Annotated in this window: 49 protein-coding genes and 1 pseudogene (1 of these 50 only partly in view); 16 read left to right on the forward strand and 34 right to left on the reverse strand. The window is 71.3% G+C overall.

Annotated features, from left to right (window positions below; translation table 11 throughout):
* The 3 genes from Q5425_RS01635 to Q5425_RS01645 all read right to left on the reverse strand — a co-directional run.
* Positions 1-1,200, reverse strand: partial view of an alpha/beta hydrolase gene (locus Q5425_RS01635; RefSeq protein ID WP_308670230.1) — the 5' portion only. Its footprint begins 195 nt before the window's first position; the window shows 1,200 of its 1,395 coding nt (coding positions 1-1,200); it begins with the start codon at positions 1,198-1,200; the stop codon falls past the left edge of the window.
* Between the two features lie 82 nt (positions 1,201-1,282).
* Positions 1,283-2,170, reverse strand: a complete 888-nt coding sequence (locus Q5425_RS01640; protein WP_308670231.1) for a peptidase — start codon at positions 2,168-2,170, stop codon at positions 1,283-1,285.
* Between the two features lie 128 nt (positions 2,171-2,298).
* On the reverse strand, positions 2,299-3,342 hold the full coding sequence (locus Q5425_RS01645) for an aldo/keto reductase (protein WP_308670232.1): 1,044 nt from the start codon (positions 3,340-3,342) through the stop codon (positions 2,299-2,301).
* A gap of 94 nt (positions 3,343-3,436) precedes the next feature.
* Here Q5425_RS01645 and Q5425_RS01650 point away from each other — a divergent pair, with 94 nt between their 5' ends.
* Entirely contained in the window at positions 3,437-4,402 is a 966-nt protein-coding gene (locus Q5425_RS01650; protein ID WP_308670233.1) for an AraC family transcriptional regulator, read from the forward strand.
* Between the two features lie 76 nt (positions 4,403-4,478).
* Here the strand turns inward: Q5425_RS01650 and Q5425_RS01655 are convergent, their stop codons facing one another.
* Both Q5425_RS01655 and gltB read right to left on the reverse strand, forming a co-directional pair.
* Positions 4,479-5,987: a glutamate synthase subunit beta gene (locus Q5425_RS01655; protein ID WP_308670234.1), complete on the reverse strand. Its 1,509-nt coding sequence runs from the start codon at positions 5,985-5,987 to the stop codon at positions 4,479-4,481.
* Entirely contained in the window at positions 5,980-10,533 is a 4,554-nt protein-coding gene (gene gltB / locus Q5425_RS01660; protein WP_308670235.1) for a glutamate synthase large subunit, read from the reverse strand. Before gltB ends, Q5425_RS01655 begins: the two co-directional genes overlap by 8 nt.
* A 301-nt stretch (positions 10,534-10,834) precedes the next feature.
* Here gltB and Q5425_RS01665 point away from each other — a divergent pair, with 301 nt between their 5' ends.
* The gene (locus tag Q5425_RS01665) at positions 10,835-11,623 is read left to right on the forward strand and encodes an SDR family oxidoreductase (protein WP_308670236.1); all 789 of its coding nucleotides are present in this window, start codon (positions 10,835-10,837) and stop codon (positions 11,621-11,623) included.
* A 133-nt stretch (positions 11,624-11,756) separates the two neighbouring features.
* Here the strand turns inward: Q5425_RS01665 and lgt are convergent, their stop codons facing one another.
* From lgt to Q5425_RS01685, 4 genes are read right to left on the reverse strand one after another with little or no spacing between them, the layout of a single operon-like run.
* Positions 11,757-12,806 (reverse strand): prolipoprotein diacylglyceryl transferase, encoded by a 1,050-nt coding sequence (gene lgt / locus Q5425_RS01670; RefSeq protein WP_308670237.1) that lies wholly within the window; start codon positions 12,804-12,806, stop codon positions 11,757-11,759.
* A gap of 18 nt (positions 12,807-12,824) precedes the next feature.
* On the reverse strand, positions 12,825-13,994 hold the full coding sequence (locus Q5425_RS01675) for an amidohydrolase (RefSeq protein WP_308670238.1): 1,170 nt from the start codon (positions 13,992-13,994) through the stop codon (positions 12,825-12,827).
* Positions 13,991-15,115 (reverse strand): amidohydrolase family protein, encoded by a 1,125-nt coding sequence (locus Q5425_RS01680; protein WP_308670239.1) that lies wholly within the window; start codon positions 15,113-15,115, stop codon positions 13,991-13,993. Before Q5425_RS01680 ends, Q5425_RS01675 begins: the two co-directional genes overlap by 4 nt.
* Positions 15,112-16,554, reverse strand: coding sequence for an APC family permease (locus Q5425_RS01685; RefSeq protein WP_308670240.1), 1,443 nt, complete (start codon positions 16,552-16,554; stop codon positions 15,112-15,114). Before Q5425_RS01685 ends, Q5425_RS01680 begins: the two co-directional genes overlap by 4 nt.
* Before the next feature lie 45 nt (positions 16,555-16,599).
* Here Q5425_RS01685 and Q5425_RS01690 point away from each other — a divergent pair, with 45 nt between their 5' ends.
* The gene (locus tag Q5425_RS01690; protein ID WP_308670241.1) at positions 16,600-17,958 is read left to right on the forward strand and encodes a glutamine synthetase family protein; all 1,359 of its coding nucleotides are present in this window, start codon (positions 16,600-16,602) and stop codon (positions 17,956-17,958) included.
* On the opposite strand, the gene Q5425_RS01695 is transcribed toward Q5425_RS01690, so the two are convergent.
* The 7 genes from Q5425_RS01695 to Q5425_RS01725 all read right to left on the reverse strand — a co-directional run bounded on the left by Q5425_RS01695 (position 17,950) and on the right by Q5425_RS01725 (position 24,361).
* Positions 17,950-18,612 (reverse strand): peptidoglycan recognition family protein, encoded by a 663-nt coding sequence (locus Q5425_RS01695; RefSeq protein WP_308670242.1) that lies wholly within the window; start codon positions 18,610-18,612, stop codon positions 17,950-17,952. The two genes, Q5425_RS01690 and Q5425_RS01695, sit on opposite strands and share 9 nt — an antisense overlap.
* A 46-nt stretch (positions 18,613-18,658) precedes the next feature.
* Positions 18,659-19,210 (reverse strand): Uma2 family endonuclease, encoded by a 552-nt coding sequence (locus Q5425_RS01700; RefSeq protein ID WP_308670291.1) that lies wholly within the window; start codon positions 19,208-19,210, stop codon positions 18,659-18,661.
* Positions 19,211-19,261: 51 nt separating this feature from the next.
* Positions 19,262-20,053, reverse strand: a complete 792-nt coding sequence (trpA, locus tag Q5425_RS01705) for a tryptophan synthase subunit alpha (protein ID WP_308670243.1) — start codon at positions 20,051-20,053, stop codon at positions 19,262-19,264.
* Complete coding sequence (gene trpB, locus Q5425_RS01710; protein WP_308670244.1) at positions 20,050-21,261, reverse strand: tryptophan synthase subunit beta; 1,212 nt, start codon at positions 21,259-21,261, stop codon at positions 20,050-20,052. The genes trpA and trpB overlap by 4 nt, the downstream gene beginning before the upstream one ends.
* A complete protein-coding gene (trpC, locus tag Q5425_RS01715; RefSeq protein ID WP_308670245.1) occupies positions 21,258-22,067 on the reverse strand; it encodes an indole-3-glycerol phosphate synthase TrpC in 810 nt (269 codons plus the stop codon). Before trpC ends, trpB begins: the two co-directional genes overlap by 4 nt.
* A 124-nt stretch (positions 22,068-22,191) precedes the next feature.
* Positions 22,192-22,719 carry a Trp biosynthesis-associated membrane protein gene (locus Q5425_RS01720; RefSeq protein ID WP_308670292.1) on the reverse strand — a complete coding sequence of 176 codons (528 nt, stop codon included), beginning with the start codon at positions 22,717-22,719 and terminating at the stop codon, positions 22,192-22,194.
* An 82-nt stretch (positions 22,720-22,801) separates the two neighbouring features.
* The gene (locus Q5425_RS01725; protein WP_308670246.1) at positions 22,802-24,361 is read right to left on the reverse strand and encodes an anthranilate synthase component I; all 1,560 of its coding nucleotides are present in this window, start codon (positions 24,359-24,361) and stop codon (positions 22,802-22,804) included.
* A gap of 95 nt (positions 24,362-24,456) precedes the next feature.
* On the opposite strand from Q5425_RS01725, the gene Q5425_RS01730 reads away from it, so the two are divergent.
* Positions 24,457-25,071: a TetR family transcriptional regulator gene (locus Q5425_RS01730; protein ID WP_308670247.1), complete on the forward strand. Its 615-nt coding sequence runs from the start codon at positions 24,457-24,459 to the stop codon at positions 25,069-25,071.
* Between the two features lie 39 nt (positions 25,072-25,110).
* On the opposite strand, the gene Q5425_RS01735 is transcribed toward Q5425_RS01730, so the two are convergent.
* The gene (locus tag Q5425_RS01735) at positions 25,111-26,118 is read right to left on the reverse strand and encodes a DUF3592 domain-containing protein (RefSeq protein ID WP_308670248.1); all 1,008 of its coding nucleotides are present in this window, start codon (positions 26,116-26,118) and stop codon (positions 25,111-25,113) included.
* 232 nt (positions 26,119-26,350) lie between these two features.
* Here Q5425_RS01735 and Q5425_RS01740 point away from each other — a divergent pair, with 232 nt between their 5' ends.
* A complete protein-coding gene (locus Q5425_RS01740; protein WP_308670249.1) occupies positions 26,351-27,142 on the forward strand; it encodes a Scr1 family TA system antitoxin-like transcriptional regulator in 792 nt (263 codons plus the stop codon).
* A gap of 116 nt (positions 27,143-27,258) precedes the next feature.
* On the opposite strand, the gene Q5425_RS01745 is transcribed toward Q5425_RS01740, so the two are convergent.
* The 5 genes from Q5425_RS01745 to hisF are packed head-to-tail and all read right to left on the reverse strand — an operon-like array spanning position 27,259 to position 29,663.
* Positions 27,259-27,789: a hypothetical protein gene (locus Q5425_RS01745; protein ID WP_308670250.1), complete on the reverse strand. Its 531-nt coding sequence runs from the start codon at positions 27,787-27,789 to the stop codon at positions 27,259-27,261.
* A gap of 8 nt (positions 27,790-27,797) precedes the next feature.
* On the reverse strand, positions 27,798-28,160 hold the full coding sequence (locus Q5425_RS01750; protein WP_308670251.1) for a DUF1304 domain-containing protein: 363 nt from the start codon (positions 28,158-28,160) through the stop codon (positions 27,798-27,800).
* Positions 28,157-28,519 carry a phosphoribosyl-AMP cyclohydrolase gene (gene hisI, locus Q5425_RS01755; protein WP_308670252.1) on the reverse strand — a complete coding sequence of 121 codons (363 nt, stop codon included), beginning with the start codon at positions 28,517-28,519 and terminating at the stop codon, positions 28,157-28,159. Before hisI ends, Q5425_RS01750 begins: the two co-directional genes overlap by 4 nt.
* Positions 28,516-28,893, reverse strand: a complete 378-nt coding sequence (locus Q5425_RS01760; RefSeq protein ID WP_308670253.1) for a hypothetical protein — start codon at positions 28,891-28,893, stop codon at positions 28,516-28,518. The genes hisI and Q5425_RS01760 overlap by 4 nt, the downstream gene beginning before the upstream one ends.
* Positions 28,890-29,663, reverse strand: a complete 774-nt coding sequence (gene hisF / locus Q5425_RS01765; protein ID WP_308670254.1) for an imidazole glycerol phosphate synthase subunit HisF — start codon at positions 29,661-29,663, stop codon at positions 28,890-28,892. Before hisF ends, Q5425_RS01760 begins: the two co-directional genes overlap by 4 nt.
* Before the next feature lie 117 nt (positions 29,664-29,780).
* Between hisF and Q5425_RS01770 the strand changes: the two genes are divergently transcribed.
* From Q5425_RS01770 to Q5425_RS01780, 3 genes are all read left to right on the forward strand, one after another.
* Positions 29,781-30,953 (forward strand): phytase, encoded by a 1,173-nt coding sequence (locus Q5425_RS01770; RefSeq protein WP_308670293.1) that lies wholly within the window; start codon positions 29,781-29,783, stop codon positions 30,951-30,953.
* A 65-nt stretch (positions 30,954-31,018) separates the two neighbouring features.
* Positions 31,019-31,516, forward strand: coding sequence for a SigE family RNA polymerase sigma factor (locus tag Q5425_RS01775; protein WP_308670255.1), 498 nt, complete (start codon positions 31,019-31,021; stop codon positions 31,514-31,516).
* Entirely contained in the window at positions 31,513-32,481 is a 969-nt protein-coding gene (locus tag Q5425_RS01780; RefSeq protein ID WP_308670256.1) for a hypothetical protein, read from the forward strand. The genes Q5425_RS01775 and Q5425_RS01780 overlap by 4 nt, the downstream gene beginning before the upstream one ends.
* Here Q5425_RS01780 and Q5425_RS01785 read toward each other — a convergent pair.
* On the reverse strand, positions 32,471-33,409 hold the full coding sequence (locus tag Q5425_RS01785; RefSeq protein ID WP_308670257.1) for a hypothetical protein: 939 nt from the start codon (positions 33,407-33,409) through the stop codon (positions 32,471-32,473). The two genes, Q5425_RS01780 and Q5425_RS01785, sit on opposite strands and share 11 nt — an antisense overlap.
* Positions 33,410-33,540: 131 nt before the next feature.
* On the opposite strand from Q5425_RS01785, the gene Q5425_RS01790 reads away from it, so the two are divergent.
* Both Q5425_RS01790 and Q5425_RS01795 read left to right on the forward strand, forming a co-directional pair.
* Positions 33,541-34,107 carry a putative glycolipid-binding domain-containing protein gene (locus Q5425_RS01790; protein WP_308670258.1) on the forward strand — a complete coding sequence of 189 codons (567 nt, stop codon included), beginning with the start codon at positions 33,541-33,543 and terminating at the stop codon, positions 34,105-34,107.
* Positions 34,104-34,490, forward strand: a complete 387-nt coding sequence (locus Q5425_RS01795; protein WP_308670259.1) for a PPOX class F420-dependent oxidoreductase — start codon at positions 34,104-34,106, stop codon at positions 34,488-34,490. Before Q5425_RS01790 ends, Q5425_RS01795 begins: the two co-directional genes overlap by 4 nt.
* On the opposite strand, the gene Q5425_RS01800 is transcribed toward Q5425_RS01795, so the two are convergent.
* From Q5425_RS01800 to priA, 6 genes are all read right to left on the reverse strand, one after another.
* Positions 34,474-34,950 (reverse strand): GNAT family N-acetyltransferase, encoded by a 477-nt coding sequence (locus Q5425_RS01800; protein WP_308670260.1) that lies wholly within the window; start codon positions 34,948-34,950, stop codon positions 34,474-34,476. The two genes, Q5425_RS01795 and Q5425_RS01800, sit on opposite strands and share 17 nt — an antisense overlap.
* A gap of 48 nt (positions 34,951-34,998) precedes the next feature.
* A complete protein-coding gene (locus Q5425_RS01805; RefSeq protein ID WP_308670261.1) occupies positions 34,999-35,340 on the reverse strand; it encodes a DUF1330 domain-containing protein in 342 nt (113 codons plus the stop codon).
* 56 nt (positions 35,341-35,396) lie between these two features.
* Positions 35,397-35,990, reverse strand: coding sequence for a TetR family transcriptional regulator (locus tag Q5425_RS01810; RefSeq protein ID WP_308670262.1), 594 nt, complete (start codon positions 35,988-35,990; stop codon positions 35,397-35,399).
* Between the two features lie 96 nt (positions 35,991-36,086).
* Positions 36,087-36,497 (reverse strand): VOC family protein, encoded by a 411-nt coding sequence (locus tag Q5425_RS01815; protein WP_308670263.1) that lies wholly within the window; start codon positions 36,495-36,497, stop codon positions 36,087-36,089.
* A gap of 47 nt (positions 36,498-36,544) precedes the next feature.
* Positions 36,545-37,174, reverse strand: a complete 630-nt coding sequence (locus Q5425_RS01820; protein ID WP_308670264.1) for a helix-turn-helix domain-containing protein — start codon at positions 37,172-37,174, stop codon at positions 36,545-36,547.
* Between the two features lie 234 nt (positions 37,175-37,408).
* Positions 37,409-38,146: a bifunctional 1-(5-phosphoribosyl)-5-((5-phosphoribosylamino)methylideneamino)imidazole-4-carboxamide isomerase/phosphoribosylanthranilate isomerase PriA gene (priA, locus tag Q5425_RS01825; RefSeq protein WP_308670266.1), complete on the reverse strand. Its 738-nt coding sequence runs from the start codon at positions 38,144-38,146 to the stop codon at positions 37,409-37,411.
* A gap of 91 nt (positions 38,147-38,237) precedes the next feature.
* Here priA and Q5425_RS01830 point away from each other — a divergent pair, with 91 nt between their 5' ends.
* Positions 38,238-39,338: a hypothetical protein gene (locus tag Q5425_RS01830; RefSeq protein ID WP_308670267.1), complete on the forward strand. Its 1,101-nt coding sequence runs from the start codon at positions 38,238-38,240 to the stop codon at positions 39,336-39,338.
* A 63-nt stretch (positions 39,339-39,401) separates the two neighbouring features.
* Here the strand turns inward: Q5425_RS01830 and hisH are convergent, their stop codons facing one another.
* Positions 39,402-40,025 (reverse strand): imidazole glycerol phosphate synthase subunit HisH, encoded by a 624-nt coding sequence (gene hisH, locus Q5425_RS01835; protein WP_308670294.1) that lies wholly within the window; start codon positions 40,023-40,025, stop codon positions 39,402-39,404.
* 214 nt (positions 40,026-40,239) lie between these two features.
* Here hisH and Q5425_RS01840 point away from each other — a divergent pair, with 214 nt between their 5' ends.
* The 3 genes from Q5425_RS01840 to Q5425_RS01850 are packed head-to-tail and all read left to right on the forward strand — an operon-like array spanning position 40,240 to position 42,217.
* Positions 40,240-40,416: a hypothetical protein gene (locus tag Q5425_RS01840; RefSeq protein WP_308670268.1), complete on the forward strand. Its 177-nt coding sequence runs from the start codon at positions 40,240-40,242 to the stop codon at positions 40,414-40,416.
* Between the two features lie 48 nt (positions 40,417-40,464).
* Positions 40,465-41,637, forward strand: coding sequence for an acyl-CoA dehydrogenase family protein (locus Q5425_RS01845; protein WP_308670269.1), 1,173 nt, complete (start codon positions 40,465-40,467; stop codon positions 41,635-41,637).
* A 37-nt stretch (positions 41,638-41,674) separates the two neighbouring features.
* Positions 41,675-42,217 (forward strand): NIPSNAP family protein, encoded by a 543-nt coding sequence (locus Q5425_RS01850; protein WP_308670270.1) that lies wholly within the window; start codon positions 41,675-41,677, stop codon positions 42,215-42,217.
* Here the strand turns inward: Q5425_RS01850 and Q5425_RS01855 are convergent.
* The 3 genes from Q5425_RS01855 to Q5425_RS01865 all read right to left on the reverse strand — a co-directional run bounded on the left by Q5425_RS01855 (position 42,188) and on the right by Q5425_RS01865 (position 44,498).
* The gene (locus Q5425_RS01855) at positions 42,188-42,631 is read right to left on the reverse strand and encodes an NUDIX hydrolase (RefSeq protein ID WP_308670271.1); all 444 of its coding nucleotides are present in this window, start codon (positions 42,629-42,631) and stop codon (positions 42,188-42,190) included. The genes Q5425_RS01850 and Q5425_RS01855 overlap by 30 nt on opposite strands.
* 278 nt (positions 42,632-42,909) lie before the next feature.
* Positions 42,910-43,803: a transketolase C-terminal domain-containing protein gene (locus Q5425_RS01860; RefSeq protein WP_308670272.1), complete on the reverse strand. Its 894-nt coding sequence runs from the start codon at positions 43,801-43,803 to the stop codon at positions 42,910-42,912.
* Between the two features lie 2 nt (positions 43,804-43,805).
* Complete coding sequence (locus Q5425_RS01865) at positions 43,806-44,498, reverse strand: thiamine pyrophosphate-dependent enzyme (RefSeq protein WP_308670273.1); 693 nt, start codon at positions 44,496-44,498, stop codon at positions 43,806-43,808.
* Between the two features lie 52 nt (positions 44,499-44,550).
* Between Q5425_RS01865 and soxR the strand changes: the two genes are divergently transcribed.
* On the forward strand, positions 44,551-45,012 hold the full coding sequence (soxR, locus tag Q5425_RS01870) for a redox-sensitive transcriptional activator SoxR (RefSeq protein ID WP_308670274.1): 462 nt from the start codon (positions 44,551-44,553) through the stop codon (positions 45,010-45,012).
* Positions 45,013-45,045: 33 nt separating this feature from the next.
* Complete coding sequence (locus tag Q5425_RS01875) at positions 45,046-45,579, forward strand: RNA 2'-phosphotransferase (protein WP_308670275.1); 534 nt, start codon at positions 45,046-45,048, stop codon at positions 45,577-45,579.
* A 226-nt stretch (positions 45,580-45,805) separates the two neighbouring features.
* On the opposite strand, the pseudogene Q5425_RS01880 reads toward Q5425_RS01875, so the two are convergent.
* Positions 45,806-45,949: pseudogene (locus Q5425_RS01880) on the reverse strand (IS256 family transposase); the annotation flags it as partial.
* Between the last annotated feature and the right edge of the window lie 59 nt (positions 45,950-46,008).

Genomic DNA, 46,008 nt, shown 5'->3' on the forward strand with positions numbered 1-46,008 from the left:
ACGCAGGTTCTGCACCAGCAGGACGTTCGCCGGGCCGGGTCCGCCCACGCGCACCGGCGGCTCGGCGCGTTCGACGGGCCAGAACGCGCAGGGGTTCACGTTCGCCGCGGCCGGGCCGAACATGGGGTGCTTCACCCGGTCGCGTTCGACCGCGTACTGGTAGTAGCCGAGCCGCTCGGGCCAGTCGGAGTCGTTGCAGAGCACCTGGAGCTGGAGCGCGGCGTGGCTGTCGCCGTCGAGCGGCCCGGCCGTGGTTCGCGCGGCGCCCGCCCAGTCCCGGGCCAGCGCCGGGAAGAACGCGTCGTCGTAGAGGCCGTTCCACGTTCCGGACCGGAACCCGGGCCCGCGGACGGCGGCGAGCTCGAAGAACTTCGCCGTCACCGCCGCCGGTGTCCGCCCCAGGTGGTAGACGTCGTCGCGCTCGGCCGCCCAGGCGGCGAAGTCCGGGAAGCGGTCGTCGAACCCTTCGGCGAAACGCCGGTTGGCGCGGACGTCGAGCCCGCGTGGGCCGAGGACGCTGTCGAGCACGATCCGGTCGGTGTGGCCGGGGAACATCGACGCGTAGGCCGCACCGAGGTAGCTGCCGTAAGAAACGCCGTAGTAGGAGATCTTCCGCTCCCCCAGCGCCGCCCGGATCCGGTCGAGGTCGCGGGCGGTGTTCGCGGTCGTCATGTGCGGCAACAGGTCCTTTGTGGACGCGGTGCCGCACTTCTCCGCCACCACGCGCGCTTTCGCCGCGGTGGCGGTGACGTCACCCGCCCCGGCCGCGTACGGGCCGAGGACCGCGCCACGCTCCTCCGACGTCGTCATGGCGCACGTGACCGGCGTGCTGTAGGTGGTGCCGCGGGGGTCGAAGCCGATGACGTCGTAGGCGTCCGGCAGGCCGGAGCCGCCCATCCGCTGCAGCAGCTGGGCGGGCATGGCGAGCCCGGGGCTGCCCGGCCCGCCGGGGTTCATCAGCAGCACGCCCCGGCGCTTGCCGGGGGTCCCGGCGTGCCGGGAGAGGGTCAGCTCGATGGTGCGGTCCGGGTGCGCGTAGTCGAGCGGCACGCGCAGGGTGGCGCATGCGAGCCCGGCCGTCGGCGACGGCGACATGCCGTAGTCCGGGCAGGGGATCGTCCACGTCAATCCCGGGGCCGCCGCCGCCGGCGGCGCGGTGAGCAGGGGCAGGAAAGCGAGCGCGATCAGGGTTTTCCGCATGCCCCGAGCCTGGCGGGCCCGGAGCGCGCCGACGTCGGCCCAGGGGCCGGAACCCCGGCTCCGCCCCTGGGCTGACGCGCGGTCACGCGGCTTGCGCGCGGTTGTACAGGTTCTGCGCGTCGGTGCCGAAGTACGGCCCGAACATGTAGCCCGGCAAGAAGTTGTAGCCGAAGCTGTTCACCGAGGCCTGCACGCCGGCGCCGGTGCCCTCGTTGAACGACAGGAACCACGGCCCGCCGCTGGAACCGCCGGTCATGTTGCACTGCATGCCGTGGTCCTTGGACAGCAGGAAGTCGGTGAAAGTGCTGCCGCTGCAATAGATCAGCTTCGTGCCGTCGTAGGGCGCCGCGGCCGGGTAGCCGAAGGCGTACATGCTCTGGTTCTTCGGCTGGTTGAAGGCGATGCCCTGCGCGCCGACGACGTCGGTGAGCCGCTGGCCGTTGAGCGGGTTGACGACGGCCATGCCGACGTCGTAGTTGATGTCCTCACTGGCTTCCCACTGCGGCGTGGTGAGCGTGGTCTTCGCGGCCCACTGGCCGTAGGGGGCGTTGCCGTTGTTGTAGCCGGGCACGAAGACCCACTCGGTGTGCCAGGTGCCCTGGTACTTCACGCAGTGCCCGGCGGTGACGACGACGCTGCCGTTGGTGCTGGTGACGGCATCCCCGGAACAGGACGCTTTCTGGCCGTTGAAGAGGAAGAACACGCGCCCGGCGGTCTGGGTGACCTTGCCGCCGCCGGTCCAGGCCCCACCGCCGTTCGGAATGCTCTGGATGACAGCGCTCTGCCCTCGCGCGACGTCCTTCGGCGTGAAGGCGGGGGATTTGACGAGCGAGTCCATCGGGACGGCCGCCCGCATGGCATCGGGCGTCCAGAAGGGTTTCGGTGCGGCCTGGGCGGGCGTTCCGACCAGGGCGAACACCAGGGAGAGGACGGCGGTGACCACCGCGGCCCGGAGTTTCGTGTGCTTCAAGACGCCCCACCTTCCGCAGAAGTGAATCGTCGCAAAGGCGACACAGCTACTCGAAAGTAATCGGCTCCCCACAGAGCGCACACCGCTGTCCGGCGTAACGCTTTCAGACCCGCCGGGCGGCTGCCGCACTAGGAAATGGTGAGGCCAGGGGCATCGAGGAGATCCATTTGCCCGCCCGTGACGGCGAGGGCGACGCCCGGATCGGTCTTCATGTTGTGCGGGTAGCCCAATGGCAGGGTGCCGGCCGCGTCGAGCCGGTCGATCTGTTCAGGGCTCAGCCGAAGCTGTGCCGCCGCGAGATTGGTGGCCAGCTGCCCGGCCGATCGCGGGCCGACGATCGGGATGACCCCCTTGGCCATCGACCAGCCGATCGCCACCGCCTCGGCGGTGGCGTCCGCTTCCCGGGCGATCGCTTCGACCGTGTCGAGAACGGCGGCCTTGTTGCCGTCTTCTTCGTGGTGCAGGAACTGGCTGATGGAACTCTGTGCACGGCCGCTTTCGCCTCGGCGATATTTTCCGGTCAGCAGGCCTCCGCCGAGCGGCGAATAGCCCAGAACCCCGAGTCCGAAGCCTTCCGCCATCGGCAACAGATCGCGTTCTGCGGCGCGTTCGACCAAGCTGTATTCGGCCTGGATGGCGACCAGGGGTGCCCAGCCCCGGGCCGCGGCGATGGTCGCTCCGGTCGCCACCCGCCAGGCGGGGAAGTTGGACAAGCCGACGTAGAGCACCTTGCCCGAGCGGACGAGATCGTCGAAGGCGCGCATGATTTCTTCGACAGGAGTCGCATTGTCGGGAGCGTGGGCCCACAACAGGTCGACTCGATCCGTTTTCAGCCGTCGCAGGCTCGCCTCCAGCGATTGCACCATCGACTTCCTGCCGTTACCGGTCATCTGAAGGCCGCTGTCCGGCGTGGTCCCCGTTGAGTACTTGGTGGCGACCACCACCTCGTCGCGATCGGCGGCGATCATTTCGGCGAGATAGACCTCCGCGTCACCGAACTGATAGTTGCTGGAGGTGTCGATGAAGTTTCCGCCGGCGCCGCGATACCTGTCGTACATTTCTTGCGCCTCGGGGACGGTGGCACCGTGTCCCCAGCCGCCGCCGAAGTTCCCCGTTCCCAGGGAAAGCGCCGAGACGCGCAGACCTGATCGGCCAAGATATCGATAACGCACAATTCTCTCCTCAACACCCAAGGCTGTCGCACCCGGCGATGACGCCGCGCCCAGGCACTCATCATGCAGCGCGGTCTCTGATACGGTCCATAACGTGGAGTCCGAAGTTCTTTACGTATCGTCCATGGATGCGGGGGTGATCGGCTCTCGCGACCCCATGGTCGGTGTCATGGGGCTGCTCCGGCCACGCGCGGTCGTGCCCGCACCGCTGCACGCCGCCAGTCCGTGGGCGGTGCGGTTCGCCCCCTTCCCGCACGTCAAACTCGGCGTTGTCGTCGACGGCCGGTGCTGGTTGACCCTCGACGGCCATGAGCCGCTGCTGCTGGAAGAAGGGGACTTCTACCTGCTTGGTCACCCTCCGCAATACACGCTGAGCAGCTCGCGCGACGCGGTTTCGGCGCTCTCGGCCGCCACGCTGCCGCCGAACACGACCGGCAGAGGGTTTCGCATCGGAACCGAAGCAGGCGAGGACTCCTACACGTGCAGTGTCGACTTCACGTTCGACGCCGGCGACACCTCGATGCTGCTCGACGTGCTTCCGCGGGTGGTCCACGTCCGGGCGGGCGATCCGCGCGGAGCGCTGTTCATGAATCTCGCCTCGCTGCTGGTCTTCGAGATCGAATCGCCCAGCGTCGGGAGGTCTCTGGTGCTGGAGCACCTTGCGCAGATCATTCTCGTCCACATGCTGCGGGCGCACGCGGGCAACACCGACCAACCCGGCGGCTGGCTCGCGGCGCTGGCCGACGACGGCATCGGCGCGGCGCTGCGGGCTATGCACGAGGACGTGAGCCGGCGATGGACGCTCGCCGAACTCGCCGAGATCGGTCGGATGTCCCGCTCGGCGTTCGCCGCGGCGTTCAAGGCCAGAGTGGGGACACCGCCGTTGACCTACTTGATCAAATGGCGCATGACGCTGGCCCGGGACGCCCTGCGCAACGGGAGTTTGTCGAACTCCGAGCTGGCCGCCGCAACGGGCTACGAATCCGAAAGTGCCTTCAGCACGGCGTTCCGGCGCGAAGTCGGGTCCTCGCCTCGGCATTACCGCCACGCGGCACGGTAAGCGGTGGCGTCGGTTCACCACCAGGCCCGCCGAAGGCCCCCTCACCAGCGACGAGGGGGCCTTCGAGATGAACGGATCAGACGACCGCGAGCGGCAGTGCCGTCGGGTGGACCGGGGCCGGCAGGTCCGACGCGCCCGTCAGGTACGTGTCCACCGCGTTGGCCACCGAACGGCCCTCCGCGATCGCCCACACCACCAGGGACGCGCCGCGGTGGGCGTCGCCGCAGACGAACACCCCCGGGGTCTCCGTCTGCCAGTCCACACCGCACGACAGCGTTCCGCGGCGGGTCGGCGACAGGCCCAGCCCGCCCAGCAGCGGCATCTCCTCGACGCCCTCGAAGCCGATCGCCAGCAGGACCAGGTCCGCCGGCAGCGTCTCGATCTCGTCGTTCACCGGGATCACCTCGCGGCGGCCGGTCGCCGGGTCCTTCTGGACCCGCACCTGCTGCAGCTCGATCGCCGTGACGCAGCCCTCGTCGTCGCCGACGAACCGCTTGACCGCCACCGCGAACTTCCGCTCGCCCGCCTCCTCGTGCGCCGCGTACGTGCGCAGGATGTACGGCCACGTGGGCCACGGCGACCGGGCGTCGTCCCGGGCCGAAGGCGGCATCGGGTACTGGTCCAGCTGCGTCACCGACAGCGCGCCCTGGCGGGTGGCCGTGCCGTAGGAGTCGGCGCCGGTGTCGCCGCCGCCGATGATCACCACGTGCTTGCCTCGGGCGTCGACCGCGGGCGGGCCGTCGCCCTCGACGTACTTGTTGGCCGGGACCAGGTGCTCCATCGCCAGGTGGATGCCCGCCAGCTCGCGGCCCGGCGTCGTCGTGTCGTCGCGGCCGCGCAGCGCGCCGACCGCGAGCACGACGGCGTCGTACTGCGCGCGCAGGTCCTCCACCGACAGGTCGACGCCGACTTCGCAGCCGGTGACGAACCGGGTGCCTTCCTTGCGCAGCTGCGCCAGGCGCCGGTCGAGGACCTTCTTCTCCATCTTGAACTCGGGGATGCCGTAGCGCAGCAGCCCGCCGAGCCGGTCGTCGCGCTCGAACACGGTGACCTCGTGCCCGGCGCGGGTCAGCTGCTGGGCCGCGGCGAGCCCGGCCGGCCCGGAACCGACGATCGCGACCCGCCGTCCACTGGACACTTCGGACACCTGCGGCTGGACGTAACCCGCTTCCCAGGACTGGTCGGCGATCGTCTGCTCGACGCGCTTGATCGACACCGGCCCGCCCGAGAGCGGCGAGATCGACAGCACGCAGCCGGCTTCGCACGGCGCCGGGCACAGCTTCCCGGTGAACTCGGGGAAGTTGTTGGTGGCGTGCAGCCGGTCGCTCGCCGCGGCCCAGTCGCCGCGGCGGACCAGGTCGTTCCACTCCGGGATCAGGTTGCCCAGCGGGCAGCCGGAGCCGCCGGAGTGGCAGAACGGGATGCCGCAGTCCATGCACCGCGACGCCTGCTTGCGCACCTGTTCGTTGCGCTCGGCCGGGGGGACGTCCGCGTAGACTTCACCCCAGGTCGCGAGACGCTCCTCTTTGGACTTCTTCTTCGGCTCTTCGCGGTCGTACTTCAGGAAACCGGTCGGGTCAGCCACGAGCGGCCTCCATGATCGCCTCGTCGACGTCGCGGCCGGCAGCACGCGCTGCCTTCGCCGCGTCCAGGACCCGCTGGTAGTCGCGCGGCATCACCTTCGTGAACGCCACCGACCGGCGCGGCCAGTCGCCGAGCAGCGAGGCCGCCACCGCGGAGCGGGTGAGATCGTAGTGCTGTTGCACGGTTTTCTTGAGCCACGCCATGTCATCGGCGGTCGGGCGCAGCAGGTCCACCATGTCCTGGTTGACCTTCCGCGCGTCGACGTCGAGGACGAAGGCGATGCCGCCGGACATGCCGGCCGCCAGGTTGCGCCCGGTCGGGCCGAGCACCACCGCGCGGCCGCCGGTCATGTACTCGAAGGCGTGGTCGCCGACGCCCTCGGCGACGACCGTGGCGCCGGAGTTGCGGACGCAGAAGCGTTCGCCGACCTGGCCGCGCAAGAAGATTTCGCCGGCGGTCGCGCCGTAGGCGATCGTGTTGCCCGCGATCGTCTGCGCTTCGGCGGCGAAGGACGCCTCCGGGTCGGGGCGGACGACGATCCGGCCGCCGGAGAGGCCCTTGCCGACGTAGTCGTTCGCGTCGCCGACCATGTCGAGGGTGATGCCGCGCGGCAGGAACGCGCCGAGCGACTGGCCGGCCGATCCGGTGAGCGTGACGTGGATGGTGTCCTCGGGCAGGCCGTCCCCGCCGTAGCGGCGGGTGATCTCCGACCCGAGCAGCGTGCCGACCGTCCGGTTGACGTTGCGCACCGGCAGCTCGATGTTCACGTGGTGCGCGTCCTCCAGCGCCGCCTCGGCGAGCTGGATGAGCGTGCGGTCGAGCGCGTGCTCGAGGCCGTGGTCCTGGCCGCGGGTCCGCCGCTTCGCACCGCCGTACGGCGTCTCCTGCGGCATTTCGAAGATCGGCGCCAGGTTCAGCCCGGACGCCTTCCAGTGGTCGACGGCCTCGTCGGTGTTCAGCAGCTCGGCGTGGCCGATGGCCTCGTCGAGCGTGCGGAAGCCCAGCGCGGCCAGCGTTTCGCGGACTTCTTCGGCGACGAACTTGAAGAAGTTGACAACGTGCTCGACCTGGCCGGTGTAGCGCTTGCGCAGTTCGGGGCTCTGCGTGGCGACGCCGACCGGGCAGGTGTCGAGGTGGCAGACCCGCATCATGATGCAGCCCGCGACGACGAGCGGGGCCGTCGCGAAGCCGTACTCCTCGGCGCCGAGCAGCGCCGCGATGACGACGTCGCGCCCGGTCTTCATGGCGCCGTCCACCTGCACGGTGATCCGGTCGCGAAGACCGTTGAGCAGCAACGTCTGCTGCGTCTCGGCGAGGCCGATCTCCCACGGCGTGCCCGCGTGCTTGAGCGAGTTCATCGGGGACGCGCCGGTGCCGCCGTCGTGGCCGGAGATGAGCACGACGTCGGCGTGGGCCTTGGACACGCCGGCCGCGACCGTGCCGACGCCGAGCGAGGACACCAGCTTCACGTGGATGCGGGCGTGCTCGTTGGCGTTCTTGAGGTCGTGGATCAGCTGGGCCAGGTCCTCGATGGAGTAGATGTCGTGGTGCGGCGGCGGGGAGATCAGCCCCACGCCCGGCGTCGAGTGCCGGGTCCGCGCGATCCACGGGTACACCTTGTTCGGCGGCAGCTGGCCGCCCTCGCCGGGCTTCGCGCCCTGCGCCATCTTGATCTGGATGTCGTCGGCGTTGACCAGGTACTCGCTGGTGACGCCGAACCGTCCACTGGCGACCTGCTTGATCGCGCTGCGCCGCTCCGGGTCGTAGAGGCGCTCGGGATCCTCGCCGCCCTCGCCGGTGTTGGACCGGCCGCCGATGCGGTTCATCGCGATGGCCAGGGTTTCGTGTGCCTCGGCCGAAATCGAGCCGTACGACATGGCGCCGGTGTTGAAGCGCTTGAAGATCGCCTCGGCGGGCTCGACCTCGTCGAGCGGCACCGGCTCGCGGACGCCGTCCTTGAACTTGAACAGCCCGCGCAGCGTGCCGCCCTCGCGGTAGAGGCGGTGCACCTCGTCGGTGTAGGAGCGGTAGACCTCGTCGCGGCCGGTCTTGGACGCGTGCTGCAGCAGGAACACCGTCTCCGGCGTGAACAGGTGCAGCTCGCCCTCGCGGCGGTAGGCGTACTCGCCGCCCGTGTCGAGTCCACGGTGGACGCGGTCGGTCGGGTTGTCCGGGTACGCGCGGCGGTGCCGCGTCGCGACCTCTTCGGCGAGCACCTCGAGGCCGACGCCGCCGAGCTTCGACGACGTCCCGGTGAAGTACTCGTCGAGCAGGTCCTGGCTCAGGCCGAGGGATTCGAAGACCTGGGCGGCGGTGTAGGCGCCGACCGTGGAGATGCCCATCTTGGACATGATCTTCAGGACGCCCTTGACCAGCGCCTGCACGTAGTTGCGGATCGCCTTGGCGGCCTCGATGCCGGTGACCGCGCCCTGGCCGATCATGTCTTCGATGGTCTCGAAGGCCAGGTACGGGTTGACCGCGGCGGCGCCGTAGCCGAGCAGGAGCGCGATGTGGTGCACCTCGCGCGCGTCGCCGGACTCGACGACCAGCGCGACGCGCAGGCGTTCCTTGGTGCGGACCAGGTGGTGGTGCACCGCCGCGACCAGCAGCAGCGACGGGATCGGCGCCATCCGGTGGTCGGAGTCGCGGTCGGAGAGCACGAGCGTGCGCGCGCCGGCCGCGATCGCCTCGGACGCCTCCCGCCGGACACGTTCGATCGCGCCTGCGAGCGCTTCCGCGCCGCCGTCCACTTCGTACAGTCCGGAAAGGACGCTGCACGCGAAGCCGGGGAGGTCGCCGTCGTCGTTGATGTGGATGAGCTTGGCGAGCTCGTCGTTGTCGATGACCGGGTACGGCAGCTTCAAGTGGCGGCAGGACGCCGGGCCGGGGGCCAGGAGGTTGCGCTCCGGGCCCATGATCCGCGCCATGCAGGTGACGAGCTCCTCGCGGATCGCGTCCAGCGGCGGGTTGGTCACCTGGGCGAAGTTCTGCTTGAAGTAGTCGTAGAGCAGCCGGGACCGCTTCGACAGCACCGCGGGCGGGGTGTCGGAGCCCATCGAGCCGATCGGCTCGGCGCCCTTCTCGGCCATCGGCGCGAGCAGGATCTTGAGCTCTTCTTCGGTGTAGCCGAAGGAAAGCTGGCGCCGCAGCACGGAGTCGTGGCTCTGCACGACGTGGTCGCGGTCGGGCAGCTCGGCGATCTTGAGCAGGCCCGCGTGCAGCCACGAGTCGTAGGGCAGCTCGGCGGCCAGCGCGGACTTGACCTCTTCGTCGTCGACGATCCGGCCGGCCTCGGTGTCGACCAGGAACATCTTGCCGGGCTTGAGCCGTCCCTTGGCGACGACGTCCTTCGGGGCCACGTCCAAGACGCCGGCCTCGCTGGCCAGCACGACGCGGTCGTCGGCCGTGCGCCACCAGCGCGCCGGGCGCAGGCCGTTGCGGTCCAGGACCGCGCCGACCAGGCTGCCGTCGGTGAAGGTGACGCAGGCCGGGCCGTCCCACGGCTCCATCAGGCTGGCGTGGAACTGGTAGAAAGCGCGCCGCTCGGGCTTCATGGTGGCGTGGTTCTCCCACGCCTCCGGGATCATCATCAGCACCGCGTGCGGCAGCGACCGGCCGCCCAGGTGCAGCAGCTCGAGGACCTCGTCGAAGGACGCGGAGTCCGACGCGTCCGGCGAGCAGATCGGGAAGAGCCTGCTCAGGTCGCCGGGGATGACGTCGGATTCGAGCAGCGCCTCGCGGGCCCGCATGCGGTTGCGGTTGCCGCGGATGGTGTTGATCTCGCCGTTGTGGGCCACGAACCGGAACGGGTGGGCCAGCGGCCACGACGGGAAGGTGTTGGTGGAGAAGCGGGAGTGCACCAGCGCGATGGCGCTTTCCAGCCGCTCGTCGCGCAGGTCGGCGAAGAACGCGGGCAGCTGCTCCGGCGTCACCATGCCCTTGTAGACGATCGTCCGCGAGGACAGCGACGGGAAGTACGTGCCGCAGCCGGCGTTCGCGCTCTCGTGCTCGACGCGCTTGCGCAGGCAGAAGGCGAGCCTGTCCAGCTCGATACCCGACTTTCCGTCGCCGGTCACGAAGAGCATGGCGAAGTGCGGCATGACCGAGCGGGCGGTCGGGCCGATGTCGGCGCGGTCGGCGTCGACCGGGACCTCGCGCCAGCCGAGGACCTCGAGGCCCTCTTCGACGGCGACGCGTTCGGCCAGCCCGACGGCCTTGCGGCGCTGCTCGGCGTCTTGGGGCAGGAAAGCGATGCCGGCGGCGTAGGTGGGGTGCCCGTGCTCGTCGGGTTCGGGCAGGGCGAAGCCGGCTTCGGCGCGCAGCAGCGCGTCGGGCAGCTGCAGCAGGATGCCGGCGCCGTCGCCGCTGGTGGGCTCGGCGCCCGCGGCGCCGCGGTGGTCGAGGTTGGTCAGCGCGGCCAGGCCGTCGGTGACGATGCCGTGGGACCGGCGCCCGCGGATGTCGGCCACCATGGCCACCCCGCAGGAGTCCTGTTCGGTCTCCGGATCGTAGAGACCCTGTTTGCCGGGCATGGCGGAGAAGATCATGAAGGGACCTCCTTCGTCGTCTTGTCGTGCGGGGCCGGGCTACCGGCCGGGGAGCGCACGGGACGACGATGGCCCGCTTGTTAGCGCGACTTTAACACCTGGGAAACACCGCAGCAGCCCCTCGGAGCGCCCCGGACAACGTCGGACGGTAACGATCTGGCTGCGCGGAACGACGTAGTTCCTGATGGGTTCCCGGTAGTTCGTTCCGCTAAGTATAAGGCCCGGAAACTCCGGTCAAGACCAAGGTGACGTGATCGGCGGACTGTGTCCCGGGTCACTAGAACGTGTTACATTTCGCCGCATGATCCTTGATCGGTTCAAGCTCACCGACCAGGTCGCGGTGGTCACCGGCGCCGGACGCGGGATCGGCGCGGCCACGGCCGTGGCCCTCGCCGAAGCGGGCGCCGACGTGGTGATCGCGTCCCGCACTTCCGCGCAGCTCTCGGAGATCGCTTCCCGCGTTTCGGCTGCCGGCCGCCGCGCTCACGTCGTGGCGGCCGACCTGTCCTCGCCCGACGCGGCGGCGGCACTGGCGTCGACGGCGGTGGCGGAATTCGGCCGGCTCGACCTGGTGGTCAACAACGTCGGCGGCACGTACCCGCGGCCGCTGCTGGAGAGCTCGGTGGAGTTCATGGAGGAAGCGTTCCGCTTCAACGTCGCGACGGCCCACGCGCTGACGGTGGCGGCGGCACCGGCGCTGCTGGAAACGGGCGGCTCGATCGTCAACATTTCGTCGGTGATGGCCCGGGTCGCGGGGCGCGGTTTCGCGGCGTACGGGACGGCGAAGGCGGCCCTGGCCCACTACACGCGCCTGGCGGCGGCGGACCTGGCCCCGAAGGTGCGGGTGAACGCCATCTCGGTGGGTTCGGTGGCGACGTCGGCCCTGGAGATCGTGGTCGGCAACCCGGAGCTCCGCGCCAAAATGGAGTCCGCGACACCGTTGCGGAGGATCGGCGAGGCGGAGGACATCGCGGCGACGGTGGTGTTCCTGGCGTCCCGCGCCGGCGGGTACATCACGGGCAAGATCCTCGAGGTCGACGGCGGGTTGCAGACGCCGAACCTGGAGCTGGGCCTGCCCGACCTCGGCTGACCCGAGCGCCCCAATGTGGCGTTCGGTGCGTCCAACGCACCCAATGTGGCGTTCGGTGCGCTGAACGCACCCAATGTGGCGTTCGGTGCGTTGGACGCAACCAACGCCACATTGGGGCGCTTGAAACCTGCGGTCAGCTCTCGTTGGTCTTCTTCGGCTCCTCGGCCGGGGTCTCCTCGGAAGCGCGCTTTTCGGCCGGAGCCTCAGCGGCGACCTTCGCGGGCTCGGGCTCGTCGGCGGCTGCGGCATCGGCCTCCGCAGCCGGGGCGTCGACCGAAGCCGTCTCCACTGGCGAGTCCGGCCCCGGAGCGTCCTTGCCCACCAGGGTTTCCGGTGCCTCCCGCGGCCCCCGCTTGCCGGCGGCCACGAAGTACACCACCGCGCCCGCGAACAGCAGGATCGACGTCCACACGTTCACCCGCAGGCCGAGGATGTGGTTCGCGGTGTCGGTCCGCATCATCTCGATCCAGCCGCGGCCGACCGTGTAGCCCGCCACGTACAGCGCGAACGCCCGGCCGTGGCCGAGCTTGAACTTCCGGTCCGCCCACACCACCAGCAGCGCGACCAGCAGGTTCCAGAGGAGCTCGTACAGGAACGTCGGGTGGACCGGGCTCTCCGGCAGCGGGATGTGCCCCGTCGCGACGCCGTTCAGCAGGTTGTCCGGGTCCTCCGGGTTGAAGCGCTGGTAGACCTCCAGACCCCACGGCAGGTCGGTGTGCGCGCCGTACAGCTCCTGGTTGAAGTAGTTGCCGATGCGGCCGATGGCCTGCGCGACGACGATGCCGGGGGCGACCGCGTCCGCCATCGCCGGCAGCGGGATGCCCCGGCGGCGGCACGCGATGAGTGCGCCCACCGCGCCGAGGGCGATGGCGCCCCAGATGCCGAGGCCGCCGTCCCAGATGGCGAACGCGTTCCACGGGTTGCGGCCCTCGGTGAAGTACAGCTCGGGGTCGGTGATCACGTGGTACAACCGGCCGCCGACCAGGCCGAACGGCACCGCGAACACCGCGATGTCGATCACCGTGCCCTTGGTGCCGCCGCGGGCCACCCAGCGCCGCTCACCCCACCAGATCGCCACGATGATGCCGGCGATGATGCAGAGGGCGTACGCGCGGAGCGGGATCGGTCCCAGGTGCCAGACACCGCGGTCGGGGCTGGGGATCGTCGCGAGGTAGGCGCTCATCACGCGGCCACCGTAGCGCTAAGGCACCGGAGCATCCAAGGCGGCCAGGTACCCCGCCACCAGCGCGTGCGCGACCTGGGTGACGGCTTCGTCGCGCGGGAGGAACCGTTCGTCGTGCAGGCTCGGCACACCCGCCGTGTCGCCGAGGCCGACGAAGAGCATCAAGCCGCGGGTTCCGCCGCCGCAGTAGTGGGCGAAGTCGTCGGCGCCGAACGAGCGGAACTTGGCGTCGACGGCGAAGCCGGCGTGCCGCAGCCACCGCTGCACCCCCGCCGCCAGGTCCGGGTCGTTGTTCAGCACCGGCTCGCACGGATTGATCTTCAGCTCGGCGTCGCAGCCGTGGGCCCGCGCGGTGCCGTGCACGATCTCGCGGAGGGTCTCGAGGGCGCTTTCGCGGTCCTTCTCGCGCATCACGCGCAGTGAGCCGAAGGCGGTCGCGCTGTTCGGGACGACGTTGGCCGCGGCGCCGGCCTGGATCCGGCCGATCGAGCAGACCGCGCCGAACACCGGGTCGATCCGGCGCGACGCGATCTGCTGCAGGCTCACGACCAGCTGCGACAGCGCGAGGATGGGGTCGCGCAGCAGGTGCGGGTACCCGGCGTGGCCGCCCTGGCCGTGCAGCGTCACCTCGAACTCGTCGGTCGAGGCGTTCACCGGGCCCGGCGCCGCGGACACCGTGCCGTGCGCGATCCGCGGCTGGACGTGCGCGCCGATCACGGTGTCCACCCCGTGCTCGGCCAGCACCCCGGACTCGACGACGTCGAGCGCGCCGGGCGGGGACGTCTCCTCCCGCGGCTGCAGCAGCGCCAGGATCGGCCGCGGCACGCCGACGCGGACCGCCGCGCGCCCGGCCGCGACCAGCGCCGCGAGGTGGACGTCGTGGCCGCAGGCGTGCATCAGGTCGGTTTCCGACGCCCACGGCACACCGGTGCCCTCCAGCACCGGGAGGGCGTCGAGCTCGGCCCGCAGCGCCACGGCCGGGCCCGCCCCGCCGGGCAGCGGAATGGCCCGGCCGGTCTTGGCGACGCGGGTCCCGTCGCCCGCGCCGAGCGCGTCGGCCACCAGGCGGGCGGTGTCCTCCTCGTCGCCGGAACCGCGGGGGTCGGCGTGCACCGCGTGCCGGAGTTCGACGGCGGCGGGCAGTTCGTCGGCGATCGCTCGCGTCCACCGGGTCCACAGATCACTCACACGTGCTCCAAGCGGTAGATCCTCTTCGCGTTCTCGTGCCCCACCAAAGCACACAGCCGGACGGCGTCCTGTTCGGACATCGCGTCCGCGTCGAGCGCGGCGCGCACGAAGTCCGACAACCCCTGCCGGAACAGGGCCGTGCCCAGGTGGTACAGCTCGGCCAGGCCGAAGGCGTCGGTGGAGAAGAGGACCTTCCCGAACGGCGCGATCTCCAGGAGCTCGGCCAGCACGGCCGGCGCCCGGAACCCCGCGTTGTGCGTGATGAGCCCGGCGTCGACGAACACGTGCTCGAAAACCTGCGCCAGATACGCGGCGTGGCGGTGGAACGGGTAGTTGTGCAGCAGCAGGATCGGCACGCCGAGGTTGCGGGTGGCCCGCAGCAGCCCGGTGAGCAGCAGCGGGTCGCAGCGGTGCAGGTCGACGTCGGCGTCGCCGTAGCCGGCGTGGAACTGCACCGGCAGGCCGAGGTCGAGCCCGGTGAACACGAGGTGCCGGTGCAGCACCTCGTCGGCCAGCCGGGTGCCGCCCGCCGCCAGCCAGCGCCCGGCGGCGGCTTCGACTTCGGACGGCGACGGCCGCTCCCCCGCCAGGCCGAGGCCGACGCGGTAGGCCGCGATCGACTTGAGCCCGACGGCGGTCTCGGCGCGTTTCCCCAGCTCGTCGGCGAAGGCCCCGGCGAACTTTTGTGCCGTCGTCCCGCGGATGACCGCTTCGGCGACCTGTTCCAGCCGGACGACGTCGTGCGCGCGCGTGCCCGCCAGCCCGGCGAACTCCGCGGTCGTGGTCAGCGAGTCCGGCAGGAACCCGCCGTCCAGGAGGAAATCGGTGGTGCCGGTGGCCCGCAGGAACCGCCGGGCCACCTCGGCCGCGCCCAGTGCGGCGCGGCGTTCGAGGTAGTCCTCGGCCGGGGCGTGTTTCGGCAGGTCGAGCACGGGTGCGCAGCGTTCCCGCACGGCCAGCCCGATGAGCGAGTCGAACAGGCTCGTGCCCAGCGGCGAAGGTGCGTCGGCCTCGGTGAGCATCGCCTCGAAGTCCGTGCGGGCCACGTCCCGGGTGACGACGCCGTGGCAGTGGTGGTCCACCAGCGGCAGGTCCGCGACGAACGGGAGCAGCCCGGTCATGTGCCTCCGTCCGCACTCGTCAGCCTCTCCCCCACCCTACGAGCGTAGGCGGGCGCGGACAGCACCAAGATCACCGCGAGCACCAGGACGGCACCGGCGGCCACGGGAAACCACCGCGCCGGGCCCTCCGTGGGGTAGGGCACCACGTTGACGTACACGGTGTACCCGAGCACGGCGAGCGCGCCGATCGGGAACACGAGGTGCCACCCCGGCACGCGCATCCGCCGCTTCACGAACAGCAGCAAGATCGCGCCGGCCGTCGTGAGCAGGTAGATCACCAGCAGGATGAGCGTGCCGATCGAACCGCTCCACGCGAAGGTGTCCGACGCCGTCGCGCCGAAGAACAGCGCGCACACCAGGATGATCGCGACGGCGGCGCCCGTGACCGCGCTGACCGCGACCACCGGCGTGCCGCGCGAGGACGTCCGGCCGATGCCCCGGCGGCCGACCGCGTCGCGGCCGAGGGCGTAGAGCAGCCGCGAGCCGCCGACGACGCAGGCCAGGCAGCAGCCGAACGCGCTGATCGCGGCGCCGACGCTGATGACGTCGCCGGCCCACGCGCCCGCGTACCGGCTGCCGAGGTCGCCGAGCAGGGACGGCGAGTCGTGGAACGCCGCCGCGTCGGTGCCGAACGCCATCATCTCGACGGCGGTGACCACCACGAAGTACAGGCCGCCGAAGATCGCCGTGCCCAGGATCGCGCGCGGGATGTTGCGCTTCGGGTCGTGGGTTTCCTCCCCGAGCGTCGCGGCGGCTTCGAACCCGGCGAAGGACAGGAACCCGAAGACCGCGCCGAGGAACACGCCGGATGGCCCGGCTTCCGGGACGAAGACGGCCATCGTGAACCGCGCGCCGCCGGGGGCGCTCCCGGCGAGCAGCCGGACTCCGATCACCGCCGTGACCAGCAGGATCACCGCGATCGTCGCACCTTCGACGGCGAGCAGGGTGCTCGTGCCGCGGCGCGCGGGCAGCACGGCCAGCAGCCAGGCGCCGAGCAGCGCCACGGCCGTCAGCACGAACGGGCCCCAGGACGGCGGGTCCGGCCAGATCCCGGTCTGGGTGAGGAACGCGGTCCCCAGCGTGCCCGCGGCCGAGCTCGTGACGACGGCGTAGAAGGTGTACGTGCCGAGGAGACCGATGCCGGAGACGACACCCGCGCGCGGGCCGAGGGTGGCGCCGACGAACGCGTACACCGATCCGGCGTGCTGGTAGTACCGGCAGAGCTTGACGAAGCCGTACGCGACCAGCAGGACGCCGACCGCCGAGAGCAGGAAGGCGAGCGGCACGGCCCGGCCGGCGGCCGCCGCGGTCTGCTGGGGGTTGATGTTGGCGGCCATGCTCGGGGCCATCAACGCCACGGACAGGCCGACGGCCTGCCAGACGGAGAGGGACCGGCGCAGTCCTGGACGGGTTTCGACGGTGTCTGGCAAGATCTTCACCTCTTTCCCGGGTGAGCAGACCCAGTGAACAGCGACGGGGGCAGGATGAGCCAGCTCGATCGGGCCGAACTCGCGCAGCAGGGCGCGCTCCGGGCCGACGGCCTGCGCGCCGCCGGTGTGGAGCTCGTCGCGCTGACCTTCGTGGACAACAGCGGCATCACGCGGGTGAAGGCCGTCCCGGTGGACCGGCTGTGGTCGGCGGCGGCGTGGGGCGTCGGCGCGTCGAAGTCGGCCGACTTCTTCCTGGCCACCGACGACATCGTGGGCGGCACGCATTCGCGCGGCCCGGTCGGTGACCTGCGGCTGCACCCGGATCTCGACGCGCTCGTGCCGCTGGCCGCGCAGCCCGGCTGGGCGTGGGCGCCGGCGTGGCGGTACGACCAGGAAGGCGAGCCGCACCCGCAGGACGCACGGGCGCTGGCCGCGGCCGCGACGGCCCGGCTCGCGGAGCTGGGCTACAACGCGCGGACGGCGTTCGAGATCGAGTGGGTGATCACGGCGGCCGACGCGCCGGACGACCCGCGCTCGGCCACCGCGGGCCCGGCCTACGGCTTCGCGCGGCTTTCGTCGCAGGCGGGTTACCTGCGCAAGCTGGTGTCCACATTGGCCGCGCAGGGGGTCGCGGTGGAACAGGTCCACCCGGAGTACGCGGCCGGGCAGTTCGAGGTGTCGGTGGCGGCCGGCGACCCGGTGCGCGCGGCGGACGTCGCGGTGCTGACGCGCGAGACCATCCGGACGGTCAGCGAGCAGTACGGGCTGCGGGCGTCGTTCACGCCGAAGTTCGCCCCGGACGGCGTCGGCAACGGCGGTCACGTCCACCTGAGCCTCTGGGACGGCGACCGCAACCTGTGCGCCGGCGGCGACCGGCGGTTCGGCCTCACGGAGACGGCGGAGTCGTTCGGCGCCGGCATTCTGTCCCGGCTGCCGGCGCTGCTGGCGATCGGCGCGCCTTCGGTGGTCAGCTACCTGCGGCTGCAACCGCACCACTGGGCCGGGGTGTTCCGCGTGTGGGGCCTGGAGAACCGCGAGGCGCCGCTGCGGCTGGTCCAGGGCCCGGCCGGGCAGCGCGAGCGGGCGGCGAACTTCGAGGTCAAGTGCTTCGACCTGACGGCCAACCCGTACCTGGTCGTGGCCGCGCTGATCTTCGCGGGCCTGGCCGGGCTCGAGGCCCGGGAGAGCTTGCCGGAGCCGGTCGACGTCGACCCCGGAACGCTCCCCTCACCCGAGCGGCTGCCGACCTCGCTGGCCGACGCCGTGACGGCGTTCGAAGCGGACCCGGCGTTGACGTCGGCGTTCGGCCCGGAGCTGGCGGCAACGCTGGCGGACGTCCGCCGCGGCGAGCTCGACCGGCTCGGCGACCTGCCGCCGGACGAGCTGTGCGCCGTGATGCGGTACCTACATTGACTTGAGCGCCTTGGCGACCTCGCTGCGCAGCTGCGGCAGTTTCGCGTAGAGGCGGTCGCCGGGGCACTCGGTGTTGTAGAAGTCGCGGTGGCCCTTGATCTCTTCGACCGGGATGCCGTACTGGCGGCAGATGTAAGCGCAGAAGACGACGAGCGAGGCGAACTGCGTCTCGGGCGGCTCGACGCTGGTGTAGAGGCCTTCGTTTTCGATGCCGATGGCGTTGGTGTTCTGCCCGGGGCAGTGCGCGCCCTGGACCATGGTGGCGCGGCCCCGCAGGGCGTCGAGGCTGCCGTGCCGCCCTTCGAGCCGGTACCCGCCGCGGCTGACGGTGAAGTGCTGCCCGGTGTCGGACCAGCCGTTGTTGTCGATGTGGTCGTGCTGGTCGTCGCGCGCGACCTGGAAGGCGTGCGCGAGCGAGTAGTCGGTGCTGTTGGCGCTCGCGATGTGGTGGATGAGGATCCGGTCGGCGGGGTGGTCGAGCGTGGTGAGCACATCGGCGGGCGGCCGCGCGCCCCACTCGGCACAGCCGTAGATCCGCGGCTCGGTTCCCGCGGCCCGTGCGGTTCGCGGGAGGACCAGGCCGGTGGCACCGGCGACGGCCAGGCCGGCGGCGCCGCGGAGGAAGGTGCGCCGCGGGAGGTGTGCGATGTCCATGGGTGGACTTTGGCGCGGCGGCGTACAGCTTTCGTACAAAAGCCGGTCAGGCGAGGCGGATTGTGACGTTGAAGGGCCGGGTGAGCTCGATATCCGTTTCGCCGCTCTTGGCGATGGGTTCGTACTCGTCGCCTTGGAGCTCGAACAGTGTCGCCACAGCCGGTTCGAGCGGCTCGACCTGCAGGTAGTAAGGGATCAGGGCTTCGGCGTAGAGGGCTCGCTTGAGAACCCGGTCCTGGACCTTGGTCGACGGTGAAGTGATCTCCGCGACAAGCAGGACGTCGCTCGCCGAGTAGGCGATGGTGTCGCCCCCAGGGCAGTTGAGGATCACCAGGTCGGGGGTCAGCAGTCGCTTCGTTCCGAGGCGCACGTTCACGCCGGGCAGGAGCTCGGTGCCATCCGGCAGCGCGGGCACGAAGGCGCATTGGAGCTTCCCGAGGAGCCGCTGGTGCTCCAGCCCAGGCCATGGGCTCACGAGGAGCACACCGTCAACGAGTTCGATCCGCTGCATCAAGGTTTGTTCCTCGGGCAGGGCACGAACGTCTTCGACTGTCCAGCCGTCCGGTGGCGGCGGCTTGAAGAACGCGTTGTGGATCATCACACGAGGAGTATGCAGACCGCCACCGACAGTTCTGATCGGGCGATGGTGTCACGCAGGTGTGACGGCCCGCCGCACACCGTCCGCCAGCTCCGCCGACAGCGCACGCACCCCCGAAGCACCCTCGGCCGCCGCCGTGACCAGAGCCGAACCCACGATCACCGCGTCCGCGAACGACGCCACCTCGGCCGCCTGGTCGCCCGACCGGACGCCCAGACCGACGCCGATCGGCAGCGGAGTGTGGACCCGCGTGCGGCGGACCAGCTCCTCGGCCCCCGCGCCCACCTGGTCACGGGCACCCGTCACGCCCATCACCGCGGTCGCGTAGATGAACCCCGACGACGCCGCCGCCGTGAGCGCGAGCCGCTCCTCCGACGACGAAGGTGCCACCAGGAACGTCCGGTCCAGGCCGTGCTCTTCGGACGCCGTCATCCACGACGAGGCCTCGTCCGGGATCAGGTCCGGCGTGATCAGCCCGAGCCCGCCCGCCGAAGCGAGGTCGCGGGCGAAGCGGTCGACGCCGTAGCGGTTCACCGGGTTCCAGTACGTCATCACCACCGCGCGGCCGCCGCGGGCCGAGATCGACTCGACCACCTCGAACACGTGCTTGAGGCGGAAGCCGTTGTCGAGCGCCGTCACCGAGGCGGCCTGGATCGTCGGGCCGTCCATCACCGGGTCCGAATACGGGACGCCGACCTCGATGAGGTCCGCGCCGCCGTCGACGCACGCCGCGATCAGGTCCTTCGAACCCGCCACCGTGGGGAACCCGGCCGGGAGGTAGCCGATCAGCGCGGCGCGGCCCTCCGCGCGCGTCGTCGCGAAGAGGTCGTCCAGCCCGCTCATTCGTTCACCAGTCCGAACCACTTGGCCGCCGTGTCCATGTCCTTGTCGCCGCGGCCCGAGAGGTTGACCACGATCAGACCGTCGGGGCCCAGCTCGCGGCCCAGGTCCAGCGCGCCGGCCAGCGCGTGCGCCGACTCGATCGCCGGGATGATGCCTTCGGTGCGGGACAGCAGCTTGAACGCGTCCATCGCCTGGGCGTCGGTGATCGGGCGGTACTCGGCGCGGCCGGTGTCCTTCAGCCACGCGTGCTCCGGGCCGACGCCCGGGTAGTCGAGCCCGGCCGAGATCGAGTGCGACTCGACCGTCTGGCCGTCCTCGTCCTGCAGCAGGTAGGTCATCGCGCCGTGCAGGTTGCCCGGGGTGCCCTTGGTCAGGGTCGCGCCGTGGCGGTTGCCCTCGATGCCTTCGCCGCCCGGCTCCAGGCCGACCAGCCGCACCGACGGGTCGTCGTAGAAGCCGGAGAAGATGCCGATCGCGTTCGACCCGCCGCCGACGCACGCCGCGACGACGTCGGGCAGGCGCCCGGCCTGTTCCAGGATCTGCTCGCGGGCCTCGGTGCCGATGACGTGGTGGAAGTTGCGCACCATCGCCGGGAACGGTGCCGGGCCGGCCGCGGTGCCGAAGAGGTAGTGCGTGGTGTCGGAGTTGGTGACCCAGTCGCGCAGTGCCTCGTTGATCGCGTCCTTCAGCGTCCGCGACCCGGTCTTGACCGGGATGACCTCGGCGCCGAGCAGCCGCATGCGGGCCACGTTCAGCGCCTGGCGCTCGGTGTCGACCTCGCCCATGTAGACGACGCAGTCGAGGTCGAGCAGCGCGCACGCGGTGGCCGTCGCGACGCCGTGCTGGCCCGCGCCGGTCTCGGCGATGACGCGCTTCTTGCCCATCCGCTTGGTGAGCAGCGCCTGGCCCAGCACGTTGTTGATCTTGTGCGAGCCGGTGTGGTTGAGGTCTTCCCGCTTGAGGAACACCCGCGCGCCGCCGGCGTGCTCGCCGAAGCGCTTGGCCTCGGTGAGCAGCGACGGGCGGCCGGCGTAGTCGCGAAGCAGGCGGTTGAACTCGTTCAGGAACTCCGGGTCGTGCCGGGCCTTGTCGTACTCGGTGGCGACCTCGTCGACGACGCCGATCAGCGCCTCCGGCATGAACCGGCCGCCGTACGGGCCGTAGTAACCGCGGTCGTCCGGGTCGTGCTTACCGTGCTCTTCCGTCACCGCGACGGCCTCGGGCAAGCGGGGTGGGATCCGGCGGTGACCAGCTTGACCAGGGAGCCCTTCGGGTCGCCGGACGCCACCAGGCCCTCGCCGACCAGCACCGCGTCGGCGCCGTGGCCCGCGTAGGACATCAGGTCGCCCGGCCCGCGAACGCCGGATTCAGCGACCTTGTAGACGTCCATCGGCAGGCCGGGGGCCAGCCGCGAGAAGACGTCCCGGTCCACTTCGAGGGTGTGCAGGTTGCGCGCGTTGACGCCGATGACCTTGGCGCCCGCCTCGAGGGCCCGGTCGGCCTCCTCGGCGTTGTGGATCTCCACCAGCGCGGTCATGCCGAGCGACTCGACGCGGTCGAGCAGCGAGACGAGCGCGTTCTGCTCCAGCGCGGCGACGATCAGCAGGACCATGTCGGCGCCGTGCAGGCGCGCTTCGTGCACCTGGTAGGGGCTGACGACGAAGTCCTTGCGCAGGATGGGGATGTCCACCGCGGCGCGGACCGCGTCCAGGTCGGCCAGCGAACCGCCGAAGCGGCGCTGTTCGGTGAGCACGCTGATCACGCGCGCCCCGCCGTCTTGGTAGTCCTTCGCCAGCGCGGCCGGGTCGGGGATGTCGGCCAGGTCGCCCTTCGAGGGGCTGCGCCGCTTGACTTCGGCGATGACGCCGATGCCGGACTCGCGCAGGGCGGCCATGACGTCGCGGGGCGCCGGGGCGGCGGCCGCGCGGACCTTCAGCTGGTCGAACGGCAGCGCGGATTCCCGCACGGCGAGATCTTCCCGCACGCCGGCGACGATGTCTTCGAGCACGCTCACCGGGCGCCCCCACCAGGGCGCGTGCTCACGGATTCACTCGCAAGGTCGCTCACAAAAACCTTCCCCTTCCCGCCGAAACGATGCTAACCCCCGCATCCGCGACGCCCGGTTCCGGGTGTGCGCGTTACTCCGAATGCCTGCCCCGGGCGTCGGTGGGATCTTCCCCTTCGGACAGGGCTTCCCACAGCTCGGCGTCGGGGTCACGGACCTTTTTCCGGGTGGCCGGAGCCGCGTACTTCGCCCCGAGCCGGGCCGCACGGGACGCACCCTTGACCGCTGTCAACCCGGCGACGGCGACGAGGATTCCCCCGAGCACGGCGAGGCCCCGCCCGAGCAGCATCTCGGTCACCGGCAGGCCGTCGGCGTAGCCGCCGAACCGCACCCCGGCGACGCCGGTCCAGACCGCCGCCGCACCCGCGAGGGCCAGCACGACGCCGAGCACGCGCCGCGCCCAGCCGCCCGTGGCCACCAGCCCGGCCACCCCGGCCAGCGCCAGCAGCGCGAGCGGGACGAGCGCGGTGGCCTGCTGCTCGCCGGTCTCGCGGTGGAGGACGGTCCCCCGCACGCCGCCGTCGCGGAACTCCGCGAACCACGTCAGCCGTGACGCACCCCACAGGGCCAGCGCGCCCAGCAGGAGCGCGGTCACGATCATCCACAGTGGACGCCTCGACGCGGTCGCCACCGGAGCGGCCGGGTCCGCGGCCGGTGAGGGAACGCCCGTGCGCTCCGGCGTGTCAGACATGGGCGGCGTCCGCGGCCGGGTCGAGGGCGCCGGCCGCCACGATCGTCTGCGCGGCGGCCACCGCCGAGAGCACGGTCCTGGCCTTGTTGAGCGATTCGGTGTCCTCGTAGTCCGGCACCGAGTCGGCGACCACCCCGCCCCCGGCCTGGACGTGCGCGATGCCGTCCTTGACCAGGGCCGTGCGGATCGCGATGGCCGTGTCGGCGTCGCCGGCGAAGTCGAGGTAGCCGACGACCCCGCCGTACAGCGCGCGGCGGACCGGCTCGAGCTCCTCGATCAGCTGCATGGCGCGGACCTTCGGCGCGCCGGACAGCGTCCCGGCCGGGAAGCACGCCGTCACCGCGTCGAACGCCGTCTTGCCTTCGGCGAGCTCGCCGGTGACGGTGGACACGATGTGCATGACGTGGCTGTAGCGCTCGATCTGGAAGAAGTCGACGACGCGCACGGTGCCCGGCTTGCAGACCTTGCCGAGGTCGTTGCGGCCGAGGTCGACGAGCATCAGGTGCTCGGCGCGCTCCTTCTCGTCGGCCAGGAGGTCCTTGGCCAGCTGCGCGTCCTCTTCGGGGTCGGCGCCGCGCCAGCGGGTGCCCGCGATCGGGTGCGTGGTCGCGCGCCCGTCCCGCACGGTGACCAGGGATTCGGGGCTGGAGCCGACGATGTCGAAGCCTTCCAGCCGCAGGAGGTACATGTACGGGCTCGGGTTGGACGTCCGGAGCACGCGGTAGATGTCGATCGCGTCGGCGGCCGTCGGGATCTCGAATCGTTGCGACGGCACGATCTGGAACGCTTCCCCGGCCTTGATCGCCTCGACGGCCTTCTCGACGGCGGCGTGGAAGTCCGCTTTCGAGCGCTTCCGGGTGAATTCCGGCACGGGCCGGTCGAACGCGGCGACGGTGGCGGGCGCGGCCACCTGCAGCTGCTCGGTCATGGCGCTCAGCCGGGCGACGGCGTCGTTGTAGGCCGCGTCCACGCGCTCGGGCGAGTCGTCCCAGTTGACGGCGTTCGCGATGAGCGTGACCGTGCCCTCGTGGTGGTCGAAGGCCGCGAGGTCGGTGGCCAGGAGCATGGTCAGCTCGGGGATGTCGAGGTCGCGCTCGGCCAGCTCCGGCAGCCGTTCCAGCCAGCGCACGGCGTCGTAGCCGATGTAGCCGACCATGCCGCCGGTCAGCGGGGGCAGGCCGGGCAGCGGCTCGGTGTGCAGGGCTTCGATGGTCTCGCGCAGGACGTTCAGCGGGTTGCCTTCGCTGGGCAGGCCGACCGGCGGGGTGCCGGTCCAGACCGCTTCGCCGTCGCGGACGGTGAGCGCGGCCGGGCTGCGGACGCCGATGAACGACCAGCGGGTCCAGGAGGCGCCGTTCTCGGCGGACTCGAAGAGGAAGGTGCCGGGCCGGTCGGCGGCGAGCTTGCGGTACACCCCGATCGGCGTCTCGCCGTCGGCGAGGACCCGGCGCACGACCGGGATGACGCGGCGGCTCTCGGCGAGGACGCGGAAGTCCTCGCGGGACGGGCTGACCGTGCCGGGACCGGTCGAACCGGCGGATGCGCTGACCATGGACCTCATTGTGCCGCCCCGGCGGAGCACGGCCGCGGCGGGCCCGAAATTCAACGATTGTTGAATTCGGCGGGCGCTTCGGTCATGATGGGGCCGTGAGCACCACGGACAACCCCGAGACTACTGCCCGTCGCCGCGGGCGGCGGCCCGCCGGCCAGGACACCCGCACGGCGCTGATCGACGCCGCGCGGGCCGTGTTCGCCGAGAACGGCTACGACGGTGCCACCGTGCGCGCGATCGCCACCCGGGCCGGCGTCGACGCCGCGATGGTCAACCACTGGTTCGGCAGCAAGGAAGGCCTGTTCGCCCAGGCGGTCCTCGAGCTGCCGTTCGACCCGCAGGAACTGCAGCAGGCCCTGCGCAACGGCCCCGCCGACGAGCTGGGGGAACGGGTCGTCCGCACCTTCATCACCCGCTGGGACAGCGCGGGCGGCGGCGTGTTCGTGGCGCTCATCCGCAGCATCACCGGCCACGAGCAGGCCGGCCACGTGCTGCGCGACTTCTTCCAGCGGTTCTTCAGCGCGCTGATCTCCTCGATCGGCTCGGACCGCATCCCGCTGCGCATGAACCTCTGCGCGACCCAGATGGTGGGCCTGGGCATGGTCCGGTACGTGGCGAAGTTCGAGCCGCTCGCCACCGAGGACGTCGAGGTCCTGGTCCGGGCGATCGCGCCGAACCTGCAGCGCTACCTCACCGGCGAGATCGGCTGAGCCCGCGCGCGGCAGCGGGCCGCGGCCGCCGCTCGCCGGTCACCGGCGGCCCCCGCCTTCGGTGCGCAGGTTCATCGCGTAGGCCGGGACCGCGTACGGGCCGGGGCGGCGCGGGCCGTTCGGGAAGAGGACGACCATGTGCCGTCCCCAGCCGCCCACCCACGCGAGCCGGTCGGTGAAGTCCGCCAGTGCGTTGGCCCCGTGCGTCGAGGACACCGCACGCAGCACGATCCCGGTGCCCTCGCGGTAGCGGACGTGGATTTCCGGCGGCGGCCGCCTCAGCGACTTGCCGGTGCCGGGGAAGACGCGCACGACGTCGACCGTTGCGTTCCGCCACCCGGTGGCCGCGACCGCGCGGGCCCGGCGCCACCAGCCCACCGCGGCCCAGGCGGCGAACAGCGTCCCGAGCGAGCCGGCCACGATCGAGACGATGCCGAGGTTGACGGCGAACTGGTCCTCGTTCTCTTCTTTTGTGGTGCGCACCCGGTCCGGATCGGCGCGGTCGTAGATCACGGTGACTTTCTCGCCGGCGGCGTACGAGTCCTTCGAGCCGCGGACGATCTTCGCGGTCCGCGTGCCGTAGCGCACCTGGAACGTCATCCGGCCCCGGGTGAGGTTCTGCACGGAAACGACCTCGCCGGAGGTCCGGGCGCCGGTCGCGAGGAGCTCGTCGGCGGCGCGGTCGAGCAGGACCAGACCGGTGACCCCGCTCCCGGCCAGTGCCACCCAGATGAGGACGAGCGCCACGCCGTGACGGGCGAACCGGCGCAGCCGCCCGGTTTCGGAGGTGAAGTCGATCCGGCGGTCGTGGTCGTGACCGGTCGGCGGCGGCAGCCAGCCCCCGAAACCGTTCGTGCTCGTGGTGGCGCGCCGGCGCCGGACGCCGAGAACCACCAAAGCGGCAGCTGCCGTGAACCCGACCACGAAGGCGGGAGTCATCCCGTAAGCCGCCACCACCTCCGGGGAAAAGGCGAAGACGGCCACCACGGCGGCCGGGAGGGCGAACCACACCCACCGCCGCTTGACGAAACCGCCGAAGGGATCCATCAGGCGAGCTTAGAAGCCTTGGGCAGCACGGATGCTGCGAGAAAAGGCACAGGACGGCGAGGCAACCGGACGGCCCCGCCGGGCGTGCAAGTGAGCAGGGCCGCGAGTCACCCGAATGGCAGTTCGTCGCAATTCGCGGACACCATTCGCACATTCGGGGAATCGACGGGATTCGTATTATCGGCTCATGAAGCCGACGTCTTCGGGCCCCGCCGCAAGAACTCTCGCTGTTGTGTTGCGCGAAGAGCGCGAAGCACGGAAAGTCGGCCTACGCGTTCTCGCCGACAAGCTGGGGATCCTTCCCCAGCTTCTGTCGGTGTGGGAGAAGGGCTATCGCTTGCCGAGCGTCGAGGACGTGTCGGCGATTCCCGCTCTGCTGGGTGTCACCGGCGAGAAGCGGGACCGGATCCGAACTCTAGCCCGACACGCCCGCGAACCGAACTGGCTCGCGTCGAGTAGCGCCCTCACCGGGTTGCTTACCTTCGAGAGGGGAGCCGCCGAGATCACCACGTGGTCGCCCTTGCTCATTCCCGGACTTCTGCAAACGCCCGACTACACCCGGGCGATCATGGACGCCTCCTCGATCGCGGTGGAGGAAGCCGACAAGCGGGTGCGCATCAGGCTCCAGCGGCAGTCGATCCTCACGCGACGGGAACCGGTCGTCCTGCGCGCCCTGATCGGCGAATGGGCGCTCCGCGAAAACATCGGCAACCCGGACATCATGTCTGATCAAACCGATCATCTGCTCGCCATGGCGAAGCGCCCGAATGTTTCCGTGCGCATTGTCCCGGCCGGAGCCGGTTACCACCCCGGCCTGGTGGGACCGTTCGAGATCTATGAGTTCGCCGGTTCGCCACCGATCACCTTGGCGGAAAGCATCGAGGCATGTGCTTTCCTCCACGAGAGCGGGCAAACCCTCACTTACCAGCGAGTTGCGAAGTTGCTAGGCGGGCGAGCGCTGAGCGATGCCGCCTCCCGGCAACTGCTCGAAGAAGCTGGGCATCGGCAGGAGGCGTCCACCTGACCCCGGCAACGTCTCTGATCGTGGGCCGGTCGTGGGCGTGCGGGACACCAAGGCCCGGCGGGCCGGTCAGCTGACCGTCTCCGCCCAGGCTGGCGTTCCGTTCTCGACCGCCTGGCTCACGATTCCGGCAGCCACCGGTAGGTTCCGGCGCGCGCGGCGAACACCACCGGCTTCTCCCGCCAGGGCGGCTTGGGCGGGATGAGCACGGTCATCGCGCCGGGCCCGGACCCGGCGACGAGGGCCGGCAGCCCCGGCAGCTCCGAGATCGCCCGCACCGCGCTCCCGGATTCCCGCAGCCGGAGATCGATGCGGCTGCCGTCGGAGAACCGCACGGCGGCGGTGCCCGTCGGTGCCGTCCCGGTCGTGCTGACCCCGGTGACCGTCACCGTCGCGGTGCGCCACCCCGTCCGGCGGACGGCGTCCGCCTGCCGGGCGCGGAAGAAACTCCAGTAGCCGGGGACAGCAGCGAGGGCGAGGAGCCCGAACGCGGGCACCGGGAGACCGGAGAACAGGAAGACCCCGGCGACCAGCACCGCCACGACGGTGGAAACCACGAACCGCCGGAGGCTCGCGTCCAGCCTCGCCGTGCCCCAGGCCGCCCATTCCGGCTCGCCCGGCTCCTTCGGCGGCAACCAGTCCCCGGCCAATGGGGTGCCTACCGTGCCAGCAGGAGCGCGATGAGCGCCAGCGCGGCGGGGAGCACCTGCACGAAGAGGATCCGCTTGCTGGCCGTCGCGGCTCCGTAGAGGCCCGCGATGATCACGCAGACGAGGCCGTACAGCTTGAGCTGGAACCCGGTCGGGTCGCTCGCGATGAGGCCCCACACCAGCGCGAGCGCCAGGAAGCCGTTGTACAGCCCCTGGTTCGCGGCGAGGGTCTTGCTCTCTTCCGCGAACTCCTTCGTCGTGCCGAACGCGGCGCGGGCCCGGGGCGTCGTCCAGAGGAACATCTCCAGGACGACGATGTAGACGTGGATCAGGGCGACGAGCCCGACCAGGATGTCGGCGACGAGGGTCACGCGAGCTCTTTCTCTTCGGCCAGGAGCAGGCGCTCCTCGGTGTCGAAACAGGTGTGCGTGCCGGTGTGGCAGGCCGGGCCGGTCTGGTCGACGCGCAGCAGGACGGTATCGCCGTCGCAGTCGATCCGCACTTCGCGGACGTGCTGGTAGTGCCCGGACGTCTCGCCCTTGACCCACAGCTTGGCGCGGCTGCGCGACCAGTACGTGCCGCGGCGGGTGGCGAGGGTGGCGGCGAGGGCGTCGTCGTTCATCCAGGCCATCATCAGCACGTCCGAAGTGGCGTGCTCGACGACGACCGCGGCGATCAGGCCGTCGGCGTTGCGCTTGAGGCGCGCCGAGACGGCCGGGTCGAGGGTCATGCTTGTGCTCCCAGGATGTGCCGCTTGAGCGGCATCGAATTCAGCAGGACGAACGCGTAGCCGTAGCCGGCGAAGGACAGGCCGGAGAACAGCTTGTTGAACCACAGCTCGGCACCGAGCAGCAGGAACGCGTGCAGCACCGCGAACACCACGACGACGACCAGGCCGCCGATCCGCGCGCTGCCGTGCTTGAGGACCAGCCCGGTGGTCACGACCGCGCCGAGGATCAGCGCGAGCGCGGGCATCCGGTAGATGGCCAGGCCCGCCCCGGCGCCGAGCACCGGGACCAGGTCGAGCAGCGCCCACGCGACGGGCAGCCCGACCAGCAGGCCGGCGGTCACCTTCACCTCGACGGGTGCCTGCCAGGACTTCACCGGACCTCGACCCCGCCTTCGCGCAGCGCGTTCTTGACGTCGCCGATCTTCAGCTGTCCGAAGTGGAACACGCTGGCGGCGAGCACGGCGTCGGCCCCGGTCCGCACGGCGGGCAGGAAGTGCTCGACGGCGCCCGCGCCGCCGCTGGCGATCACCGGGACGCGCACGGCCTTGCGCACCAGTTCGAGGAGTTCGAGGTCGAAGCCGTTCTTGGTGCCGTCGGCGTCCATGGAGTTGAGCAGGATCTCCCCGACCCCGAGCTCCTCACCGCGGGCGGCCCACTCGACGGCGTCGATCCCGGTCCCCCGGCGGCCGCCGTGGGTGGTGACCTCGAAGCCGGAGGCGGTGGGCTCGCCGCCCTCGGGCACGCGCCGGGCGTCGACGGACAGCACGATGCACTGGGCGCCGAACCGCCTCGACGCCTCGCTGAGGAATTCGGGCCGCGCGATGGCGGCGGTGTTGATGCTGACCTTGTCGGCCCCGGTCCGCAGCAGCCGGTTGACGTCGTCGTTGCTGCGCACGCCGCCCCCGACGGTCAGCGGGATGAAGACCTGCTCGGCGGTCCGCCGGACGACGTCGTAGGTGGTCTCGCGGTCCCCGGAGGAGGCGGTGACGTCGAGGAAGGTGAGCTCGTCGGCGCCTTCGGCGTCGTAGCGCCGGGCCAGCTCGACAGGGTCACCGGCGTCGCGAAGGCCGGCGAAGTTGACCCCCTTCACCACCCGGCCCGCGTCGACGTCGAGACAGGGGATCACCCGCACCGCGACAGACATGGCCATCAGCGTAGTCAAGGGGTCCGGGACCTCGGTCAATGGCACGGCCCGGCATCCGCCGTTCACCCCCCGGCCACCCGATTCGTCTAGTTTCCCCGCGTGCGCAGACTCCTTCCGGTGGCCGTCGCCGCCGCCTCCCTCCTGACCGCCGTCCCCGCTTCCGCCGCTCACCGAGACCCGGCGCCCGTCCTCCAGACCCAGGCCTTCGTCGACGATCCCGGCGCGTCCCCGGCCAACGCCGACGCCGACGATCCCGCCGTCTGGGTGCACCCGCACGACCCCGACCGCAGCGTCGTCCTCGGCGCCCTGAAGGAAGGCGGGCTCGCCGCGTTCGACCTGTCCGCGCGGACCCTGCAGCTCGTCCCCGCCGGGCCGGGCGGGCGGTTCAACAACGTCGACGTCGTCGGGGACCTGGCCGTCGTCAGCGACCGGGGCCGGGACCGCGTCCGCGTCTACCGGATCGACCCGGCGGGCGCGGCGGCCGGCGCGCACGTGCTGCGGGACGTCACCGACCCGGCCGCCGCGCCGGTGTTCTCCGCGTCGGAGTCCGAAGTGGACGAGCAGCGGACCGCCTACGGCCTGGCCGCGGGCCGGGACCCGCGCACCGGCGTCCGGTGGGTGGCGGTGACCCGGCGGCACGAAACCCGCGTGGCGCTGCTGCGGCTGGCCGACCGGCCGGGCGGCACCGTCGGCACGGTGCCGGTCGCCACCGTGGACCTGCCGTCGCGGTTCCGCCTCCCGGACGGCTCCGCCTGGTCGCCGTGCGAGGAGCCCGGCGAACGGCCGCAGCTGGAGGGCTCGGTGATCGACGGCCGGGTGCTCTACACCGCCCAGGAGGACGTCGGGATCTGGCGGATCCCGCTGACGTCCGGAGGCTTCGGACGGCCCGAATTGATCGACCGCGTGCGCTCCTTCGGCGTCCCGCAGCGCTGGGACGCGGCGGCCGAGGAGTGTGTCCCGGACGGCCCCGACCCCGGCTTCGGCGGCCGGTGGCTGACGGCCGACGCGGAAGGTCTCGCGGTGGCGGACGGCACGCTGTTCGCCTCCAGCCAGGGCGACTCGCGGTTCGTCGTGTACGGCAAGCGCGTCCGTGACCTGCGGATCGTCGCGGGCCGCGGCACGGACTCGGTCGAGCACTCCGACGGCTCGGCGATCAGCACGGCGTACCTGGGCCGCCGCTTCCCGCACGGCCTCCTGGTGGTCCACGACGGCGAGCGCCGCCCGGCGGACGGCGACCTCCCGACCACGGGCTTCGCCTTCCTCCGGCTGGAGGACGTCCTCGGCCGGTAAAACTTCCGTCCGCCGTGCAGCGGCACGGCCCCCTCGTGCGTCCACAGGGTGACGAGAGGACGCGTGTGAGCTTCGAAGAGTTCGTGGCGGAGCGGCTGGACGGGCTGCTCCGCTACGCCACCGTCCTGACGAACGATCCGCACCTGGCGCAGGACATCGTCCAGGACGTGCTGCTGCGCGTCCAGCAGCGGTGGGACGCCATCGCGACCCCGCCGGCGTACGTGCGGCGGATGGTGACCAACGAGTACCTGTCGTGGCGGCGGCGCGCGGTGCGGCGGATGGTGCCCAGCAGCCACGACGTCCTGGACGCGCTCGGCCCGCCGGCCCCCGACCCGTCGGCCGCCTACGACGAGCGGGACGCCATGCTCGGCCTGCTCGCCACGCTGCCCCGCAAGCAGCGCGCCGCCATCGTCCTGCGTTACTACGAGAACTACTCCGACGCCGAGATCGCCGCGGTCCTGCGCTGCGGCGCCTCCACCGTGCGCAGCCAGATCGCGCGGGCCCTGGCCACCCTGCGTCAGGCCCCGCACCCCACGTCCATCACCACCGGAGCCCCCGAATGACGCGCAGCGAGCACGAGACCGAGACGCTGATCCGGGAGAGCCTGGACCGCCTCGCCGCCCGCACCCCGGACGGCCACGCCGTCCGCGACGCGCTCGCGCGCGCCGGGCGGAAGCAGCGACCGGTAGCGCGGCTGGCCCTCGTCGCCGCCGCGGTCGTCGCGCTGGTCGCCGGGGTCGTCGCCGGCACCCAGCTGTTCACCACCACCGCGGTGGACCCGGCGGCCGGGCGGCCGGTGCTCGGCTACAGCCCCGGCTGGCTGCCGGCCGGCTTCACCGAGCAGTACCGCGAGGGCGGGCCCGGCACCGCGCCGCAGGTGCGGCGGTGGTTCGCCGGGGCCGCCGAAATCACGCTGTCGGCGTACTCCACCGCCGACCCGGCGTGGTCGCAGGCCGCGCTGAAGATCGCGTCGATCCGGGACCAGGTCCTGGTGCGCGGCCGGGTCGCCATGGTCACCGGCGACAGCGGGACGGCCGCGCTGCTGACCTGGCTCGCCGACGAGCAGCACGTGCTGACCGCGCAGGTCTCGGGCGTCCCGGACGCCCGCGCGGTCGCTCAGGACGTCGCCGATTCCGTCACCCCGCGCCCGGTCGGCGTCCGCGGCGAGCTGCGGTTCGGGCCGCTCCCGGCGGGGCTGGCCGAACGCTCGGCCGCGGTTCGGGGCACCGGCCCCGGCGACGCGAGCACCGAGCTGACCGCGGCGGCACCGGGCGGGCCGCCGGTCCGGGCCGCGGCCGGCGCGGGCTCGCCGGGGGTCGACGGCGCCGCGTCCGTCACCGTGCGCGGCGGGCCGGGGTTCTTGCTGCCGCCGGAGGACGGTGCCGCGACGGTCGCGGTCCGGCTGCCGTCGGGGCGCTGGCTGACGGTGACGGGCCCGCTGCCGGCGGCCGAGCTGATCGCCGTCGCGAACGGCGTCCAGCTCGACCCGGCACCGGACTACCACTGGCTCGGGCGGGCTACCAGCTGATCATCGGGAACCAGATGATCCCGAGCCTGCCCAGCACGCGGACGTCCCAGTAGAGCAGCGTGAACGTGCCGCCGACGAGCAGCGCCACGCCGGTGACGGTCGCGATCCGGGCCGGTTTCGCGGCCAGCCAGCGCTGCACGCGCCCGCCCGTGGCGTAGGTCAGGACGAGGAACAGCACCGCCATGACGACGATGTTGCCGAGCGACTGCAGCGCGAACGCGGCGGCACCGTAGAGCACGTTGTGCTGCTCGGCGGCGTCGCGGAACATGATCCGGAAGAGCGGGTACGGCCGACCGATCAGGAACCCGCCGATGAGCGCGCCCATCAGGACCAGCGGGGCGGCGGGGTGCCGGCGGGTGAAGCTCGCGAAGGGGTTGCGGAGGATGCCGAGGGCGATCAGGCCCATCAGCAGGAAGATCAGGCCGACGACCCCGAAGGCGACCATCGACTGGATGCTGCGCGGGGAGAGCCCGGTGGTCTTGGCGGTGGAGAACTGCGGCATCCGCGTCCCGACGAGCGCGACGATCACGCCGTAGACCACGGACACGGTGAGCATGCCGGCGGCGATCCAGCCGAGCGGCTTGAGCGCGCTGCGCTTCCCGCCCGCCTGGTCACCCACCAGCGGGGCGACCGCCCCGAAGGCGGCGATGTTGCAGGCGGTGAAGGAGCCGGCGAGCCCGGAGACGAACGCGAAGAGCGTCCCGGCGAGAACGCCGCTGATCGGCGTGGCTTTCGCGTCGTGGCCGAGGAGCCCGTTCGCGACGCTGTCGCCGATCACCGAGTCGACGAACGGCGCCGACCAGATCGCGGTCAGCACGAACCCCGCCAGGATCGCGGCGACGGCGATGACGGCCCGGCGCGCGGGATACGGCCCGGCGCCGAAGAAGCCCGCCTGCGGATGAACCGGTACTTGCTGGGTGACCGCCATAACGCCCTCCAGGGTGCGGGGAATCAGCCCGCAAAGCGTTTCAGACACAGCTGTCGAAACGCTTCCGCCGGGCGTGTGCGGTTTTGGCGCCGAAAGGCCTAGGCATTTTTCCCGCCCCGCTACGGTGAGGCATGTCCTTCCCCGGCCACGCCGCCTGGCGGCACGAAGACACCCGCACCGGTTTCGAGGTGACCTGGTTCCGCCGCCACGGCGGGGGCTGGGTCGCCGAAGGCGCCACGACCGCGGTCGAGGACGGCGTCGCGTGGGCCGTGCGGTACTCGCTCACCATCAGTCCGGAGTGGACACTCACCTCGGCGCGGATCGGCGGCGCCGGCGCGCGGGAGCTGGAGGTCGAAGCGGACGGCCGCGGGCACTGGCGGCTCGACGGGCGGCCCGCCCCGCACCTGGACGGCTGCCTCGACCTCGACCTCGAGTCGTCGGTGATGACGAACACCTTCCCGGTGCACCGGCTCGCCCTGCCGCCCGGCGGCCGCGCCGAGGCACCGGCCGCCTATGTGCGCGCGGCCGATTTCGGCGTCGAGCGGCTGGAGCAGACCTACGAGCACCTGACGCCGAACCGGTACCGCTACGCGGCGCCGTCGTTCGGCTTCAGCTGCGTCCTCGACTACGACGGCTGCGGCCTGATCACCCGCTACCCCGGCATCGCCGTGCGCCACCCGGCTACGGTGTGCCCATGACCTCCGAGACCGACCGGCTCGCCGCCGAGCGCTACGTCGTCCTGACCACGTTCCGGCGGGACGGGCGGGCCGTCCCCACCCCGATCTGGGTCTCCGGCCACGACGGCGAGCTCGTGCTGTCGTCGGTGCGGAAGGCCGGGAAGGTCAAGCGCATCCGCAACGACGGCCGGGTCGAAGTCCAGGCCTGCGACGTCCGCGGGCAGAAGACGCACGGCGCGAAGGTGTCCGGCCAGGCGCGGTTGCTCGACGCCGAGGGCACCGAGCGGGCCCGGCGCGCGATCGCCCGCAAGTACGGCATCGTCGGGCGCGTCACGATGTTCTTCTCGAAGCTGCGCGGCCCGGAGGACCGGACGGTCGGGATCGCCGTCAAACTGGACGGCTGAAGCTGCGGAACCCGCGCCGCAGGTAGTTCGGCAGCGCGTTCGGGTGATCGAGCGTCGAGGTGTGCAGCCAGACCCGGCGCGTCCCGGGCAGCGTCCAAGCGTCGGCGACGACGAGGGTGAGCGCGTACCCGCCGAGTCCTTTCCCGACGAATTCCGGCAGCAGCCCGAATGTGGTGATCTCGACGTCGTTCCCTTGCTGCGGCTCGAAATCCGCGGCCCCGGCGACTTCACCCCGGTACTCGACGAGCCGGTATTCCCGGCGGGGCTCGGCCAGCCAGCGCGCCCATTCGCCGTCGCCGCGGGACGCGCTCGGCCACCGGTACGGCGTCCCGATCCGGACGTGCAGCTCGCGGATCAGCGGCCCGGGTCTGCTGGCCCGGAGCGCGAGGCCGTCAACGGCCGGAGCGGGGTTGAGCTGATGGACGGCGGTCATTTCGAGCTGGGTGATGATCTCCTCCACCGCGGCAACCTACGACCACCGGGGGCGGCTGTCAGCCGCTTTTCGGCGTCAAACGGCGGCGCGCAGGGCCGCCGCCATGGCGGCGGAGTCGTGGTCGGGTCCGCAGCCCTCGACGAGGATCAGATCGCCCGGGATGTGGTCCGCGCGCAGGGCCAGGATCTCCCGGTAGGCGGGCGAGCCGTACCACTCGTGTGCCGCGGCGAGGCTCGGGAACTCGATGACCACGAGCCCGCCGGGCCAGTCGCCTTCCATGACGTGCACCGGCGCGCCGTGCACGAGGAACTTGCCGCCGTACGGATCGAGGGTCGCCTGGATGCGCTCCAGGTACTCGAAGACCTCCTCCGGCAGCACGGCGGGCGGGCGCAGGTGGGCGAGTCCGTAGGCGGTCATGGCGTTCCTTCCGTTGTCCTGGAAGGAATCTTGGCCTGCCGCCGGCGTGGGGTCGATTACCCCGGAGGTAACGCGGGCTGACCCGCGAGCAACCGATCCACCAGCGCCGTCACCAGGTCTCGCCGCTGCTCGTCGGTGAACAGGTCGGGCAGCGTCAGGCGTTCCATGATCAGCCAGTTCAGCGCCAGCCACAGCAGCACGACCATCGTGCCGTCGCCGGGCAGGCCGGACTTCTCGTGGTAGGCGACGTTGAAGTCGACGTCCGCCCGGATGCGGCGGGTCAGCACGGCACGCAGCTCCGGACGGCGGGTGGCTTCCAGCCGCAGTTCCAGCAGCGCCAGGAAACCCGTCGGGAACGCGGCCACGCGCTCGACGAGCTCGTGCATCAGCTCGGTGACCCGGGCCCGGTCGCGCGAGCCCGTCAGGCCGTCCGCGATGACCGCGTCGTCGACGAGCCGTTCGTAGACCCGCTCCCCCGCGTGCTTGAGGATCTCATCCCGGCTGGCGAAGTAGTTGGACGCCGTGCCGACCGGCACCCCGGCCTGCTGGTCGACCGCGCGGAAGGTGAGCCCGCGCGCGCCCTCGTTGGCCAGGACATCGATGGCGGCGTCGAGCAGGGCCGCCCGCCGCTCGGGATTGCGTCGCACCATGATGTTGAAACCACTCCAGACGTAGTACCGTGGCTTCGGTCAAAGTACTACGAGCGGAGTCATTGCGGTGGCGCGGGGGCCCCTCATCAGTCCGGGTCATTCGGGCGCGCCGGGCATCGCCGACGCGTCGAACGAGAGCAGTTCCCAGCTGTGGCCATCCGGGTCGTCCACAGCGCGGTTGTACAGCCAGCCCATGTCCTGAGCAGGGCGCGGCTCGGAGCCGCCCGCCTTCACCGCGGCGTCGGCCAGCCGGTCGACGTCCTCCTTCGACTCGGCGGACAGCGCCAGGATCGACTCGATCGCACCGGAGGCGACCGGCCGCGAGGTGAACCGGCCGAACTGCTCGTGCGTCATCAGCTGCACGGACACCACGTCGCCGAGGGCGACCTGCGCGGACGTCTCGTCGGTGAACTGCGGGTTGAGCACACCACCCAGCGCCAGGTAGAACGACGTGCTCGCGTCCAGGTCGGTGACCGGCAGGTTGACGTAGATCTGCGTGAAAGCCACTGGTGCTCCTCGGTTCTTGCGGCCGGCCCTTCCGGCTGGCTTCGAACCTACGGCCGCACCTCGACCTCGGTCTTGTACAGCAGCGACACCATCTCGCCGGTGGTGGGCCGCCGCAGCTGGGTCGCCGTCCGGCCGACGAACCGGGTCAGCGACCGCGCCAGATGTGGCTGGTCGTGATACCCGACCAGGTGCACGACCTCGGTCGCGGCCACGCCCTGCCGCAGCAGCATCGTGGCCTGCCGCACCCGCTCGATCTGGCGGATCATGCCCTGCGTCAGGCCCGTGGCCGCGGCGACCCGGCGCTGCACCGAGCGCGGGGTGACCAGCACAGGCCGCTCCCCGGCGACGACGTCGGTCACCAACGGGTCCCGCACCAGCAACCCCGCCCGGACCAGGCGCTCCACAAACGTCTCCGCGTTCTCGTAGGTGGGGATCTCCCACTCGCTGCCCTGCAGCACGAAGGAGCGCGGCGTCGTGTGCGGGCTCGACACGCTGCCGTCCACGAGCCCGCCCACGGGCAGGTTCCGCAGGAAGGCACCGTGCCGGAAGATCACGCCGAAGGTGCTGCCCAGCCCGCCACCCAACGGGACCACGGTGGGCCGGGTCTCGGGACCGCGGACCGACACGGTGGTGACGCCGTCCGACGCCCACACCAGCAGTTCCCAGTTCGAGTTCACGACCGACACCATGCGCTCCGGCGCGAAACCGCCCTGCCCACCATTCGGCGCCACCCGGTATACGCCCTCGACATAGGGCGAGTCCGACAGTCGGTACTCCAGCCCTGAAACGTCCTCAACCCGGTCGAGCGCCACGTCCGGCATCGTAGTGCGGTTCGACGAACTCGCGGTTCGCTACGAGGCGACCGTGCCCATTGCGGCGATCAACGAGTGGCTACGACATCGGAACAGGCTCTAGACCTTCGCGACCGCGGCGAGGGCCTCCGGCAGCGTGAACGCCCCGGCGTAGAGCGCCTTGCCGACGATCGAGCCCTCGACGCCGTCGGACGCCAGGCCCGCCAGCGCGACGAGGTCGGCCACGCTCGACACGCCACCGGACGCGATCACCGGCGCGTCGGTGCGGGCGACGACGTCACGCAGCAGTTCGAGGTTCGGGCCGCGCAGCGTGCCGTCCTTGCTGACGTCGGTGACGACGTAGCGGGACGCGCCGTCGCGGTCGAGGCGCTCCAGGACGTCCCACAGATCGCCGCCGTCGGAGGTCCAGCCGCGGGCCGAAAGCCGGTGGCCGGCTTCGGTGATCCGCACGTCGAGGCCGATCGCGACGCGGTCGCCGTATTCGCCGATGACCCGGGCGGTCCACTCCGGGTCCTCGAGCGCGGCGGTGCCGAGGTTGACGCGGCGGGCGCCGGTGTCCAGGGCGGCCTTCAGCGACGCGTCGTCGCGGATGCCGCCGGACAGCTCGACCTGGACGTCGAGCTTGCCGACGACCTCGGCGAGCAGCTCGCGGTTGCTGCCCTTGCCGAAAGCGGCGTCGAGGTCGACGAGGTGGATCCACTCGGCGCCGTCGCGCTGCCAGGCGAGCGCCGCTTCCAGCGGGCTGCCATAGGAGGTCTCGGTGCCGGCCTCGCCCTGGACGAGTCGCACGGCCTGGCCATCGGCCACATCAACGGCGGGAAGCAGCGTGAAAGTCACGCGGGTAACTGTAGGGCGGCGACCCGGATCACCCGGTCGGCGGGTCGCCGACGGTCCTGACGCAGAGTCGTCCGCCCGTTACGATGCTCACATGCACATGGGGGTCTTACGCCGCTTCGGCGTGTTCGCAACCGTCATCCTGTCGGCGCTCGTCTCGACGCTCCTGCTCGGCGCGTCCTCCGCGCAGGCCGCACCGACACCGCTGGGCAAGCAGAACTGGGTGGTCAGCGTCGCCGGGTTCACCGAGGCGGCGGGCAGCAACTACCTGCGGCTCGGCTACCTCGTGTTCGACCCGGCGAGCAACGCCGTCCAGCACAACTTCTGGACCTGGAGCCAGCGGGACTTCCCCGTGCCGGTCAGCAGCGGCGACGTCTACTACTGCGGCCAGTTCCAGCCGGGCACCAACCCGCGCAACAACTGCCCGATCAAGACCGCGCCCGGGTTCACCGGCGACCCGAACGGCCACTTCACCGGCACCTACGCCTACAACTCCACCACCGGCCAGGCGGCGATCACCTGGACCAGCAGCACCATCAACGGCTCGACGACCGCGGTCAACCTCGGCGAGACCTGGGCGGTCTCGGAGCTGCACCCGGGCCTGGGCCGGATGGAGCTGGTGAACGACACGTACTCGATCACCGGCGGCTTCGCCTACGGCAGCAACGCCACGCTGGCCCAGACCGGCAAGGCGTCGATGGCCACCATCCGCGCCACGCAGCGGACGTACCTGTACGAGGCGCACAGCTGGAACAACAACAAGATCACCACCCTGCGCCGGGGCGCGGCGGGCAGCGGCAGCTTCGGCGTCGGCCCCACGTGGAACGCCTGCACGGACGGTTCGTGCCTGGGCTACGTGCAGAAGAACGCGGGGTGCGACGCGGCGTCCTGCTGCGGGAAGCCGGACGCCGCGGGGTACGACGCGTGCGTGCAGAAGCTCGCCGCCAGCGGCGACCGGCGGTTCTACTACCTGACCGGCGACCTGGGCGGGCGGCGCAACAGCTACGAGTTCTGGTGCGAATGCCTGTCCTACGACGGTTGTTACCTGCTCAACAGCCACGTCCGGCCGCTGCTCCAGGTGATCGACGACGCGGGAGCGTTCCAGGGCTGGGTCGGCGCCGAAGTCAGCCCCGACCGAAGCGGCGCCCGGGTGATGGACGGCGAGTACTACGGCAGTTTCGCCATGGTCGCCTGACCGGGCCCCCAAGCCGTCACTTTCGTAGGGAAAGTGATCCGGAGGGCGTCTCCGGTACCCGGGTCAGCTTGCGACGAAGTCCAGCCAGTTGCGCAGCAGGTGCGCACCGGCGTCACCGGACTTCTCCGGGTGGAACTGGGTGGCCCACAGCGGCCCGTTCTCGACCGCGGCAACGAAGTCCTCGCCGTGGTGGGCCCAGGTGACCTTCGGTTCCTGCCCGGGCAGGCCGTCCAGTTCCCACGTCCGCGCGGCGTAGGAGTGCACGAAGTAGAACCGCTCGTCGGGATCGAGGCCGGCGAAGAGCTGCGAGCCGGCCGGCGCGCGCACGGTGTTCCAGCCCATGTGGGGCAGGACGTCGGCGTGCAGCCGGTCGACGACGCCGGGCCATTCCCCGGTGCCCTCGGTCTCCTCGCCGTGCTCGACACCGCGGGAGAAGAGGATCTGCATGCCGACGCAGATGCCGAGCACCGGCCGCCCGCCGGCGAGCCGCTTGCCGATGATCCGGTGCCCGTGCACGTCCAGCAGCCCGGCCATGCAGGCGGAGTAGGCGCCGACACCGGGCACGACCAGGCCGTCGGCTTCGACGGCGGCATGCGGGTCGGCGGTGACCTCGACGTCGGCCCCCGCGCGCGCCACAGCGCGTTCGGCGGAGCGGAGGTTGCCGGAACCGTAGTCGAGGATCACCACACGAGACACGCCACCCAGCGTAGCCGCCCGCCTCGGCGACGCTCGACCGAATGGCCGTCCGTCACCGTGGGCGCCGGACGGGCCGCTTATCTGCCACGAAAGCCGCATCAAACGGAAAAATCTTGAAGAAGGCCGTTTAGCTGTCCCGCGTCGCGGGTATCAAGTCACCCGATCGTGTGGGCGCTCCGCCCGACCGGACGCCAGGGAGGCGAAGATGGCCGAGGACGATCTGCTGTCCCAGATGCTGCACGCCTGGCGCGACGACATCGAAAGCGTGCCGTTTCCGCAGTTCGGCGAGCTGCTGATCCCGCGCCAGCAGGTCCGGCCCCGGTGCAATCCCAGCGCGTCTGCTGCCCGCGTGACGAACGCCACGCGGAGGACAGACGCCTGACTGTGGTTTCCTGCGGTGGCCGCACCGACGCGTCCCCCGGGAGCCCTCATGACCCGCACCCCTGACCCGCACGACTTCCTCGACCTCGACGCCGGGCTCGCCGAAGAGGAACGCGCCATCCGCGACGCCGTCCGCGCGTACGCCCAGGACAACCTGCTCGACCACGTCGCCGGCTGGTACGAAACGGGCGCGCTCCCGGCCGCGGAGCTGGCGAAGGGCTTTGGCTCGCTCGGCCTGCTCGGCATGCACCTGGAGGGCTACGGCTGCGCCGGCACCAGCGCCGTCGCGTACGGCATCGCATGCCGCGAACTGGAAGCCGTCGACTCGGGGCTGCGCAGTTTCGTGTCGGTGCAGGGGTCGCTGGCGATGTACGCGATCCACAAGTGGGGCAGCGAAGAGCAGCGGCAGGAGTGGCTGCCGCGGATGGCGACCGGCGATGCGCTGGGCTGCTTCGGGCTGACCGAGCCGGACGCGGGCAGCGACCCCGGCTCGATGCGGACGCGTGCGGTGCGCGACGGGTCCGACTGGGTGCTTTCGGGCACGAAGATGTGGATCACCAACGGAACCGTCGCCGACGTCGCCGTCGTCTGGGCGCAGACCGACGACGGGATCCGCGGCTTCGTCGTCCCGACGTCGACGCCGGGCTTCACCGCGAACGAGGTCAAGCACAAGCTGTCGCTGCGGGCGTCGCTGACCGCGGAACTGGTCCTCGACGGCGTCCGGCTGCCTTCGTCGGCTGCGTTCCCCGAGGTCCGGGGCCTGCGTGGGCCGCTGTCCTGCCTGAACGAAGCCCGCTACGGGATCCTGTTCGGCGTTGTCGGCGCGGCGCGCGCGTGCTACGAAGCCGCGTTGGAATACACGCTGTCGCGTTCGCAGTTCGGGAAGCCGCTGGCGGGGTTCCAGCTGACCCAGCGCAAGCTCGCCGACCTGATCGTCGAGGTCAACCGCGCCGGGCTGGTGGCGCTGCAGATCGGCCGCCTGAAGGACGCCGGGCAGCTGCACCACAACCACGTCAGCTTCGGCAAGATGGCGAACGTCCGGTCGGCGATCGAGGTGGCCCGGACGGCCCGGTCGATGCTCGGGGCGAACGGGATTTCGCTGGAGTACCCGGTGATGCGGCACATGGCGAACCTCGAGACGGTGCTGACGTACGAGGGCACCGAGGAGATGCACGCGCTGTCGCTCGGCCAGGCGGTGACGGGGCTGGCCGCGTTCCGCTGACCGGTTTTTGTCGGTGGTGGCCGCTAGCGTTCGCGGCATGACTTTCTCCGACTTCGAAACCGTGGTGGAACTGCGGCGCTACACCCTGCACCCGGGCCGGCGCGACGAGCTGATCGAGCTGTTCGAGCGCGAGTTCGTCGAGCCGCAGGAGGCCGCGGGCGCGCACCTGTTCGGGCTGTTCCGGTCCCGGGCGTCGCCGGACGAGTTCGTGTGGCTGCGCGGTTTCCGCTCGATGGCGGCCCGCAAGGAGGCACTGGAGGAGTTCTACGGCGGCCCGGTCTGGAAGGCTCACCGCTCAGCGGCGAACGAGACGATGATCGACTCCGACAACGTCCTGCTGCTGCGCCCGGTCCACCGCGGCCTCGCCGCGCCACCCCCAGGCGAAGGCGTGCACGTGACGGTGTCGTCTCCGGCGCCCCCACCGGAGTCGGCGTTCGCGGCGTTCGAGACGGAGCCGTCCCCGAACAACTTCCCCCGGCTGCCGGTCCGCTCGGACGGGCCGTTCTCGGTGTGGTTCAGCCGCGTCCCGACGGGGTCGTCGGTGGAGCTGTCACCGACTGCCCGGTCCCTGCTCCGGTGAGAGGAGTTCGATGAGCCCCGAGGGGTAGAGGATCTTGCTGCCGTCCCGGAAGTCGCGGACGTCGACCCACCGCGCGGTGGCGGGGTCGTCGAGGATCGGCATCTCGTCGCGCCGGTAGAAGCTTTCGTCGGCGAACCGGGCGTCGAAGACGAAGGCGATCTCGTGGCCGGCCCGGCCTTGCCAGCTGAAGACGTTCTCGAGCACCCCGAGCCGATCGCCGACTTCGATCTCGGCACCGAGCTCTTCACCGAACTCGCGCCGGAGGGCTTCCTTGCTGCTCTCCCCGAACTCGACCCCACCCCCGAGCGGCCGGTAGTAGGTCTCGTCCTTGACGTCGTCGCGCCCTTCGAAGACGAGCAGCGCGTCGCCCCGCCAGATGATCCCCAGCGCGAGCGGCCTGATGGTGAGCCCCATGGGGATCACGCTATCGGCCCGCAGCTCGTGAAGCACCAAGGCACCTCGGCGAAGGCCACGATCCCCGCAGCGGGAACCGCCGAGGGCGAGCTGTTCCGCTCGCGCGCGGGTGATCGGTTCTCCGGGCTGTACGCCGCGAGGGAACCACTGCGGGCCGCGCTCGAGTTTTCCGGCCACCTTTCGCACTCGCGATCGCATCGTGCCCACCCGGCGGCCGGACTCCGGCGTTCGCTACGAACACCCCGTCGCCGGTACCCCCAGCACCGGCGACGCTCCTCCTACTCCCCCAAAAACTCCCTGATCGACAACCCCAGCGCGCCGGCGTCCAGCCCGTGCGCGAGGTCGTGGTCCGCGATCCCGCCGTACGTCCGCACCTCCACGTCGCGCCGGACCCCCAGCGACTTCAACCGGTGCGGCACCGCCGAAAGCGCCTCCGCCACGCAGTGCGCCGACGTCCCCGCCAGGTACGGCTCCACGAGCACGACCGAAGCGGAAGCATCCGCCACAGCCGCCCGCAGACCGGCGCCGTCGAACGGGCGGATCGTCGACGCGTACAGCACCGTCACGTCCAGGCCCGCCGACGCCCTCAAGACCCGGTCCAGGACCGGCCCCACCGCCACCACCACCGCGCGAGAGCCCTCCCGGAGCCTCGTGAACCCCACCCCCAGGTGCGGGGAAGCGTTTTCCTGCTCCGAAAGCCGCAGGTAGACGCGCCCGTCGCCCGGGATCGACTCCAGCAGCAGCCGCCGGGCCTCCTCCGGGTGGCCCGGCACGTGGACCGTCCAGCCCGGCAGCGAATCGATCAGCGCCACGTCGCCCGGGGACTGGTGCGTGCGGCCCGCCGTCGACATGTCGTACGAAGCGCCCCACGACACCAGGACGCCGCCCACCTCCTGGTGGGAGAAGTCCAGCTTGATCTGCTCGAACGCGCGCTCCACCAGGAAGGACGGGAACGTGTGCACGATGGGCCGCAGCCCCGCGAGCGCCAGCCCGGCACCCGTGCTGACCAGCAGCTGCTCACGGATCCCGACGTTGATCACGCGGTCCGGGTGCCGCCGCGCGGCGCCGGCGAGCTGCGCGGCCGAGATGTCGGCCAGCACGACCGCGACGTCCGGGTCGGCGTCGATGATCCGCTCGGTGGTGGCGAGGAAGGTTTCCCGCATCGACAGCATGTTCAGCCCTTCGGTTCGACGACGGCGACCACGGCCAGCGGCCGGCCGGGGTGGGCGGTGGTGAAGGCGTCGTACAGCGCGTCGTGGTCGCGGCCGGACACCGTGCGGGCCTCCCAGCCCTCGACGGCGAAGCGGCGGGCGATCCCGCCCGGCCAGCCGAGCGTCGACGACTGGTTGTCGATCACCACCGTGGTCAGGTTTTCGAGGCCGTCGCGCGCCGCGACGACGATCGCCTCGTGGTTCGAGCCCTCGTCCAGCTCGGCGTCGCCGACGAGTGTCACGACCTTCGCCTGCGTCAGGCCGCGGGCCCGCAGGCCGAGCGCGGTGCCGAGCGCGATCGGGAGGCCGTGGCCGAGCGACCCGCTGGAGATCTCGACGCCGGGGATGCGCCGCCGGTCGGGGTGGTAGCCGAGCCGCGACACCGGGTCGGACCACGTCGGCAGCTCCGCCTCGGCGATGAAGCCTTTGGCCGTGAGCACGGCGTAGTACGCCATCGGTCCGTGCCCTTTGGACAGCAGGAAACGGTCGCGGCCGGGCTCGCGGAAGTTCTCCGGCGAGATGTCGAGCACGCGGTCGTAGAGCACCCACAGGACGTCCACAGTGGACTCCGCGGCGGCGGTGTGCTTTTCGTCGCCGGTCATCAGCGAAATCAGCCGGGGCAGGTCGGCGTAGCCCGGTTCGGTCACGGTGGTCATGACACGACGATGCAACCTCGACTAAACTCGAAGTCAAGGATAGCCTGACCAGGTGACCAGGCTCGCTGAACATCTCAGCATCGGACAGGTGGCGGACCGCAGCGGGGTTCCGCACACGGCACTGCGGTTCTACGAGGAGAAGGGGCTGATCAGCTCGGAGCGGTCGGCGGGCAACCAGCGCCGCTACGCCCGCTCGGTGCTGCGCCGCATCGCGTTCATCCGCGCCGCGCAACGGGTCGGGCTCTCCCTGGAGGACATCAGCGCGGCGCTGGCGACGCTGCCGGAGGACCACGCCCCGACGAAGGCCGACTGGGCGCGGCTGTCCCGCGACTGGCAGCACGAGCTCGACGCGCGGATCGACGCCCTGCAACGGCTTCGCAGCCGGCTCACCGGCTGCGTCGGCTGCGGGTGCCTCTCCCTGCGCAGCTGCGCGCTGTACAACAACGACGACGAGCTCGCCCGCTTCGGGCCGGGCGCCGGAAAGCTGCGCCCCGCGGTCGAGGGCGGCATCTAAACCGGTTGCGCGCGGGGAGATGCTGGAGAGGCAATGAACGAGAAAGAAATGATCCGCATCTCGAAGCGGCTGGCGCGGCACCTGCGCCACGACCCCGCCGCCCTCGGCCTCACCCTCGCCCCCGGCGGCTGGGTCGCCGTCGACGCCCTTCTGCGCGCGCTCTCGATCACCCGCTCGCAGCTGGACGAAGTGGTCGAGAAGAACAACAAGCGCCGCTTCGCCTTCGACGAAACGGGAACGCGCATCCGCGCGAGCCAGGGCCACAGCGTGGCGGTCGACCTGGGACTGCCGGAGGCCACCCCGCCGGACGTGCTCTACCACGGCACGGTGGCGAAGTTCCTCGACGCGATCTTCCGCGAGGGCCTGCGCCCGATGAACCGCCACGCGGTCCACCTGTCGACCACGGCGGAAACGGCACGAACGGTCGGCGCCCGCCGCGGCAAGCCGGTGCTCCTCCGGATCGACGCCGCCGCAATGGCCGCGGCCGGCCACGCGTTCCAGGTGAGCGCCAACGGAGTCTGGCTCACCTCCGAGGTCCCCCCGCCCTACCTCACCCGCCTCGCCTGACCCGTGTGACCCCTCCAGTCACGCATGATACCCCGCCAGTCACGCGAGATACCCCGCCAATCACGCGAGTCCCGCCCCCAATCACACGAGTCCCGCCTCTAATCACGCGAGTTCCGCCTCCAATCACACGAGTCCCGCCCCTAATCACGCGAGTCCTGCCCCCGATCACACGAACCGACCCGCCCGGAAGGGTCTATCCCGTGATCGGTGTTTCCGGCGTTGTTGATCAGTAGGTCTCGGCTCCCGGCCAGCGGTCACTGAAGGTGATGGCGAACGCGTTGATCACTGGCTTCCAGCGCATCGTCCATCGGGCGCGGCCGGTCCCGGTCGGGTCCAGGCTGCGAGTCACAAGGTACAAGCACTTCATCGCAGGGTGGATTCAGCTGGTCAGCGCAACACCGGGTGGATTGCTGTCTGGCTGTGAGAGTA

The sequence above is a fragment of the Amycolatopsis sp. A133 genome, from assembly GCF_031082405.1.
Classification (GTDB): domain Bacteria; phylum Actinomycetota; class Actinomycetes; order Mycobacteriales; family Pseudonocardiaceae; genus Amycolatopsis.

Bases quoted from the DNA above. Each gene is read 5' to 3' on its own strand.
- Q5425_RS01805 (WP_308670261.1), bottom strand. From the start codon at position 35,340: ATGACCGCCTACGGACTCGCCCACCTGCGCCCGCCCGCCGTGCTGCCG.
- Q5425_RS01855 (WP_308670271.1), bottom strand. From the start codon at position 42,631: ATGGGGCTCACCATCAGGCCGCTCGCGCTGGGGATCATCTGGCGGGGC.
- Q5425_RS01700 (WP_308670291.1), bottom strand. From the start codon at position 19,210: ATGATCCACAACGCGTTCTTCAAGCCGCCGCCACCGGACGGCTGGACA.
- hisF (WP_308670254.1), bottom strand. From the start codon at position 29,663: ATGTCTGTCGCGGTGCGGGTGATCCCCTGTCTCGACGTCGACGCGGGC.
- trpA (WP_308670243.1), bottom strand. From the start codon at position 20,053: ATGAGCGGGCTGGACGACCTCTTCGCGACGACGCGCGCGGAGGGCCGC.
- Q5425_RS01665 (WP_308670236.1), top strand. From the start codon at position 10,835: ATGATCCTTGATCGGTTCAAGCTCACCGACCAGGTCGCGGTGGTCACC.
- Q5425_RS01865 (WP_308670273.1), bottom strand. From the start codon at position 44,498: ATGACCACCGTGACCGAACCGGGCTACGCCGACCTGCCCCGGCTGATT.
- Q5425_RS01690 (WP_308670241.1), top strand. From the start codon at position 16,600: ATGAGCCAGCTCGATCGGGCCGAACTCGCGCAGCAGGGCGCGCTCCGG.
- gltB (WP_308670235.1), bottom strand. From the start codon at position 10,533: ATGATCTTCTCCGCCATGCCCGGCAAACAGGGTCTCTACGATCCGGAG.
- hisI (WP_308670252.1), bottom strand. From the start codon at position 28,519: ATGACCCTCGACCCGGCCGTCTCGGCGCGCCTCAAGCGCAACGCCGAC.
- Q5425_RS01860 (WP_308670272.1), bottom strand. From the start codon at position 43,803: ATGCTGTCGATGCGGGAAACCTTCCTCGCCACCACCGAGCGGATCATC.
- Q5425_RS01850 (WP_308670270.1), top strand. From the start codon at position 41,675: ATGACTTTCTCCGACTTCGAAACCGTGGTGGAACTGCGGCGCTACACC.
- Q5425_RS01785 (WP_308670257.1), bottom strand. From the start codon at position 33,409: ATGGCGGTCACCCAGCAAGTACCGGTTCATCCGCAGGCGGGCTTCTTC.
- Q5425_RS01790 (WP_308670258.1), top strand. From the start codon at position 33,541: ATGTCCTTCCCCGGCCACGCCGCCTGGCGGCACGAAGACACCCGCACC.
- Q5425_RS01795 (WP_308670259.1), top strand. From the start codon at position 34,104: ATGACCTCCGAGACCGACCGGCTCGCCGCCGAGCGCTACGTCGTCCTG.
- Q5425_RS01780 (WP_308670256.1), top strand. From the start codon at position 31,513: ATGACGCGCAGCGAGCACGAGACCGAGACGCTGATCCGGGAGAGCCTG.
- Q5425_RS01875 (WP_308670275.1), top strand. From the start codon at position 45,046: ATGAACGAGAAAGAAATGATCCGCATCTCGAAGCGGCTGGCGCGGCAC.
- lgt (WP_308670237.1), bottom strand. From the start codon at position 12,806: ATGAGCGCCTACCTCGCGACGATCCCCAGCCCCGACCGCGGTGTCTGG.
- Q5425_RS01840 (WP_308670268.1), top strand. From the start codon at position 40,240: ATGGCCGAGGACGATCTGCTGTCCCAGATGCTGCACGCCTGGCGCGAC.
- Q5425_RS01735 (WP_308670248.1), bottom strand. From the start codon at position 26,118: ATGGATCCCTTCGGCGGTTTCGTCAAGCGGCGGTGGGTGTGGTTCGCC.
- Q5425_RS01725 (WP_308670246.1), bottom strand. From the start codon at position 24,361: ATGGTCAGCGCATCCGCCGGTTCGACCGGTCCCGGCACGGTCAGCCCG.
- Q5425_RS01695 (WP_308670242.1), bottom strand. From the start codon at position 18,612: ATGGACATCGCACACCTCCCGCGGCGCACCTTCCTCCGCGGCGCCGCC.
- Q5425_RS01810 (WP_308670262.1), bottom strand. From the start codon at position 35,990: ATGGTGCGACGCAATCCCGAGCGGCGGGCGGCCCTGCTCGACGCCGCC.
- Q5425_RS01680 (WP_308670239.1), bottom strand. From the start codon at position 15,115: ATGACCGGGCTGCTCCCGTTCGTCGCGGACCTGCCGCTGGTGGACCAC.
- Q5425_RS01720 (WP_308670292.1), bottom strand. From the start codon at position 22,719: ATGATCGTGACCGCGCTCCTGCTGGGCGCGCTGGCCCTGTGGGGTGCG.
- Q5425_RS01845 (WP_308670269.1), top strand. From the start codon at position 40,465: ATGACCCGCACCCCTGACCCGCACGACTTCCTCGACCTCGACGCCGGG.
- Q5425_RS01830 (WP_308670267.1), top strand. From the start codon at position 38,238: ATGCACATGGGGGTCTTACGCCGCTTCGGCGTGTTCGCAACCGTCATC.